Origin of the sequence: Winogradskyella sp., from assembly GCF_028282165.1 — a bacterium.
Lineage (GTDB): Bacteria > Bacteroidota > Bacteroidia > Flavobacteriales > Flavobacteriaceae > Winogradskyella.
Genome location: NZ_JANQIM010000041.1, coordinates 1 through 57,671, shown reverse-complemented (window position 1 = coordinate 57,671; position 57,671 = coordinate 1). Strand labels below are relative to the sequence as shown.

General features: G+C 35.1%; 58 protein-coding genes and 1 riboswitch (1 of these 59 running past the window's edge). Of the genes, 24 read left to right on the top strand and 34 right to left on the bottom strand.

All coding sequences use genetic code 11. The features are described from left to right. The 3 genes in view from rplI to rpsF are tightly spaced (at most 12 nt apart) and all read right to left on the bottom strand, a layout consistent with a single transcriptional unit that may run on beyond the window. Nucleotides 1-42, bottom strand: the 5' end (the start) of a protein-coding gene (gene rplI / locus Q0972_RS15995) for a 50S ribosomal protein L9 (protein ID WP_299367667.1). Its footprint begins 408 nt before the window's first position; the window shows 42 of its 450 coding nt (coding positions 1-42); the start codon lies at nucleotides 40-42; its stop codon lies beyond the left edge, outside the window. Between the two features lie 12 nt (nucleotides 43-54). Next, complete coding sequence (rpsR, locus tag Q0972_RS15990; protein ID WP_198658944.1) at nucleotides 55-354, bottom strand: 30S ribosomal protein S18; 300 nt, start codon at nucleotides 352-354, stop codon at nucleotides 55-57. Next, nucleotides 354-692, bottom strand: coding sequence for a 30S ribosomal protein S6 (gene rpsF, locus Q0972_RS15985; protein WP_076620932.1), 339 nt, complete (start codon nucleotides 690-692; stop codon nucleotides 354-356). Before rpsF ends, rpsR begins: the two co-directional genes overlap by 1 nt. 202 nt (nucleotides 693-894) lie before the next feature. Between rpsF and Q0972_RS15980 the strand changes: the two genes are divergently transcribed. After that, the gene (locus Q0972_RS15980) at nucleotides 895-1,590 is read left to right on the top strand and encodes a LytTR family DNA-binding domain-containing protein (RefSeq protein WP_076620930.1); all 696 of its coding nucleotides are present in this window, start codon (nucleotides 895-897) and stop codon (nucleotides 1,588-1,590) included. Nucleotides 1,591-1,857: 267 nt separating this feature from the next. On the opposite strand, the gene priA is transcribed toward Q0972_RS15980, so the two are convergent. The 4 genes from priA to Q0972_RS15960 form a co-directional block, all read right to left on the bottom strand. Continuing rightward, nucleotides 1,858-4,308, bottom strand: a complete 2,451-nt coding sequence (gene priA / locus Q0972_RS15975) for a primosomal protein N' (RefSeq protein ID WP_299367699.1) — start codon at nucleotides 4,306-4,308, stop codon at nucleotides 1,858-1,860. 109 nt (nucleotides 4,309-4,417) lie between these two features. After that, nucleotides 4,418-4,837 (bottom strand): DUF2147 domain-containing protein, encoded by a 420-nt coding sequence (locus tag Q0972_RS15970; protein WP_299367657.1) that lies wholly within the window; start codon nucleotides 4,835-4,837, stop codon nucleotides 4,418-4,420. Between the two features lie 87 nt (nucleotides 4,838-4,924). Further along, the gene (locus tag Q0972_RS15965) at nucleotides 4,925-6,067 is read right to left on the bottom strand and encodes a T9SS type A sorting domain-containing protein (protein ID WP_299367655.1); all 1,143 of its coding nucleotides are present in this window, start codon (nucleotides 6,065-6,067) and stop codon (nucleotides 4,925-4,927) included. A 47-nt stretch (nucleotides 6,068-6,114) separates the two neighbouring features. Beyond that, nucleotides 6,115-7,143: a hypothetical protein gene (locus Q0972_RS15960; protein WP_299367652.1), complete on the bottom strand. Its 1,029-nt coding sequence runs from the start codon at nucleotides 7,141-7,143 to the stop codon at nucleotides 6,115-6,117. Nucleotides 7,144-7,343: 200 nt separating this feature from the next. On the opposite strand from Q0972_RS15960, the gene Q0972_RS15955 reads away from it, so the two are divergent. Together Q0972_RS15955 and Q0972_RS15950 are read left to right on the top strand one after the other, a co-directional pair. Continuing rightward, complete coding sequence (locus Q0972_RS15955; RefSeq protein ID WP_299367649.1) at nucleotides 7,344-9,362, top strand: tetratricopeptide repeat protein; 2,019 nt, start codon at nucleotides 7,344-7,346, stop codon at nucleotides 9,360-9,362. Beyond that, complete coding sequence (locus tag Q0972_RS15950) at nucleotides 9,359-10,000, top strand: response regulator transcription factor (protein WP_299367646.1); 642 nt, start codon at nucleotides 9,359-9,361, stop codon at nucleotides 9,998-10,000. The genes Q0972_RS15955 and Q0972_RS15950 overlap by 4 nt, the downstream gene beginning before the upstream one ends. Before the next feature lie 20 nt (nucleotides 10,001-10,020). Here the strand turns inward: Q0972_RS15950 and Q0972_RS15945 are convergent, their stop codons facing one another. Continuing rightward, nucleotides 10,021-10,185, bottom strand: a complete 165-nt coding sequence (locus Q0972_RS15945) for a hypothetical protein (RefSeq protein ID WP_299367643.1) — start codon at nucleotides 10,183-10,185, stop codon at nucleotides 10,021-10,023. A 201-nt stretch (nucleotides 10,186-10,386) separates the two neighbouring features. On the opposite strand from Q0972_RS15945, the gene Q0972_RS15940 reads away from it, so the two are divergent. Both Q0972_RS15940 and Q0972_RS15935 read left to right on the top strand, forming a co-directional pair. Continuing rightward, nucleotides 10,387-12,156 carry a histidine kinase gene (locus Q0972_RS15940; protein WP_299367640.1) on the top strand — a complete coding sequence of 590 codons (1,770 nt, stop codon included), beginning with the start codon at nucleotides 10,387-10,389 and terminating at the stop codon, nucleotides 12,154-12,156. A 1-nt stretch (nucleotide 12,157) separates the two neighbouring features. Further along, nucleotides 12,158-12,925 carry a LytTR family DNA-binding domain-containing protein gene (locus Q0972_RS15935; RefSeq protein ID WP_299367638.1) on the top strand — a complete coding sequence of 256 codons (768 nt, stop codon included), beginning with the start codon at nucleotides 12,158-12,160 and terminating at the stop codon, nucleotides 12,923-12,925. Nucleotides 12,926-12,940: 15 nt separating this feature from the next. Here the strand turns inward: Q0972_RS15935 and Q0972_RS15930 are convergent, their stop codons facing one another. Both Q0972_RS15930 and nadC read right to left on the bottom strand, forming a co-directional pair. Next, entirely contained in the window at nucleotides 12,941-13,885 is a 945-nt protein-coding gene (locus Q0972_RS15930; RefSeq protein ID WP_299367635.1) for a YihY/virulence factor BrkB family protein, read from the bottom strand. A gap of 1 nt (nucleotide 13,886) precedes the next feature. Further along, on the bottom strand, nucleotides 13,887-14,744 hold the full coding sequence (gene nadC, locus Q0972_RS15925; RefSeq protein ID WP_299367632.1) for a carboxylating nicotinate-nucleotide diphosphorylase: 858 nt from the start codon (nucleotides 14,742-14,744) through the stop codon (nucleotides 13,887-13,889). A 184-nt stretch (nucleotides 14,745-14,928) separates the two neighbouring features. Here nadC and rlmH point away from each other — a divergent pair, with 184 nt between their 5' ends. Continuing rightward, a complete protein-coding gene (gene rlmH / locus Q0972_RS15920) occupies nucleotides 14,929-15,402 on the top strand; it encodes a 23S rRNA (pseudouridine(1915)-N(3))-methyltransferase RlmH (RefSeq protein ID WP_299367696.1) in 474 nt (157 codons plus the stop codon). A gap of 47 nt (nucleotides 15,403-15,449) precedes the next feature. On the opposite strand, the gene raiA is transcribed toward rlmH, so the two are convergent. Continuing rightward, a complete protein-coding gene (raiA, locus tag Q0972_RS15915) occupies nucleotides 15,450-15,749 on the bottom strand; it encodes a ribosome-associated translation inhibitor RaiA (protein ID WP_299367629.1) in 300 nt (99 codons plus the stop codon). Nucleotides 15,750-15,902: 153 nt separating this feature from the next. Here raiA and Q0972_RS15910 point away from each other — a divergent pair, with 153 nt between their 5' ends. Then, the gene (locus Q0972_RS15910; protein WP_299367626.1) at nucleotides 15,903-16,292 is read left to right on the top strand and encodes a thiol-disulfide oxidoreductase DCC family protein; all 390 of its coding nucleotides are present in this window, start codon (nucleotides 15,903-15,905) and stop codon (nucleotides 16,290-16,292) included. Between the two features lie 4 nt (nucleotides 16,293-16,296). Here Q0972_RS15910 and Q0972_RS15905 read toward each other — a convergent pair whose 3' ends face one another. The 3 genes from Q0972_RS15905 to Q0972_RS15895 form a co-directional block, all read right to left on the bottom strand. Then, entirely contained in the window at nucleotides 16,297-17,991 is a 1,695-nt protein-coding gene (locus Q0972_RS15905; RefSeq protein ID WP_299367623.1) for an alkaline phosphatase D family protein, read from the bottom strand. Between the two features lie 183 nt (nucleotides 17,992-18,174). Next, nucleotides 18,175-19,971: a glycoside hydrolase family 2 TIM barrel-domain containing protein gene (locus Q0972_RS15900; RefSeq protein WP_299367620.1), complete on the bottom strand. Its 1,797-nt coding sequence runs from the start codon at nucleotides 19,969-19,971 to the stop codon at nucleotides 18,175-18,177. A gap of 42 nt (nucleotides 19,972-20,013) precedes the next feature. Then, nucleotides 20,014-21,501 carry a glycosyltransferase family 39 protein gene (locus Q0972_RS15895; RefSeq protein ID WP_299367617.1) on the bottom strand — a complete coding sequence of 496 codons (1,488 nt, stop codon included), beginning with the start codon at nucleotides 21,499-21,501 and terminating at the stop codon, nucleotides 20,014-20,016. Between the two features lie 65 nt (nucleotides 21,502-21,566). On the opposite strand from Q0972_RS15895, the gene Q0972_RS15890 reads away from it, so the two are divergent. The 4 genes from Q0972_RS15890 (at nucleotide 21,567) to Q0972_RS15875 (ending at nucleotide 26,289) form a co-directional block, all read left to right on the top strand. Then, nucleotides 21,567-22,142 (top strand): non-canonical purine NTP diphosphatase, encoded by a 576-nt coding sequence (locus Q0972_RS15890; protein WP_299367693.1) that lies wholly within the window; start codon nucleotides 21,567-21,569, stop codon nucleotides 22,140-22,142. A gap of 256 nt (nucleotides 22,143-22,398) precedes the next feature. Beyond that, on the top strand, nucleotides 22,399-23,172 hold the full coding sequence (locus Q0972_RS15885; RefSeq protein WP_299367614.1) for a hypothetical protein: 774 nt from the start codon (nucleotides 22,399-22,401) through the stop codon (nucleotides 23,170-23,172). 397 nt (nucleotides 23,173-23,569) lie between these two features. Then, nucleotides 23,570-25,342: a DEAD/DEAH box helicase gene (locus Q0972_RS15880; protein WP_299367610.1), complete on the top strand. Its 1,773-nt coding sequence runs from the start codon at nucleotides 23,570-23,572 to the stop codon at nucleotides 25,340-25,342. 137 nt (nucleotides 25,343-25,479) lie between these two features. Next, on the top strand, nucleotides 25,480-26,289 hold the full coding sequence (locus Q0972_RS15875) for a carboxypeptidase-like regulatory domain-containing protein (protein WP_299367607.1): 810 nt from the start codon (nucleotides 25,480-25,482) through the stop codon (nucleotides 26,287-26,289). Between the two features lie 5 nt (nucleotides 26,290-26,294). On the opposite strand, the gene Q0972_RS15870 is transcribed toward Q0972_RS15875, so the two are convergent. The 4 genes from Q0972_RS15870 to Q0972_RS15855 are packed head-to-tail and all read right to left on the bottom strand — an operon-like array spanning nucleotide 26,295 to nucleotide 28,365. Next, complete coding sequence (locus tag Q0972_RS15870) at nucleotides 26,295-26,660, bottom strand: VOC family protein (RefSeq protein ID WP_367182410.1); 366 nt, start codon at nucleotides 26,658-26,660, stop codon at nucleotides 26,295-26,297. Between the two features lie 24 nt (nucleotides 26,661-26,684). Continuing rightward, a complete protein-coding gene (locus tag Q0972_RS15865) occupies nucleotides 26,685-27,098 on the bottom strand; it encodes a VOC family protein (RefSeq protein ID WP_299367604.1) in 414 nt (137 codons plus the stop codon). 39 nt (nucleotides 27,099-27,137) lie between these two features. Then, a complete protein-coding gene (locus Q0972_RS15860) occupies nucleotides 27,138-27,665 on the bottom strand; it encodes an SRPBCC family protein (RefSeq protein WP_299367687.1) in 528 nt (175 codons plus the stop codon). A gap of 43 nt (nucleotides 27,666-27,708) precedes the next feature. Then, nucleotides 27,709-28,365 carry an RNA methyltransferase gene (locus Q0972_RS15855; protein WP_299367601.1) on the bottom strand — a complete coding sequence of 219 codons (657 nt, stop codon included), beginning with the start codon at nucleotides 28,363-28,365 and terminating at the stop codon, nucleotides 27,709-27,711. Nucleotides 28,366-28,546: 181 nt separating this feature from the next. Between Q0972_RS15855 and Q0972_RS15850 the strand changes: the two genes are divergently transcribed. Then, nucleotides 28,547-29,218, top strand: coding sequence for a Sir2 family NAD-dependent protein deacetylase (locus Q0972_RS15850; RefSeq protein WP_299367598.1), 672 nt, complete (start codon nucleotides 28,547-28,549; stop codon nucleotides 29,216-29,218). Between the two features lie 11 nt (nucleotides 29,219-29,229). Here the strand turns inward: Q0972_RS15850 and Q0972_RS15845 are convergent, their stop codons facing one another. Beyond that, on the bottom strand, nucleotides 29,230-29,745 hold the full coding sequence (locus tag Q0972_RS15845; protein ID WP_299367596.1) for a hypothetical protein: 516 nt from the start codon (nucleotides 29,743-29,745) through the stop codon (nucleotides 29,230-29,232). Nucleotides 29,746-30,087: 342 nt separating this feature from the next. On the opposite strand from Q0972_RS15845, the gene Q0972_RS15840 reads away from it, so the two are divergent. After that, nucleotides 30,088-31,437 (top strand): FN3 domain-containing metallophosphoesterase family protein, encoded by a 1,350-nt coding sequence (locus Q0972_RS15840; RefSeq protein WP_299367593.1) that lies wholly within the window; start codon nucleotides 30,088-30,090, stop codon nucleotides 31,435-31,437. Nucleotides 31,438-31,655: 218 nt separating this feature from the next. After that, nucleotides 31,656-32,756: a saccharopine dehydrogenase NADP-binding domain-containing protein gene (locus Q0972_RS15835; RefSeq protein ID WP_299367590.1), complete on the top strand. Its 1,101-nt coding sequence runs from the start codon at nucleotides 31,656-31,658 to the stop codon at nucleotides 32,754-32,756. A 14-nt stretch (nucleotides 32,757-32,770) separates the two neighbouring features. Here Q0972_RS15835 and Q0972_RS15830 read toward each other — a convergent pair whose 3' ends face one another. The 4 genes from Q0972_RS15830 to Q0972_RS15815 form a co-directional block, all read right to left on the bottom strand. Beyond that, entirely contained in the window at nucleotides 32,771-34,018 is a 1,248-nt protein-coding gene (locus tag Q0972_RS15830; protein ID WP_299367587.1) for a glycosyltransferase, read from the bottom strand. 62 nt (nucleotides 34,019-34,080) lie between these two features. Next, the gene (locus Q0972_RS15825) at nucleotides 34,081-34,785 is read right to left on the bottom strand and encodes a helix-hairpin-helix domain-containing protein (protein ID WP_299367584.1); all 705 of its coding nucleotides are present in this window, start codon (nucleotides 34,783-34,785) and stop codon (nucleotides 34,081-34,083) included. Then, nucleotides 34,782-35,189, bottom strand: a complete 408-nt coding sequence (locus Q0972_RS15820; RefSeq protein ID WP_299367581.1) for a hypothetical protein — start codon at nucleotides 35,187-35,189, stop codon at nucleotides 34,782-34,784. Before Q0972_RS15820 ends, Q0972_RS15825 begins: the two co-directional genes overlap by 4 nt. Before the next feature lie 246 nt (nucleotides 35,190-35,435). Then, nucleotides 35,436-35,912, bottom strand: a complete 477-nt coding sequence (locus Q0972_RS15815) for a heme-binding domain-containing protein (RefSeq protein WP_299367578.1) — start codon at nucleotides 35,910-35,912, stop codon at nucleotides 35,436-35,438. 142 nt (nucleotides 35,913-36,054) lie between these two features. On the opposite strand from Q0972_RS15815, the gene Q0972_RS15810 reads away from it, so the two are divergent. The 3 genes from Q0972_RS15810 to Q0972_RS15800 all read left to right on the top strand — a co-directional run bounded on the left by Q0972_RS15810 (nucleotide 36,055) and on the right by Q0972_RS15800 (nucleotide 38,257). Beyond that, nucleotides 36,055-36,624: an adenylosuccinate lyase gene (locus tag Q0972_RS15810; RefSeq protein WP_299367575.1), complete on the top strand. Its 570-nt coding sequence runs from the start codon at nucleotides 36,055-36,057 to the stop codon at nucleotides 36,622-36,624. 86 nt (nucleotides 36,625-36,710) lie between these two features. Continuing rightward, entirely contained in the window at nucleotides 36,711-38,054 is a 1,344-nt protein-coding gene (gene purB / locus Q0972_RS15805) for an adenylosuccinate lyase (protein ID WP_299367572.1), read from the top strand. After that, nucleotides 38,051-38,257, top strand: coding sequence for a hypothetical protein (locus Q0972_RS15800; protein WP_299367569.1), 207 nt, complete (start codon nucleotides 38,051-38,053; stop codon nucleotides 38,255-38,257). The genes purB and Q0972_RS15800 overlap by 4 nt, the downstream gene beginning before the upstream one ends. Nucleotides 38,258-38,296: 39 nt before the next feature. On the opposite strand, the gene Q0972_RS15795 is transcribed toward Q0972_RS15800, so the two are convergent. The 4 genes from Q0972_RS15795 to Q0972_RS15780 are packed head-to-tail and all read right to left on the bottom strand — an operon-like array spanning nucleotide 38,297 to nucleotide 40,432. Further along, nucleotides 38,297-38,836 (bottom strand): DUF4252 domain-containing protein, encoded by a 540-nt coding sequence (locus Q0972_RS15795; protein ID WP_299367566.1) that lies wholly within the window; start codon nucleotides 38,834-38,836, stop codon nucleotides 38,297-38,299. 11 nt (nucleotides 38,837-38,847) lie between these two features. Beyond that, nucleotides 38,848-39,417, bottom strand: coding sequence for a DUF4252 domain-containing protein (locus tag Q0972_RS15790; protein WP_299367563.1), 570 nt, complete (start codon nucleotides 39,415-39,417; stop codon nucleotides 38,848-38,850). A gap of 24 nt (nucleotides 39,418-39,441) precedes the next feature. Continuing rightward, nucleotides 39,442-39,936, bottom strand: coding sequence for a hypothetical protein (locus tag Q0972_RS15785; RefSeq protein WP_299367560.1), 495 nt, complete (start codon nucleotides 39,934-39,936; stop codon nucleotides 39,442-39,444). Then, the gene (locus Q0972_RS15780) at nucleotides 39,923-40,432 is read right to left on the bottom strand and encodes an RNA polymerase sigma factor (protein ID WP_299367558.1); all 510 of its coding nucleotides are present in this window, start codon (nucleotides 40,430-40,432) and stop codon (nucleotides 39,923-39,925) included. Before Q0972_RS15780 ends, Q0972_RS15785 begins: the two co-directional genes overlap by 14 nt. A 205-nt stretch (nucleotides 40,433-40,637) precedes the next feature. On the opposite strand from Q0972_RS15780, the gene Q0972_RS15775 reads away from it, so the two are divergent. Then, nucleotides 40,638-42,137 carry a S41 family peptidase gene (locus Q0972_RS15775; RefSeq protein ID WP_299367555.1) on the top strand — a complete coding sequence of 500 codons (1,500 nt, stop codon included), beginning with the start codon at nucleotides 40,638-40,640 and terminating at the stop codon, nucleotides 42,135-42,137. 96 nt (nucleotides 42,138-42,233) lie between these two features. Here the strand turns inward: Q0972_RS15775 and Q0972_RS15770 are convergent, their stop codons facing one another. The 4 genes from Q0972_RS15770 to Q0972_RS15755 all read right to left on the bottom strand — a co-directional run bounded on the left by Q0972_RS15770 (nucleotide 42,234) and on the right by Q0972_RS15755 (nucleotide 47,808). Next, entirely contained in the window at nucleotides 42,234-42,797 is a 564-nt protein-coding gene (locus Q0972_RS15770; protein WP_299367552.1) for a PAS domain-containing protein, read from the bottom strand. A gap of 104 nt (nucleotides 42,798-42,901) precedes the next feature. Beyond that, nucleotides 42,902-44,869 carry a DUF5074 domain-containing protein gene (locus tag Q0972_RS15765; RefSeq protein ID WP_299367549.1) on the bottom strand — a complete coding sequence of 656 codons (1,968 nt, stop codon included), beginning with the start codon at nucleotides 44,867-44,869 and terminating at the stop codon, nucleotides 42,902-42,904. A 21-nt stretch (nucleotides 44,870-44,890) separates the two neighbouring features. Continuing rightward, on the bottom strand, nucleotides 44,891-45,964 hold the full coding sequence (locus Q0972_RS15760; RefSeq protein ID WP_299367546.1) for a YncE family protein: 1,074 nt from the start codon (nucleotides 45,962-45,964) through the stop codon (nucleotides 44,891-44,893). Between the two features lie 5 nt (nucleotides 45,965-45,969). Next, nucleotides 45,970-47,808, bottom strand: coding sequence for a TonB-dependent siderophore receptor (locus Q0972_RS15755; RefSeq protein ID WP_299367543.1), 1,839 nt, complete (start codon nucleotides 47,806-47,808; stop codon nucleotides 45,970-45,972). A gap of 27 nt (nucleotides 47,809-47,835) precedes the next feature. Further along, nucleotides 47,836-48,028, bottom strand: a riboswitch (cobalamin riboswitch). Nucleotides 48,029-48,100: 72 nt separating this feature from the next. Here Q0972_RS15755 and Q0972_RS15750 point away from each other — a divergent pair. Genes Q0972_RS15750 through Q0972_RS15730 form a run of 5 tightly spaced genes read left to right on the top strand, consistent with a single transcriptional unit; the run spans nucleotide 48,101 to nucleotide 52,996 of the window. Beyond that, entirely contained in the window at nucleotides 48,101-49,237 is a 1,137-nt protein-coding gene (locus tag Q0972_RS15750) for an ABC transporter substrate-binding protein (protein WP_299367540.1), read from the top strand. Beyond that, the gene (locus tag Q0972_RS15745) at nucleotides 49,238-50,266 is read left to right on the top strand and encodes an iron ABC transporter permease (RefSeq protein ID WP_299367538.1); all 1,029 of its coding nucleotides are present in this window, start codon (nucleotides 49,238-49,240) and stop codon (nucleotides 50,264-50,266) included. Then, nucleotides 50,267-51,061 (top strand): ABC transporter ATP-binding protein, encoded by a 795-nt coding sequence (locus tag Q0972_RS15740; protein ID WP_299367533.1) that lies wholly within the window; start codon nucleotides 50,267-50,269, stop codon nucleotides 51,059-51,061. It abuts the gene before it with no gap. A gap of 52 nt (nucleotides 51,062-51,113) precedes the next feature. After that, nucleotides 51,114-52,433, top strand: a complete 1,320-nt coding sequence (gene rmuC, locus Q0972_RS15735; RefSeq protein ID WP_299367530.1) for a DNA recombination protein RmuC — start codon at nucleotides 51,114-51,116, stop codon at nucleotides 52,431-52,433. Between the two features lie 11 nt (nucleotides 52,434-52,444). After that, nucleotides 52,445-52,996 carry an acyl-CoA thioesterase gene (locus Q0972_RS15730; RefSeq protein WP_299367527.1) on the top strand — a complete coding sequence of 184 codons (552 nt, stop codon included), beginning with the start codon at nucleotides 52,445-52,447 and terminating at the stop codon, nucleotides 52,994-52,996. 55 nt (nucleotides 52,997-53,051) lie between these two features. On the opposite strand, the gene Q0972_RS15725 is transcribed toward Q0972_RS15730, so the two are convergent. The 3 genes from Q0972_RS15725 to rpmH form a co-directional block, all read right to left on the bottom strand. After that, nucleotides 53,052-53,906, bottom strand: a complete 855-nt coding sequence (locus Q0972_RS15725; protein ID WP_299367524.1) for a T9SS type A sorting domain-containing protein — start codon at nucleotides 53,904-53,906, stop codon at nucleotides 53,052-53,054. A 72-nt stretch (nucleotides 53,907-53,978) separates the two neighbouring features. Then, on the bottom strand, nucleotides 53,979-56,831 hold the full coding sequence (gene carB / locus Q0972_RS15720; RefSeq protein ID WP_299367520.1) for a carbamoyl-phosphate synthase large subunit: 2,853 nt from the start codon (nucleotides 56,829-56,831) through the stop codon (nucleotides 53,979-53,981). Between the two features lie 98 nt (nucleotides 56,832-56,929). Then, a complete protein-coding gene (gene rpmH, locus Q0972_RS15715; protein WP_111683942.1) occupies nucleotides 56,930-57,091 on the bottom strand; it encodes a 50S ribosomal protein L34 in 162 nt (53 codons plus the stop codon). Between the two features lie 163 nt (nucleotides 57,092-57,254). Here rpmH and Q0972_RS15710 point away from each other — a divergent pair. Next, a partial coding sequence (locus tag Q0972_RS15710; protein ID WP_299367513.1) for a DUF2892 domain-containing protein occupies nucleotides 57,255-57,671 on the top strand: 417 nt, incomplete at its 3' end.

Genomic DNA, 57,671 nt, shown 5'->3' with positions numbered 1-57,671 from the left:
AAATCCTAAATTTTCAACGTCTTGTTTTAATATAAGTTCCATTGTTATGATATTTTACTTTAATAAATCAGCAACATATGGCATTAAAGCTAAGTGTCTAGCTCTTTTTACTGCCACAGATACCTTTCTTTGGTATTTTAAAGAAGTGCCTGTTAAACGTCTTGGTAATAATTTTCCTTGCTCGTTAACAAAGCTCAATAAGAAATCTGGATCTTTATAATCTACATATTTAATACCAGACTTTTTGAAACGACAATATTTCTTCGTTTTCTGAGTCTCTATGTTTAGTGGTGTAAGATATCTAATCTCACCATCTTTTTTTCCTTTTGCTTGTTGTTCTATCGATGACATAATTAAGCTTTTTGTTTGTTTCTTTCTCTTCTCTTCTCAGCCCAAGCAATAGCATGCTTGTCTAATTTTACAGTTAAGTAACGCATAAAACGCTCATCACGTCTAAACTCTAACTCTAAAGGTTCTATTGCTTCACCAGCAACTTGGTACTCAAATAAGTGATAGAAACCACTTTTTTTGTTTTGGATTGGATACGCCAGCTTTTTTAAGCCCCAATCTTCTTTGGCAATCATCTTAGCTCCTTTAGAAACGAGGAAGTCCTCATACTTCTTAACTGTTTCCTTTATCTGATCTTCAGATAAAACGGGATTTAAGATGAAAACAGTTTCATAATGATTCATAATTAATTTGTTTTATTTATTATTAAAACGGCTGCAAAAATAAGCATTAATTCTAATTCTGGCAATGTTTTTGATCGCAAAGTTTCGAACATTTTTTGCACTAAAGATTATGTTAAATTTTACAGTTTGTCGGTAAAATTTGTTTTTTAACCGAAATTATTGTACTATTGTCGATATCTTAACCTAATAAAATAGTAATGTTATGACTTTAAACTGTGTAGTTGTTGATGATTCTGCGATTCAACGTCTCTCTATAGTAAAGTTAATTGAGAATCATTCCTCTCTTAACCTTATTGCAGAGTACAGCAGTGCGTTAGAAACAAAAAACGGTCTTAATACACATAAAGTAGATCTTATCTTCTTAGATATAGAGATGCCAGTATTAAACGGTTTTGAACTCTTGGATGTACTCAACAACAAACCCCAAATTATTTTTGTTACAGGTAAAACGGAATATGCCTTTAAGGCATTTAATTACGACGCTACCGACTATCTTCAAAAACCAATCACTAAAGAGCGTTTTAATACCGCTGTTGAAAAAGCCATAGAGCAGCATAAATTAAAATTAGATTTTAATGAAACTGATGGTGAACATATCTTTGTGAAGAGCAACCTTAAAAAACGTAAGGTTTATATTAAGGATATTAAATGGATTGAAGCTTTAGGCGATTATGTTAAAGTCGTAACAGAAGAAAACAGCCTTGTAGTACTATCTACAATGAAAGCTTTTGAAAAAGAATTACCTGAAGGAAAGTTTTTAAGAATTCACAAATCTTATATCGTGAATTTGGATAAAATTGATCGCTTTAACAGTAAAAATGTTGAAGTAGGTGCTTACGAAATTCCATTAAGTCGAAACAAAAAGACACAATTGGTAGATGCTTTGAACAATATGTAAAAAATTACAATTTTTAGAATATCTCTGCACGCGTTTTGCATATTAAATCCCAGCAATTTGTTGGGATTTTTTAGTGGTTATTCCAAATTGTTTGTCACTTCGAGTAAATTTTATGATTATAAATGAATAAAATTTGTATCGAGAAGTCAAACTTAAATTCAAAGAAAGTAGTTCTCGATACAATTTTCCTTGACTTCGCCAAGCTCAGTCTGATAGAAAATCACTCGAACTGACTTAGAAGTGAATCTATCTTTACTAAAAAAAACACTAATAATTATCCACATTCGAAATAACTCTTACCGATCTAAAATCCTTGATAGCATTAAAACTATTGTCAATCTTTTTTATGGCTTCTTTGGTTTTAATCAAAGATTGTTGCTGTGGAATCTTAACTAAAATATTCTTATTGTATAGATTACGAATTCGGGAAATTGGTGGGAATTCTGGACCAAGAATATTTGATTTGAAGATCTGGCGTAAGGATTTTGCATACCAATCTGCTGCTAAATTCACGCGATTGTAATCCTTATGCTTGAATGTTATCTTAATCAGCCGATAAATAGGTGGATATTTATAATTATACCTATCATTCATCTGCTCTGTATACATGTCTTTGTAAGCATTTGTAGAGACTTGCTGTAAAATATTATGATGCGGATTGTAGGACTGTATCAATACCTTACCTCTAACGTCGGTTCGCCCTGCCCTACCAGACACTTGTGTCATTAACTGATAGCTACGTTCATGAGCCCTAAAATCGGGAAAATTCAACAGATTATCGGCATTCATAATGCCTACGAGTTTTACATGTCTAAAATCGAGACCTTTTGTTAGCATTTGAGTCCCTACCAAAATATCGATTTCACGTTGCTCAAAATTGGTAATAATTTTTTCAAAACCATGCTTGCCTCTTGTCGTATCCAAATCCATACGAGCTACCTTTTGATCCGGAAACAACACCTTTACCTCCTCTTCTATCTGTTCGGTACCAAACCCCTTGGTGTCTAAAGTAGCATTACCACAGGCCTCGCAATTTTTTGGCATCGAAGTGTTATAACCACAATAATGGCAACGCAATTGATCTCGGTACTGATGATAAGTTAAACTCACATCACAATTAGGGCATTGTGGGGAATGCCCACAAGTGGTACATTCTACAATCGGTGAAAAACCGCGCCTATTCTGAAATAAAATAATCTGAAAGCCTTGATCTATAGCCTCAGTCATCTCTTCGATTAGCCGATCAGAAAAATGACCTTTCATGCGCTTTCTTCTGTACTTATCTGCTAAATCCACCAACTCTATATCTGGCATTAGCACATTGTTATATCGCTTAGAGAGTTCCACCAATCCATATTTGCTTTGTGATGCATTAAAATAACTTTCCAAACTTGGTGTGGCAGAACCCAAAAGGGTTTTAGCTTGGTGCAAATTTGCCAGAACTATAGCGGCATCCCTGGCATGGTATCGTGGTGCAGGGTCGAATTGCTTATAGGATTGCTCGTGCTCTTCATCAACTATGACAAGGCCTAAATTGGAGAATGGTAGTAATAATGCCGATCTAGCACCAATAACGAGTTGTGCTTTTTCGGAATTTGAAAGTATATTATTCCAGACCTCAACACGTTCATTGCCCGAATATCTGCTATGAAATACAGACACCTTCTCTCCAAAGTACCCCTGCATGCGTTGCACTAATTGTGTGGTCAGTGCAATTTCGGGTAACAAATAAAGGACTTGTTTCCCTGTTTGAAGTTGTTCTGCGATAAGTTTTACGTAGATCTCCGTTTTTCCAGAAGACGTTACACCATGCAATAATACAACTGTCTTATTTTGGAACTGCAATTTTATATTACCATATGCTTCCTCTTGAGTTTCGGTCAGAACTTTTGCGGCTTTCTGTCCATTTCCTTCAAACAGCACACGATCCGTCTGAACATAATAGTCTTCTAGAATTTCTTTGTCAATCAGAACCTTAATGATTGCTGATGAAGCTCCGCTATGTTTTACTAATTCCGACACTTTGATAGGGTTTTTGCTTGAAGCTTCTATATTAAATAAGGTTAGAATTACCTCTCGTTGTTTTGGTGCACGACTCAAAACTTCTAACAATTCCAGAAGTTTGCCTTCGGATTTAAACTGGTCATGAAGCTTCACATAGCGCACCAACTTGGGCTTGTATTTTTCGTACAACTCTTCCTGCAACTGAAGCACACCCTTTTCAACAAGTCCGTTAACAACAGGTAAAATACGTTTCTTATCTAAAATGGATACTACATCTTGTATTTTTAAAGACGATTGGTACTGTAGTGCTTCATAAATTAAAAACTCATCGTCTTTTAATTCAGAATCCTTGATATCAACAGTGTCGTTTCTTGAAATTATGGTTTCACTTTCTAAAATAAAAGCATTTGGCATGGCTGCGCGCATCACTTCACCCATACTACACATATAATAATTGGCTATCCATTCCCAATGTTTCAGTTGTACATCAGTTACTACAGGTGCTTCATCTAAAATTTGATGTATAGTCTTTGGTTCATAGACTGAAGGTGGGTTGTTATGTATGCCATAAACTAAAGCGGTATAGATTTTACTTTTTCCAAAAGGCACAGCAACGCGCATCCCTTTTCTAAGGAAATGGGCTTCGGCTTCAGTGATATGATAGGTAAATGCCTTTTGAAGCGGAATGGGTAATATGACGTCAATGAAGTAAATAGTACCTAGTACTTAGTAGTTAGTGATAAGCAAAAATACAACGCATTCTTCACAACAAAAGACATAAATCTTACTTCTTACTATCTTACTTGTTACTAATTACTAGATACTAATTAACACGTCTCCAATATTGCGTTTTATAAAAGAACGCTACATAACCTCTTACTTGCAAGGTGTCTTGGTCCTCTTCTATTTTTAATCGACATTTGTATTCTTTGCCATTTTCTGGATTGAGTATAGTGCCTCCTTCATAAACATCATCATCCTTTTCTAGACCTTCAATTATTATCATATTTAGAATTGGTTGGTCTTTTTTATCGCCATCACATTTGCTACAGACGGCTTTTTTCTTCTCGGTTAGTATCTCAACGATTTTGCCGTAAACCTTACCATCGTCCTCATAGATTTCAACTATAGATTTTTCCTTTCCGGTTTCGTCGTCTATTGTTTTCCATTTGCCAAAAATATCTTGGCTAAAGCTATTTGCACTTATTATTAAAGTTAATAGCAGGCTCCAAATATGTTTCATGTATAAAATTTATTTTCAAAAATAAGATGTTTTAAACAAAAAAACCATCCCAAAATGAGATGGTTGGTTAACACTAAAAACAAATTATTATTGCTTTATGATCTTGAACGTTGCTTTTTCAGTCTCAGTTTGAAGACTTAAAATATATGTCCCAGCTTCGAGATGATTAAGATTTAATTGTCTTAAATTTTCTTGTGATGTATACACCGTTTTCCCCGTTAGATCAAAAATTTTGATTTCATTAAATTCAACTTGTCTTGAAACCTCTATCACTAATGCATTTTGAAATGGGTTGGGATTAACAGCAACAGACTCATACAAACTTTCATCAACGCTTGCTGTAGGGTCTACATTAAATGTAGCACAACAATAAAGAGACCACTCTTCATCCGCATTTCTAACCCTAACACAAAGCAAATGGTCGCCTGGGGTAATGTTCATTTCAGTAGTTGCTATAAGTGGCATTACAGAAGGATCAAAAGAGGTTCCCATGCCGAAGCCTGGATCTTCATCAATAAAATATTCTGCCTCTGTAACATCTGACGGCATGTCACTGAAATTATTGATGAAAAATACCTGTCTATCATATAGAGACCAAGTGCCATCTGCTGCTTGAGTTTCTACATATAAACTATGGAATCCTTCGCTTAAACTTGAAACTGAAATTGAATATGATTGACTAATTGACGTAGCTGGCATATCTACTCCCAAATTAATATAGTCATCATTATCAATTCTGTATCTCACATCCACAATATCCTGACCTGTTGGAAATTCTGAAATAAAGAATACGACTCTATCGTAATGACTCCAAGTACCATCTGAATCTTGTGTTTCTATGTAAAGACTGTAAAATCCTTCACTTAAACTCGGAACTGGAATTGAATACGACTGGTTTACTGACATAGCTGGCATATCTATACCTAAGTTGATATTATCACCATTATTAATTCTGTATCTCATATCCACAATAGTCTGCCCAGTGGCAAAATTTGCAATGTAAAAAGTTGCTCTATCATAATGGCTCCATGCGCCTGCACCATCATTGCCATCCACGTCAAATACCCTTATGTGGATATCATTAAATCCATCGGAAAGACCGCTTATATCAATACTTTGGGTATGACTTGCTGTGGAAATTGCAAATGAATTATTTAAACCAAATCCAAGGTCTTCATCGTTAAAATAGTATTCTGCCGTAGTAATATTTTGCGCACCTACAAAACTCATGGTTAGACAGAATATCAGCCGATATAAATTCGTTCTCATAACCTGTATTAGTTAGAGTTTGATTCTATTGTTACTTCTAGGTCACCTCCTGGTGCGATCTGTGATGTTATGGCTGTGATTGTAACTATTGGAATACCAGCCGTATAACCAAAGTTATTAAAGGTAAAATTAGTATTAGTGCTATAAAGGCCTATGTCATCGCCCGCCACACCATTACCAAGAGCATCTGAGCCAGGCTGAAGATTATAATCATCAATTGTTGGATCAAAAATATCGTCATCTGCACTTACAAATTGTGGATCAATATCATTAAAATTTCCTGTTCCGATTAATGTAGTTACACTATTCGTTTCGTTGTATGATAAACAGTTTTGAAAAACTACACCTACGCGGTTCGGATCAAAATTAGAACTTCTATTATCATAGAATATACAATCTTGAACTACTAAGTTTCCTGTTTCATCATCTGAATTTTCTACAGTGGCTCCATTTAAAAATATATTATTCTCTACTGCCACAGATTCATGGAAAAATACGTGTAAATCATCATAGAAAATATTATTTGCAATAATACTATTTGAGTAGTTAGTGGATGACTGAAAATCAGAACCTACCGTATTAAGAATGTTCCCTCTCATTGTCATGTTTACTACTAGCTCATCTCCTGTAAAAAATACCTCGGCGAATGAGTCAAAAAAGTTGTTTTCTATAATTAAATCAGATACAATAGAATTATCATTATTCACTGTGAGGTCATTAGTGAAGTGTATACCTGATAGTCTCACATTTGACGCACTGTCCAGCAAATCTACCTCATCTATCATGGTTTCTTTATCTTCGGCACTGTGAGAGAAACCAATTAGTGAAATAGGTTTGTCTATCGTAATATCACCATAGTTGATTTCAGAGGCATGAACATACAAAATAGAATTGGCCAGCACAGAATTAATGGCACTTTGAAGATCATTATAATCTGCATCCGCTCCTTCTGTATTGTCTACTGTAAAGGTTGTTTGTGCATTAATAAAAAGTGTTGTCAATAAGAATACTAAACTGAGGGTTGTAATTTTTTTCATAATCGTTGGATTTTAAGAATTAATAGCTATTTAAAAACACAACACAGGCTCGGTTTTATTATCGCAGATATGGGCATATAACACATTTCAATATTACTTTAAGCTTAGGATAATTTCAATACGTAAATTCCCGTAATTTAATTTTTGGCTATCCGAACAAGGGATATTTTCTATAACTTGCTAGTATTCAAAATGAGCTAATGAAACGATTATATCTGCTCTTTTTTTCATTTATAAATTGTGCTTGTCTAATTGGGCAAAATGGTACTGTTGAAAATTCGAGTTACAGCATCATGGCCTTGATTAACCAAGGTGACAGTCTTGTAAATATTGGTGAAAGTGAAAAAGCAATAAGTCTATATAAACGTAATTTAAATTCTCTTAAAAAGATTAGAAACATTACAGAATTAACAAAAATCTACAATAAAATTGGGGCTATACACTATAAAAACAAAGACTATAAATTGGCCGATAAGAATTATGCCATAGCTTTCAAAAACGATACTACTACACAATCATCTGCAGAAACTGCCTATCGTCTTTTCTTGGTAAAACGAAAACTGAATGAGCCAGACAGCATTATTCATTATTTGGAGCACAGCCTAGAGAAGTACAAAAAGCTTCCAAACTCTTATAATGGGAGCAATACCTTTTTAACTGCGGGAATTATCTATAAAAACAAACAGCAATTTGACAAATCGCTTCAATATTTAATACTATCCTATAAAGGGTTTTCTGAACTAAACGAAACTAAAAAACTGGGGGATGTAAGTATCACTTTGGGCAATGTTCACAATCAATTAAAAAATTATGAACAAGCTTTGCAGTATCATTACGAAGCGCTAGCACTGCAAGAAAAAGCAAAAAATGAAAAAGGGATTGCGCGTTGCTATAATAACTTAGCCAATGTATACGATAATCTGGAGTTATTAGATTCGGCCGTTATTAACTACAAGAAATCCCTCAATTATTTAAGTCCTAATACAAAACAGTATGGCATTGCTTTAAATAATATAGCCAATACTTATTTAAAGCTTAATAATACTTACCAAGCCAAAGAAAGCTACAAAAAAGCCATAAATACGAATACTGTCCTTAAAGATACAACCGCATTGCTATATAATTATAATGGGTTAACCAGTTTGGAGCTTAAAGTCAATAATTTAGAAGCATCTAAAGTATTGCTTTCTACATCTTCTGATTTGATTAAAAAAAATACAGATAATATCATTCGGCTTGGTTACTATGAAAATAATGTTGAATACTACCAAAAAACCAGAAACTATAAAAGTGCATTAGAGTATCAAATTAAGTATTCAGATTTATACAAACAGATCTATAATAAGGAACAGACCGAAATTGTTCAGGAAATACAATCGAAATTTGAGTATGAGAAAAAGGAAAATGAAATATTGAGATTAAACCTTTCTAATAAAAGTAAGCAGTTAGAGCTAGCTGAGAAAAATAAAGCGCTAGGCAATAAAAACACTATTTTAATTATTTTGAGTTCGGTCATCTTTATAGCATTAGTTGGTTTTTATGCCTTTGTACAAAAGGGACGCTTAAAAGCCCAAAAAGTGAAGCATGAAAAACTTAAAGCCATTTATAATGGTCAAGAAACCATAAAAAAGCGAATTGCACGCGATTTGCACGACATCATCACCACTAATTTTGATGGCTTGCGCTTAAAAATACTTGCCTTAAAAAAAACGCCGAACCCAAACCAATTAATTGAAGATACAACTAATGAACTAAAGAATATTAATCGCCAAATTAGAATCGTTTCCCATCGTCTTTCTCCTCTAGAAATGCAGATGAGTCATCAGAAATTTACCGAAGTAATAAGATCAAGACTTTCTGAATTTCATCTATATGGAAAAGTCTTTGTGGAACTCGAAGAACAACTCCCTAATGTACTCAACGAATTAGATCTTGTGATTCAAAATAACTTTTATGGCATTTTGCTTGAAATATTGAATAATGTTGAGAAACATTCGCATGCAACCAAATTGAACATCAATCATTTTACAGATGAGGACAATAAGCTACACTTTATCTTTAACGATAATGGTATTGGCATTGATAAAGACTTTAAAGAAGGTATTGGACTGTTAAACATTAGGCAGCGATGCGAAATCATTGGTGGAGAATGCATTATCGAAAAAGTAAATTCTGGCACTCAAGTGTCCATAAATTTTCCTATAAAAATTAAAAAATGAAAACATTAGATATCTTAATTGTTGACGATTCTAAATTATTTTCCCAAGGTTTGGCTGTGCTACTTGAGCAATATCCAAATAAGATAAGACATATTGAGACTGCCAGTAATTACAGTGAAGCTCTACAAATTCTAAATCAGCATGAGATAGACATCATTCTTTTAGATATCAATTTTGAGTCTAACGATTACAGCGGTTTTACGATAGCTAAAAAAGTAAAGGAATTATACCCAGATATTAAGATCATTATATTAACCCAACAAGCAAAAATCGATAATTATGAAATACTCTTTAATGAAATCAACGTAGATGGATATCTCGATAAACAATTAGGTATTGACGAAACACTTGAAGCTTTGAAAGCTGTATCTAATGGTAAAAAGTATATAGACAAAAGCATAGAATCCATGCTGCAAATAGGTAAATGGTTAGACATTTCCAATCGCGAAAAACAAATCATTAACCTACTAACGCTAGGTTTAACACAAAAAGAAATAGCTGAACGCTTATTTATTAGCAGAAGAACCGTGGAAACCCATATAAAGAACCTTACGGCAAAAATTGGCGCAAAGAATTCGGTTCATTTAGTCTCTATATATTCTGAATACAAAAATGGAAATAGAGAAATTAAAAATTAATTTCCCTATTTCCGTTTTAACTACCCTTTAGGATCTTCGATCTCTGGGTCATCGTCTTGATTTGACGGATCAGTCGCCATAATTTCAGACGCGTTCTCTGTAACCATTTCGTCTTCTATAGAACACGAAACAGTACTCAATGATGCAAACATCATTAATAAAATAAAACCATTTAGTCGTCTCATAACAAATGTTTTTAGCGTTAAACTTCAGTGTTGACCTTTCCGTTTTTGTTCATAGAACATGGATCAATCATACCTAAAGCTATGTTTACTAAATACCATTTGCACGTGCAGATTTACTAACAGTAAGTTTCACTTTACCAACAGAAATTTTTTAAAAAATCTGTCACTTTTAATTAGCTATTAACCAACAAACCAACGCTTATGCGATATTTTATTCTATGTGCATTTATACTGATGTCCATTCATCAAAATGCCCAAAACAAGGAACTCGATTCCTTACATCAACGTATTGTTAATACAACTACAATTGATACAAGCTATGTAAACCTGAGACTGCACTATGCTGGTAGAAAAATTTACTTACAGCCCGATTCAACCCTTTTAGAATTCAATAAAAAAACTTTAGCTATGGCTAGAGATTTGGAGTTTACACTAGGTGAGATCTCTGCATTAGAAAAGGTTGCCAATGCTTATCTCTTTGTTGAATTAGATCCCTTTAGAGCTCTAGATTACTTTCAGGAAGGCATCACGGTAATTGAAGCCCAAGACAACTTAAATCACCTTAAAATGCCTTTCTTCATTAATATTGGATCCATCTACTATCAACTTCAAGATTATGAACGTGCCCTTGAAAACTTCAATATCGTAAAGGAAGCGTTTCCCGAAGACAAAAATGTTTATATAACTCTTGCCACTACCTACGCTAGCATGAAAGAATATGAAAAATCATTAGAGTACTTTAAAATAGCAGAAGAAGAATCTAGAAAAAATAAGAATTATGTCTTCTTAGCCAATGTTGTTTGTAACAAATCTTTTGCACTATTGGAGACCGGTCAAAAAGCGGAATCCATAGAAGCCATAAAAGAGTGTATAGATCTTGTTAACACCCACAATATCGAAATGCTAAGATTAGCATCTTATCTAAATGCATCAACTGTCTATTTGGAAAATAGAGATTTTGAAAAAGCCGAAAAATATGCCGATATGGCTATGGAGCTTCATGAAAATTCTGGTAAAACAACAATAGAACATAGTCTCTTAGAAGTAATAGGTAATATCTATGCCGCTAAGGAAGATTATAAAAATGCACTTTTAACATATATTGAAGCTGTAAAAGTAAAAGACAGTATTACCAGTGCAGATCGAAAAATAGAAATTTCCAGAAAAGAAATACAATATAGAGCAGATAAGGAAAAAGCAATTGCCGAAGAAGAAGCAAAACGGCAAAGGCTCATTAAAACGGTTTTTCTCATTATCGGTTTGTCTGTCATATTTCTCTCTATTATTGCTTTTGTGTTTTATAAAAGACGGCAAGATGCTATTAATAGAGCTAAGGAAGCCGAGTTTAAGACTAAAATCAGTGATACCGAATTAATGGCTTTTAGGGCACAGTTAAATCCTCACTTCATCACAAATGCCCTTACTTCTATAGGCGATTTCATTCTAAAAAACAATATTCGTGATGCCTCAGAGTATCTGGCTATATTCGGCCATTTAATGAGAGATATACTATTAAGCTCGGAGGAAAAATTGATGTATATAAATAAAGATATAGATATACTAAAAAAATACTTAGACATTGAAAAAATGAGACATCAAGATTGTTTTTCATATCGATTTGATATAAGTCAATCTATCGATACCGAAAACACTTTAGTGCTTCCACTCTTAATTCAACCGATTATTGAAAATAGCATTAAATATGGCGTTTCTAATTTAGATAGACCAGGCGAAATCATTATCTCCATTACATCCAAAGACAAACTTTTGATCTATTCTATTGACGACAATGGAAAAGGTCGAGATCCAGAAAAACAGGAGATCAATACTTCATCCCGAGGGCTTCCAATCACTAAAAGCCGAATAGAAATAATTAACCAACAAAAGAATGGCAAGGGTTATCTAAAAATTATTGATAAGGCCATAGGTACAAAAGTTATTGTCGCTATTCCACTAATTGAAAAATTTTAATATGATACGGACATTTATATTAGATGACGACCAAAAGAGTATTGACAGGATATTATACCATCTCGCTCCTTACAATAATAAATTTACCGTTGTAGCTACCTGCAACACTATTGAGGATGCGCTGAGCATTGTCGAAGAAAATGAAATTGACTTGGCATTCTTAGATGTTGAGATCCATGACAAAACGAGTTTTGATTTTTTGAATCAATTAAATTCTATTGATTTTGGAATTATTTTCGTAACAGGTTTTAATAAATATGCTATTGAGGCCTTTAATTATGCCGCTATTCATTATTTGTTAAAACCGATTTTAGGAGAAAAGTTTAAAGAAGCAATAACAAGGTTTTTAGATAAATCTATAGAAAAAACACAACGCCAAAAACAAATTGAAGTACTGACTGATAGATGGAATAACAAACCCAAAAAAACCATAACTATACCGTCTGATGATAAAGGGCTTCAATTTCCAAAAATTAGTGATATTATTTATATAGAAGCAAACGGCAGCTATAGCAAAGTTTTTGCTAAAAAGGGCAAAAAATATCTACCCTCAAAAAATCTAAAATACTATGAAGAACATCTAAAGGGCACCTCAATTATCAGAATTCACAAGTCTTTTATGGTAAACACCGATTATGTTACAAACTATATTCATGGTCAGGGCGGGAGCGTCTTTCTAAATAGAAGCGTGACTCAAAACATTCTCAATAGTTTACCTGTATCAAGAGAGAGGAAACAGGAACTTCTTCAATTTCTGCAAAATAGATAATGAAGGGGTATACAGCTATTTTTTTATTTTTTTTGGGGATTTTCTCAAGTATTGTAAGGCAGCATTCAATTCATAACCAAGTAATAAAATATTAGAATTTAACCATAAGTATAACAGTAATATTAAAAGGGCACCAATGGATCCATACAACTTATTATACTGTGAAAAATTATCAATATAAATTCCGAACAAATACGATGTTAGGATAATAAGCAGCGTGGTTAGTAAAGCGCCTACGGACAAAAAACGGGTATGACGTCCTTCTTTAGTGCCAAAATAGTACAAGGTTGCTGTAGCTAAGTACACCATAATGATAAAGAATAAATATTTAACTACAGAAATCCATTGTTCGCCAGTAGCTTTTTCAGTTTCTAGAGCATCATTCAATGGTGTTATGATATAGATTTGTGTATAACCAAAAAAAGCAACTGTTAATAAGACAAGTACAGCTAGTATGAGTGCAATACCGAGTGCGTACATATATTGCTGAAAAACATTGCGTGTAAGCTGTTCGTGATATGAATTTTCAAAACCAGAAAATATAGCATTAACGCCATTAGCCATTAATAACATAGACAACAGAAAAACAGAAGACAATAAACCTGCTCCCGAACCTCCGCTGATATTTTCAAAAATATTCGAAAAAAAGAAATCCGAAGTTTGAGGTGGCAAAAATGAATTTAAAAACTCCAAAAATTCGGTCTGAAAATTATCTATGGGTATGTACGGAATTAAAATGATAACAAATAACAAAAACGGAAAAATCGCTGTAAAAAAACTAAACGCTATCGCGCTGGCTCTTGTCGTTAGCGCTCCTTTTACTATACCTAAAACATACAACTCCAATAAATCGTAAATAGACAATCCCTCAAAACCGGGCAACCGTATTTGCTTAAAAAAGCGAACTACTAAATTAAGAACTGGGATTTTATCAAGCTTATCTTCAATTGGCTTGGTCATACTATACCGCCTTTAAGCTTAAATCCATGTTGTATACAGAATGTGTTAGTGCACCCGAAGAAATATAGTCTACACCGCACTCTGCATAATGTCTTACCGTATCTTCATTAATACCACCAGACGATTCCGTCAGGCATTGATCTCCAATTAATGCTACAGCTTTACGCGTATCTTCGTAATTAAAGTTATCGATTAGGATACGATAGACACCACCACAGTCTAAAATTTCTTTTATTTCATTGAGATTTCTAGCTTCAACAATGATCTTTAAATTTCTATTGGTATCTTTTAAATACTGTTTGGTCATGTTAATAGCCTTTGCTACTCCACCTGCAAAATCAATATGATTGTCCTTGAGCATTATCATATCGTATAAAGCAAATCTATGGTTTTCACCGCCACCAATTTTTACAGCCCATTTTTCTATAGCTCTAATACCAGGTGTAGTTTTACGTGTATCTAAAATCTTGGTTCCTGTCCCTTCTAATAAATCTACAAACTTTTTGGTCTTTGTAGCTATGGCACTCATACGTTGCATGGCGTTTAACACCAAACGCTCTGCTTTTAATATAGATTGTGAGGCACCTTCCACAAAGAAAGCAATATCACCATATTTTACTTTGCTTCCATCTTCGATTAAGACTTCAACTTTCATATTTGCATCCACATAAGCGAACACTTGTTTAGCAAATTCAACACCTGCAATAACACCATCATCCTTTACCAAAAGCTTTGCCCTACCCATCGCTGTGGCTGGTATGCATGCTAACGAACTATGATCGCCGTCGCCTACATCCTCGCGTATGGCATTGGCAATAATTAACTCTATTTCCTTATCGAACTGTTCTTTTGAAATCATCTGGAATCTTATTTGGTGTAAAAATAGGAATTGAAAGGATAAAACTTAAATAATTACAGCGTCAGTTCGAGTGAATTTATTTGTAAAACGAATAAATTTGTGTCAAGAACAATAAAAAAGACTTCTCGATACAATTCTGGTCCCAATGACTTTCGGTCCAGAAGCACTCGAAGTGACAAAACGCATGCAAATCAAACTCATCGCCATAGGAAAAACGGACAATGAAAAGCTTCAAGCACTTATTGAAGATTACCAAAAACGTTTAAGTCATTATATAAAATTTGAATTTAATCTCATTCCCGATATAAAAAACGTAAAACACCTTTCTGAAACCCAACAGAAAGAAAAAGAGGGAGAGCTTATCCTTGCTCAAACACAAAAAAATGATGTCATTATTCTTCTTGATGAAAATGGGAAGCAAATGGACTCTGTTTCATTTTCAGGTTATCTTCAAAAACATATGAATTCTGGTATAAAAACATTGACATTTGTTATTGGAGGCCCTTATGGGTTTTCAGAAAATCTATATAAAAGAGCCAACGGAAAGTTAGGCCTATCGAAAATGACATTTTCGCACCAAATGGTACGCCTGTTCTTTATAGAGCAATTATACAGAGGGTTCACTATTTTAAGAAATGAACCCTATCATCATAGATAAAATAGCAAACCCCCTGGTATAATAAACGCCTAAGCGTTATGACATAATTAGTATGTTTTAAAAACCTCTTTTCTTTTTTTTAATTGACGCGTTAAATCATTGATAGTTTCGTTGACTGCCATCTCATAAGTAGCCTCATTGGAAGTTGCATAAATACGAGGTCCAGGTAAACTCAATTCTATATTGCAAATCTTACCTGCTTTATGGTCGTTATCATCATGTTTAATATAAACCTGAGCGGAAATTAAAAACTCAAATTTATTTGCCAATTTTTCTAATTTTTCGGTTGTAAATGCTGACAATGTATCACTTACATGTGTATTTACATATTGAAAATTTACCGTCATAATCTTACTTGTTTTAATTATTATTACTATATCTAATATACAATTTTTGTTGACTTTTGAAGATGATAATTATCATAAATAATCTCTAAAAATTCTTACAATCTGAAAGTATTGCCCATGCATTACGTCTACTTCATCATAAAACATCTAATCATGGAAAATCAAACAGCTAAAGATATCATTATTTTTGACGGCGAATGCAACCTTTGCAATGGTGTAGTAGGTTGGCTATTAAAATTTGCACCAGAAGATTTATTCCAGTTTGTAGCCTTTCAGTCGAGTTACGGTCAAGAATTATTAAATCTGTACGGTTTTCCTACAGAACGGTTAGACACCGTTATTCTAATCGATGAAAATGGTATTAAAACACATTCTGATGGCTTTTTAAAAATAATTTCAAAAATCCCAAAATGGAAACGTGTTGCTGCCCTATTGGCTTTTATCCCAAGGATGATTAGGGATTTTATCTATAAAACTGCTTCAAAAAATCGCGTAAAATGGTTTGGGCAATCCAATAGTTGCACTATAGATTTTAGCAAATAATCTATTAAGAATAAACACTAGTATTACCTACTTCGAGTGAGTAATTGTTGGATAAAATTGTACTTACAAACATCCATTCTGATGTAACTTCAGAACCTGTAAATGTTGTCATTAAGAACCCTCTACGAGAAGCATCAAAATAAGACAATCCATCAATTAAAATCACTAATGCCTGTTCAAAGCCAGCAATAGCTGCAGGATCTGTACCAATAAAAGCTTCAAAACCTGGTGAGCTTACGCCAGCGGTAGCTAGTTCAACACCTATCTCTGTATTATTTGTACTCAATAAGGTATTGCTCCAAGCATTATGTGTGTCACCAGCAAGGGTAACAATCTTCTTTCCATTCAAAGAGCTATAAATCGTCTCTCTTTCTACAGGATAACCATCCCAAGCATCCAAGTTGTAAGGAATTACAGTAGTTACTCTAGCTATTTCTTCTGGTGTTAGCGTAGGGTCATTATTAATTACCCTAAGTTTAATCTCTACTAATTCAGTGAGTATTTGATTAAAATTGGGTGTTCCAAAACTCGTTAGTACTTCAATCGGAATAAACATCTGCCCCATCAACACTTGCTGACCTAAAACATTCCATTGCGCATTACTACTAGCAATTTGACTAATTAACCAATCTCTTTGAGCAGCGCCTAACAACGTTCTATTAGGATCGCCTAAATCTGTTTGAAAAGCTACCACATCGAAGCCAGAATTTGTAAAATAAGAATTAATATCGAGTTGTTTGTCCCTACCTATAATTCTTGTATCTAACATGTACAAGTTAACCAAATTCCCGATATTAAAGGATCTATAGATAAGACTATTGTTTGATTCATCTTGTCTTGTGAAAGGTAAAAATTCGCTGTATGCCTGTAATGCATTCTGTTTTCTTACTTCAAAACTACCTTCGGTTGCTTCATCATGATTTTCCGCACCATCTCTATAAGCATCATTTGCAACTTCATGGTCATCCCAAACACATATAAAAGGCTTTTTTTGATGTGCCAACTGTAATGAACTATCTGATCTATATTGTTTATACCTAGTTCTGTAGTCGTCTAAAGATAGTATTTCACCAGGAGGAACGTGGACTCTATTAAGGAACGCATTCTCAGCAGTAGAACCATAACCCCCTGCTTCATATTCATAAAAATAATCGCCCAAATGCACTATAATATCAGCCTCTGAATTCGCCATGGCATCATAAACTGTGAACAAACCTGCTTGATAATTAGAGCACGAACATACCGCAAGTTTTAAGGATGTAGCATTTTGGGGTAAGGTAATGGTTTCTCCTACAACAGAAATAGCTTCATCTTCTTCATTGATAAAACGATAATATAGTTTTAGATCCGAGTCTAGTCCGGTAAGCTCAATAGCTATGGTATTATCCCTGCTTGGATCTGTTGTTATAATACCATTACGCAAAATACTATCGAAATTGCTATCGGTAGATATTTGCCAAACGATATCCTTATTGGGTGTATTATATCTTGTCCAAATGATGACCTTAGAATCTGAAGGATCAAAACTAGCGACACCTTCGTTAAAATTTATGTTCGTAAACCCCGTAGTATCAATACTTTGTGAAGTAAAATCGTCATCATCATTACAACTTATAAAATTTGGAGCTAAAACTAGACCTCCTGTGGCTAATAATGTTTTTTGGATAAACGATCTTCTGCTGTTTTTTTGTGTAGACATAATAGCTAATTTTAGCCACCAAGTTCTTGCTATTAGTTAAGATTGCCGTTAAAAAAACTTTATAGTTCTATTATCAATAATGTCAATTTTTATGGTCTAGAATTAATATAGCGGTTGAAATATTATGAAATCGTTACGGTAACATAAAAATTGTGTTTGTGGTTTAAAATAAACTTTTATGAATCACTCAAAAACAACCTCATCGATATAAATCGTCTGAGGATAACCATAACTATTGGCAAAAAGTACCAAGCCCGAACGAATACAACTTAAATCTGCCTTTTTAATTTTGATACTGTACTTTTTCCATTCGGAAGTTAAAGTAATCTCTTCAGCTTTTATAGCTGTGTCAGGAAATGGTTTATCTTCATCTATTAAACCAAAGCCAAGTTTTACAACAACGCCACTGAATTTTGATTTTGCCCAAAAACTAAACGTTTTTGCACCAGATATATCATAGCCTCCTAAAATGTCGCCCCAATCATTGGCTGGATTTACAAATGCAATGCCATACCAACCACTTTCATCCGAATAGTTGATCTTTATAGCTGTTTCACCAGAATGCACCTCTTTTCTGTTGTTGAGGTCAACACTTAAGGCTTTATAATTGCCCATGTAACCTGAAGGCAAGTAAGGCAGACCCTCATTATCTTTATATACATAAAATGGCAGTTCAACTTTTGGCACAAGGTACTTTTTTGCCTTGGCGTCTTTGTCTTCAACCATAATTGAAGTTGAAGCTATACCTAGATTATTAAAACTATCTTTAGCATAAGCATAAACCTTAATGGCACCGTGTTCTTTAGGTAATTCGATTTCAAAACCTTTATTTAAATCACCTCTGAAATTTAAAGGGTTAATCTGATCGCGTCGCTTTCGACTTCCTGTTCGTTGATTGTAATAAAAACTTATATCTAACTTCTCATTCTCGGTATCGGAAACTTTCAAGTTTACCGGAATCCATGTACCGCTATTATGTTTTGAATCTGGTAAAGTAAATGCTTCAATTATGGGCACATTGTTTTCTGGTTTTTTTCCTGTAAAAGCTTCTCTTATGGCCCAATATTGAGGTCGTCTAAGATAGTTGACATGGGTAAACAACCAAGGAGACATAAAATTGTTCAAACTGCAGTAATGAAAGACATATACGCCCAAACAAGAGGGCTTATTCGAAATCCATTCTTTGTAACCCTTCGCAATAGCGTCGTACTTTTCTGTATCTGATGGTTCAATCTTAACACCATTTTTATCTGCTTGTGCATCCCATTCGCCAGTAACACCAAACTCAGTGATGATGTAGGGCTTATCGATATTTCGCTTATCTAATTCTTCTTGAAGAAATCCTGCACCAGGCCCATAACTATTAAGTCCGTAAATATCAATGGATGGAACATATTTTTCCCACCACTCCAAACCAAAAGTCCAGGCCTCTACGGAAGTAATTGGATGGTCGGGATCTAATGCTTTAATCTTAGTACAAATACGCTCCAATAACTTTGAATATGAGAGTTTCTCTTCATCAGTAGCCATATTGAGATATACTTCGTTACCGATGCCCCAAGTCAACACTGCTGGATGGCTCTTATACCTTTCTACTGTTTCAACAGCGTTCTTATACATCACTTCCATGCCCTCGGTATCAGTCAAATAGTCAAAATGGTCATCGTCTTCCATACCAGGTCTACCATGGCGCATCCATATTCCAACCATAACTTTGATACCATACTGTTCTGCAATATCTAAAAGCTGAGGTGTATTTTTACCTGTTGCCCAGGTCCTAATGGTATTGACACCCAAAAATTTTAAGTCCTTGAAATAGGCATCGTAGTTCTCGACATCATTATCATATCCGAAAGTGGCTCCCTTTATATCAAAAGGCTTTCCATCGACTTTAAGTATCCAGTTGCCGTCTATTTTTTCGACTGTGGTTTGAGAAAAAGACAAATAGGAAACTAAGACTAATACATAGAATAATCTCATAGCGTAGCTTGTTTTTATAAAGATAAGGCAATAAAATAAAAACTAGTCAAAAATATAAGGCTTGTAGGCTTTCCACCATAATTCAATATCTACTTTTGGTTTTCTACAGATATAAAGCGGAATATTATGTTCTTCATCGATAGCGTATTTATGAGTAATCATCTTTATCAATTCTACATCTTCAAAAACATGTTCTACCGAGGGCTGCTCATTACCTAAACTAATCCATACGGAAGCATCTTTATTGCCAAATCCCCAAGTCCAAAAGCTACCATGTCTGCTAATTGGATTAGGCAAACCGTAACGCTTCCCTAATATTTTGAGTGCTCCTGCTTCACCATAATTCTCTGCCCAAAGTACGCAGTTTTCTCTTTCGCTTTTGCTTAAGGATTGATACACACTATCTACCAATTGCACTTGTTCTTCCCAACCAAACATATCGGCATAATCACCTGTTAGTTCATAACGTCCATCCACTTCCTCTAAGCCTTTATACGCAGTAAATTTTTCAATAGGTAGTATAGGTGTAGCCTCTGGTATAAAATAGACCATCGGTAAAAAGACGATAGCTGCTACTACATAAACCAAACTGATGCGCTTTGCTAATAGGTGCTCCACAAAAACAGCACCTGCAGAAAATAGTACAGGATATAAAGCAAAAATATAATAGGTCTTGGCTCCCGCCAACCACATGGTGAAAAATATAACTAAACAAGCTATACCTAAAAACTTGAATGTTTTTAGTTTCTTACTTAAAAACAGCCCAATAAACCCACATAAAAACATGATAAATATTGGTGCCATTTCTAATTGATCTAAAATAAATTTCCATGGACTTATAGCTTCAAGTTGGCTTTCGTTAAGGCGTTGCATATGGCGCACAAGTGGAAAGTCGTTGTTAAACTGCCATATGATATTAGGTAAAAACAATAAAAAGGCGACAATACCTGAAATATAGAGCCACTTATTCTTGTATAAATCAGCTTTCTTATAAAAAAATAAGCCCACAAATATCCCAAAGGCCCAAACTAACATGGTGTACTTGTTTAGTAAACCAAAACCTAAGCTTATACCTACCAAAATGAGGAATTTTTTGTTATTGGAATTAATAAACTTAATCAAAAAGTAAAACCCAAGTACCCAGAACAGCTGATCGAAAGCCACTGGTTGAAATAAGGTATGGTTTCGGTAAAACGGTATAAAAGCCAATATGCAGATTCCTGCCAAAAATATAGCCCTGGACTTTCCTCCTAGTTCTTTGGCCATGAAACAACACAACATCAAAATGGCAACACCTGCGAGGGTTGGAAAAAGCCTAACGCCAAGCAAATGGTAATCGAACAACCAATAGGACAACTTCCCTATAAAGGCAATAAACGGCGGAAACTCCATAAAGCCCCAGTCCAAGTGCTCACTTACAGAAAGATGTAACAATTCATCTCTATGGAAACCATAGTTGCGATTACCCAACCATTGAATTATAAATTTTATAACAGCAAGAACAAAAATGACAGGGAGGTACTTTTTCATGATTTGATTGATTCGCGGTAAAATTAGTGAATATGTCGTTATATTTGAATGAAAATCCACACGCTATGCAACTGGTCTTTGCCACCAATAACAAGAATAAAATTAAAGAAGTGCAATCCCTTGTACCTCAACATATAAAGCTACTTAGTTTGGCCGATATTAACTGTACCGAGGAGATTCCAGAGACCACTGGCACTATAGAAGGCAATGCGCAACAAAAAGCAAACTATATAAAAGACCACTATGGTTACGATTGCTTTGCAGATGACACAGGCTTAGAAGCAGATGCTTTAAATGGTGAACCAGGAGTGGACACTGCCCATTACGCTGGTCCACAACGTAATGCCGATGATAACATGAACAAGCTATTATTAGCGCTTGAAGATAAAGTATCTCGCAAAGCACAGTTTAAAACGGTTATTGCCTTACACCTTAATGGGCAACTCAAAACCTTTTCAGGTATTTGCAAAGGAGAAATTACGACCGAAAAAAAGGGCAATGATGGTTTTGGTTACGACCCTATTTTTAAGGCTGATGGCTATGAGCAAACCTTTGCTGAAATCTCTTTGGAAGAAAAAAATAAGATTGGGCATCGCGGAAAAGCAGTAACAAAGCTTATTGCGTATTTAAATTCAGTTTAATTTTAGGCTATTCAAAAATAAAAGCTGCGGGATATCAATAATTCGGTCTTAGAAGTCTATATCAGCACTCATTGCAATTCTCTAAATTGGCACTGCCATTTTGATATAAAACTTAAGAATTTCATTGTCATACTGATGGAGTAATGAGAATATGACAAAAACTTAGACTTTTAGACATAATAGCTCTTAATATTGTTTTTTATTTCAAATGCTCTTATTATTTTTGCAGTTTAATTAACTCAAAACTAAATCAATTATGAACAAATTAATTTCTTTTGTCTTACTTTCTTGTATCGCACTTTTTACTTTAAGTTGTGGTGATGATGATACAGCATCAGGTGAATTTAATGATGCCAACGGAAATGTTCAACCTAAATTAATCGAGTCGATTGCGGTTACATCTGCTCAAGATCCTCTAGAAAATACCACAGTTATGTTTACATACACTTCTGATGGTCAATTAAGCACTATCTCTGATGGTTCGGAAACTGGTATTTTTGTTTACGATAACAGTGACAATCTTACTAACATTTCTGGTAGTGGAGATAACTTAAACATTGAAGAATTATATGAATCTCCATATGATGCATTTGAAACCGGAGATGTTATAGCTTATGATGGCGATGGAAATCCTATAACAATAGAATTCTATGAGGAAGAGTATGACTTTAACACCGATACTTATGTTACTAAAGTATACACTGCAGACATTTCATATGATGATGAGCACAACCCCTACTTTTTCACACTTGAGGCTGGTGGTCTTATTGAAGTTATGGATGATGTTGAATTAAATTTCAGTATGAATCCGCAATTACCTGAAATAGTTCAGGCAAGAATGCTTTTCCCTGTAAACAACCCATCACAGATTATTTACAAAAACGAGGAAGGCGCGATCATTTACACCATCAATGCAAATTATGTTTATGATGATGAAAATTATCCAACATCTGCTACCGTAACGTCCATTGAAGCTGAAGATTCAGGGCTAAGCACTTATACGGCTGTATTTACTTATGTAGAAGACTAGGTTTAATGAAAATGTATCAGCAGAAGTGATTCTTCTTAAAGCATATTAAGCTTTCTAGAAAAAAGCATTTTGCCTTTGCATTAGACATAAAATCATTTTTTTATCAAAAGCTGACTTGTATAAAATATACGAGTCAGCTTTTTTTAATATGTATATCGAAATTATAAATCCAATTAAAAGTCTATCTTTGCGCCCTGAAACTCAAGTTGAACTGACAAAATTTGCTTTGTAAATTTGAGTTTCACCAAGTCCTCAGAGTGAGGAGGTGTTATCAGAAGTTTTCAGCCTTCACAGCCTAAAGGCAACTACGGCGAAGTAGGCTAGGGTTAAATGTATGTATGTCGATACGCTTCTTATACAACACAACGTCATTTTATCGCATACATTACAAACAAGAATGAGTACATTCCAAGAACTCGGTCTTAACGAAGACCTTCTCCATGCTATTGCCGATTTAGGCTTCGTAACGCCTAGTGAAGTCCAACAAAAAGCCATTCCGGTTTTATTAGACGAAGAACGTGATCTCGTCGCACTGGCACAAACAGGTACTGGCAAAACAGCAGCCTTTGGGTTTCCAATGCTACAAAATATTGACATTAACAGCAGAACCACGCAAGGCCTTATCCTCTCACCTACGCGCGAGCTTTGTCTACAGATCACCAACGAGTTAAAGCTTTATGGTAAATACTGTAAAGGTTTTAATGTTGTAGCTATTTATGGTGGAGCTAGTGTTACTGAGCAGGCTAAACAGATTAAAAAAGGAGCACAAATTGTGGTAGCCACTCCTGGTCGCATGAAGGATATGATTAGTCGAAAATTGGTTGACATTTCAAAAATTCAATACAGTGTTTTAGATGAGGCCGACGAAATGCTCAATATGGGTTTTTACGAGGATATTACAGATATTTTATCGCATACCCCAATGGATAAAAGTACATGGCTATTTTCGGCAACCATGCCGAGGGAAGTCGCTTCCATTGCCAAAAAGTTTATGTACGATCCTATTGAAATTACCGTTGGCAATAAAAACGAAAGTACCAATCAGGTGTCTCACGAATACTATTTAGTAAATGGTCGTGATCGTTACTTAGCACTAAAACGCTTAGCTGATGCTAATCCAGATATTTTCTCGGTGATTTTCTGCAGAACTAAGCGCGATACGCAACGTGTGGCTGAAAAACTGGTCGAAGACGGTTACAGTGCTGGAGCCTTGCATGGCGATTTGAGTCAAAATCAACGCGATTTGGTGATGAAATCCTTCAGAAACAAGCAAATTCAAATGCTAGTAGCAACCGATGTTGCGGCTCGTGGTATTGATGTTGATGATATAACCCATGTGATCAATTATCAATTACCCGATGAGATTGAGACCTATACACATCGTTCTGGACGTACTGGGCGTGCTGGTAAAACTGGTGTGTCCATGGTGATTGTGGCCAAAAGTGAAGTGCGAAAAATAAAGAGCATAGAGCGCATCATAAAAAAGCAATTTGAAAAGAAAGACATACCGTCTGGCATGGAAATCTGTGAAGTGCAATTGATGAGCTTGGCCAATAAAGTCCACAATACTGAAGTAAACCATGAAATTGACACATATCTTGATAGCATAAACGAATTGTTTGAAGATACGGGCAAAGAAGAATTGATTAAGAAGTTCTTCTCGGTAGAATTTACCAGATTCTTCAACTATTACAAGGATTCAAAGGATTTAAACATTTCTGCATCAAATGAAAGTAGCAGTAAAGAGCGATCATCTGATGAAACACGTTATTTCATTAATGTAGGTCGTAAAGATGGTTTTGATTGGATGTCCCTAAAGGATTTTTTAAAGGCTGTACTAGAATTGGGTAGAGATGATGTTTTTAAAGTCGATGTTAAAGACAGTTTCTCATTTTTTAATACTGAAAAAGAGTTGCAAGAAAAGGTCTTGACATTTTTCACCGATTTTAAATATAACGGTCGTTTTGTGAATGTCGAAATTACAGAGAATAGAGGTCGTAGTACTGGTGGAAGACGCGATAAAAAGCGCAGTAAAAAAGATCGCGACGAAAAACCAAGAGGAGAAAGGCGCTCTAGAAGAAGTGAAGGATCAGGTAAAAGAAGATCTAGTGAATCAAGGAGAAACAGACGCTCTACATCTGATAGACCTCGCCGCTCGCGAAGAAAATGAGACAATTATTGTTTTGAGGAGAGATGAATTCATTTTGGCTTAGAATTTGTTCTAATGCTGTTAATATTTAGTCAAATCGACGAATTGCAGGCACTAAATCCGTTTTCTTTACTAACTTTACAACGTAATTACAACAAATGCGATATTTACTAGCAATATTTTTATGTGTTACTACAGTTCATAGCTATAGTCAAGACAGTACTGCCACCAAATTGCCTGAAACCGTAAAGGGAACTATTAAAAGTTCTACAACCAAAGGGCCTCTGAGCGAAGTAAATATTGTGAATATCAATCAGGTAGTTGGTACCGCAACGGATGACGATGGTGCCTTTGAAATAAAGGCCAAAGCCAACGATACCTTACACCTTTCTTACATAGGCTACAAATCCATTAAAGTTAGGGTTACCAATGATTGGTTAAAATATGGCAATACCGAGATTGTTATGACCGAATTGGCGCTTGCCCTAGAGGAAGTAACCGTAAAATCTTTACAACTCACGGGCTATCTTGAAGTAGATATGAAGCAAGTCCCTATTCGTAACAGTAACCAATACCGAATTTCTGGCTTATACGGTAAAGCTTATGAAGGCGGAAAAACCAATATTGCTACCAAAGTGTTGGGAGCCATATTTAATCCTGCAGACTTCCTATATAAAATGTTTGGCAAGAAGCCCAACGAAATGCAAAAACTCAAGAAGATCAAGGAAGATGACGAAATAAGAAACCAACTCGCTAAACGTTTCGACAGGGAAATGCTTATGGTTTTACTTCAGGTTACCAAATACGACTTAGATGAAATCGTCAATCAGTGTAACTATTCCAAAGAATTCATTAATACGGCCAACGATCTTCAAATACTGGATGCCATCAGCGAATGTTACGAGGAATATAAAGTGATTCAACGTAGCAAAGAGCGAAAAAAGAAGAAAAAGAAAGACAAGGCTTAGTGCTACTAAGCATTTGAATGTAACGCCACCCGATTTCCTTCAGTATCTATAAACACCCCCATATAACCATGTTCATCAGAAATTTTGGTTTTTCCTTGATAGATTTTTCCTCCTGCATCCTCTACTCTATCCAATTCATTTTGTACATCCTCACTCATAAAGTAGACCAAGGTCCCATCTTGGCAAGGTACATAAGATTCTTGTTTTACAAGAGTTCCTGTAGCGCCATGAGCGCTTTCATCATGAGGGAACCATCCCATCTTCAATCCACCAAAATCAACCTCTTTCACTTCAATTTTAAACACCGCTTCGTAAAAGGCTTTTGCGCGGGTCATACTATTAACCGGAATTTCAAACCAACCTACCATCATATATTTACATTTTTTACTCTTTATTTAATTACTTTCATCTGGTGAACTTACCATCCACTGAATTCCAAACTTATCCGTTCCACTTCCAAATTTTCCGCCCCAAAATACCTCTTCAAACGGCATGGCCACTTCACCTCCTTCCATTAACCCAGAAAAAATGGCATAACCTTGTTCTTCATCATCAGCAGCTACACTAACATGATAGTTATTGCCTTTATTTATTGGCATAAAGTAATCGTCTGATGCTTTCAATTCGCAACCATTACCAAAGGTCATGGTGACGTGCATAATCTTATTCTCAATTTCTGGTTTACTATATTCTGGTGGACCATCTTTATAACGCATTACCATCATATATTCTCCATCAAAAATATCCTTGTAAAAGGCCATCGCTTCTTCGCAATTGCCATCAAAGGAAAGATAAACATCACATTTCATAATTTCTTGATTTAGTTAAAATGACAAGGGGATTGCACCTTATCGGGATTCTAAAATTTGTTTTAAATCGCTTAAGCCTTCTTCAAAATCCTTTCCTACCGTTTTATCCATGTTAAAAAACAGAAAGAAAATGTTTGAAGGCGGTTTATTGACACCGGAAAAGCCCCAAACGACCTCTGTAGACATAGCATCAAGTTCGCGAGTAGTTATATATGCATCTGATTGGGATTTCCATGGCTTATAAAAACGCAGTTGACTATTTATGGATTTATTCTCGCTAATGGAAACGATTTCCTGTTCACCAGTTCCAACCTCTTTATTGCCTTCCCATTTTGCAATAAAACCCACTTCGCCATCAGTACCAATATGCTCTTGTTTCATATTTGGATCTTTCTTTTTCCATGGTGACCATTCGTCTTGATTCTTTATATGTTTTAAATAATTGAAAACCTCATTAATTGGTTTATTAATAGCAATGCTTCTGCTTACATTATATGTTTTTGGAGCAACCATTACGAGCAATAAAAAAATAGCCATAATCCCTAGGACAATGTAAAGTACAATCATCATAATACTCTGATTTTTTAGTTAGTACTTAAAATTACAAAAATTAGTGTTGGGATTGATAGCGTTTAACAATTGTATCGTAATTTTTTATGGTTTTCTTTATCCAGTCAAATCGTTTTTCGATCAACTCCGTTTCGGTCAATTGCCAATTTATATCTGACTTGCGCATTTTTGAAGTGACGTGCTGTAAAATAATGGCTGCAGAAACCGATATATTTAAACTTTCGGTAAATCCAAACATAGGAATCTTTAAGAAGGAATCTGCCTCATCCAACACCTGTTGCGATAACCCTTCCGTTTCTCTTCCGAAGAAAAAACAGGATTTTACTGAAATATCAAAATCAATTAAATCGTAATTATCGGCATGTGGACTCGTTGCTACAATTTGATAGCCTTTAGACCTTAGGTCGTCTATACAAGATTTGGTGGTATGGTAACGGTTTAAATCTACCCATTTTTGAGCTCCCATTGCAATTTCCCTATCGATGCGCTTAGCATTGATTTCTTCTACAATATTAACCTCCTGTATGCCAAATATATCACAAGAACGAATGACCGCACTTGTGTTATGCAACTGATAAACATCTTCTGTTGCTACTGTAAAATGCTTGGTTCGTTGTGCCAATACTTTCCTAAAACGTTCTTTACGGTTTTCGGTAAGATAGGTTTCTAAATATTCTAGTAATTTTAAATCCGACATATTCCAAAAATACAGAATGTTATTACGAGGAACAAAGTGATAGAGTCATCTATTTAAGACTGATATGCCATAATAGTCAAAAGATTGCTTTACAAAATACTTTTAACCAAAACATATTTTTGATTTCAGTAATGCTAGCAATGACCTTTTAATTCCTATTTTTAACATAAAAATGAAATTAATGAAACATGTCGTTGTATTAACAGGTGCGGGCATGAGTGCTGAAAGCGGTGTAAAAACCTTTAGAGACCACGATGGCTTATGGGAGGGGCATGATGTTATGAAAGTAGCTTCCCCAGAGGGCTTTAGGCAAAACCCTGAGTTGGTTTTAGATTTTTACAATCAAAGACGTCGTCAACTGAAAGAGGTAGAACCCAATCAAGCCCATAAGGATATTGCAGCCTTGGAAGACAATTACAAAGTTACTGTTGTAACACAAAATGTAGATGATTTGCACGAACGTGCTGGTAGTAGCGATGTGGTACATTTGCATGGTGAACTAAAAAAAGTACGTAGTACCGGAAACCCAAAAGATATCAAAGTTTGGACAGAAGATATTAATCTTGGTGACACTTGTGCAAAAGGTTACCAATTACGTCCACATATTGTTTGGTTTGGTGAAGATGTACCAATGATGGATATCGCCATAAAAATCTGCTATGCGGCAGACATCTTACTTATCATTGGTACGAGTATGCAAGTATATCCTGCTGCCAGTTTAATTAATTATGTGCAACCAGACACTCGTATTTTTTATATCGATCCCAAACCTGCTATAGTTCGTAATTCCAAAATTAAGATTATTGCAAAAACAGCAACAGCAGGTATGAGGGATATACTAGATATTTTATAGCAGATTTAGCTTTACATTTTAGTGAATATAATGGTAAAGTCTTCTTCTACATATATAATGGCATCATTTACGCTATCATAGAATTCTATTTCAAAACCCTCTTCAATTGTAAGTGTTATGGTATTGCCAGAAATTGTTCCCGTAAGATCATCTTCATTAAACTCATTGACTACGGTAATGGTATTTCCATTTTGTGTCCAAGTTGACGTAAGACCAAAACCACTCTGACATTCCACATCGTGCTGGTTGTCATCATCTATAAAAATGTAAGCTAAATCTACGTCTATTTCTACCTCATCGTTATCAAAGAATTCAATACTATTACCATCGTAGCAAGACGTTTCTTGAAACATATCCCTAGATGCATTACCATCGCCATCAAAATCAAAAGAAGATTCTATTAAAAGTGATGTAACGAGCCATTTACCCTCTGGTGTTAAGGTTACATTACCATCATCATCCGAAGAACATGATGCCATTAAAAAACATAGAACCAGAAAAATTAGTGATTGAATTTTAGCTTTCATAATTGTGTTAGTTTTTGTTATACACTATGACATCGAAGCTCAAAATAAATGTCATCAAAAAATAATTCAATGTCACTTCGAGTGGGTATTATCACCCAAGATAGTTTTAAAGCTAAAACCGTACTGGGAACATAACGGTTGACTTCAATAAAACTAATCGTTTGCGAGATACATCAATTTTTTTGTTTGCAACTTTCTATATTCATAATTGACAAATACAATTTGCGTTTATAACTTTACAAATATTTAACCAATACATAAAAAACCTTCGGGCTAGACATAGCTTACTAATTCTTATTTTCACATAGTATTAACTAACTAGCTATCCAAAAAAATTAAATAATGACTTCTTTTAATCATTTAGCATTTTATATCACAGTTTTAATAGTTTTCTCAGTATTCCCGCTTAACGCTCAACATCAACATGAGCACGAAGGTCTTCATCACTGGGAAATACCGAGCAGAGATCCAGATAGAATAATATTAACATTTCATGGCGATCCAGCTACGCGTCGGGCGGTTACATGGCGTACTAGTACAAACATTACGAAAGCTGTTGCCCAAATCGCAGAAGCGACAGAGAATTCAGAATTTACCGCAGATGCAATTACCAAGGATGCTACTACAGAACAGTTTGATCTAGGTTTATACAAAGCAAATGCATCGTTGCTTGTTAATTACCATAGTGTGATATTTGATGGGCTAAAACCTAATACCTTGTATGCCTATCGTGTCGGTGATGGTGATGGTGATGAGTATTGGTCTGAGTGGATACAGTTTCGCACCGCAAAAACAGCCTATGCACCAACCCAGTTTGTATACTTTGGTGATGCCCAGAACGATGTTTTAAATCATTGGTCAAGGGTAATTCGTATGGCCTACCAAACAGCACCAAACGCCTCATTTGTAGTTCATGCAGGCGATCTAATAAATAATGCGCATACAGACCACGAATGGGCTGAATGGTATAAAGCAGGTGGTTTTATACATAGTCAATGGACGGCAATACCTGTCGTTGGAAATCATGAGTTCAGGCCTTTGGAAAAAGGAGAATCGAGAAAGCTTTCTATCCAATGGCGACCACAATTCACTTTACCTATTGAAAAGAATTTAGATTCAAAATTACACGAAACTGTATATACTGTAGATTATCAAGATATTCGAATTATTGTTCTTAACTCTAACGATGAGCTCGAAATACAGACGAAACATATTGAGGAACAATTAAAAAATTGCACTGCCAAATGGAAAATCATTACTTGCCATCATTCCATTTTTTCACCTGCCAAGGGACGCGACTTTCAGTTTGCTCGCGAAAACTGGAAACCACTCCTTGATAAATACAATGTAGATCTAGTGCTTAATGGTCATGACCACACTTATGCAAGAGGCCATGTCCCAATGAGGACTACAGATTCTGAAAACACAGATAATCTAGGTACCATATACGTTACATCTGTTAGTGGCCCTAAGCAATACGAATTGGATAAAGCGCAAATGAAAGCATATTCTGCTCAGGGCTACCAGCTGGATAAGGCAGCTGAACAGACTCAATTTTTTCAGGTCATTACTGTTGAAAATAATACGCTAACCTATGTAGCCTATACTACCTTAGGAGAAGAATATGATCGTGCCGTAATCACCAAAGATTTCAGTACTGGGAAAAAACAACTATCGCAAGGTCAAAAATAAGTTCAATAATGTACTCAAATAGACAGGTAAGTTCTCATTTACATGGAGTAATTTAATTACAAAACAATCATCTATTCTTCTGTTCAATCCTCTTAATCCATCACTTAGAACTCTAAAAGGTCTAGATGGTTTACTCATAAAGTTTTTAAAATATATGTTTAGATTTATTAATCGCTTTACAATGTCATAAATTAAATAACTTATTAAAATCCAATAAAATGACAAATAATGTGCTAGTACTCGGTGGATACGGTGGCGTAGGTAGATATGTTGTAGAGTATTTATTGAAATTTTTTGATTTTAATATCATTATTGGAGGGCGAAACAAACAGAAAGCCAAGTTATTAAAAGATACGCTGCATGCTAAATACCCAAAAAGCAAAGTTGATTTTTCAATTGTAGATGCGACTGATAAAAACTCGCTTTTATCCAATTTCAAAAATATAGATTTAGCAATTATTACAGCAACTGTGCCAAATCAAATGTCCTTAATTGCTGAAGCGGCCCTTGAAAGTAATATTGATTTAATGGATATTTTAATGAGAAGTGACGTGGTAGACAAGCTTGCTAAATTTGAAAAAACGATTAAGGATAAAAACCGAATATTTATCACTCAATGTGGATTTCATCCCGGGATAATAGCGCCTTTGATTCGATTTGCCAGTTCGCATTTTAACCAATATGATGAGGCTAAGCTAATGATGGCTATGGATGGTTTCTTTCAACAACCAGAAGCGATCAAAGAAATAATCTATGAAGTTATTAAGTCTAATGCGCTTATGCTCGAAAATAAAGCTTGGAGAAAAGCAAGTTATAAAGATGCTGTAACTTTCGATTTTTCAGAACATTTTGGTCGAATGCAATGCTACCCAGCGCAAATGAAAGAAATCCATGGTATAGAGAAAGAATTAGGGCTAAACGATTGTGCTGTTTACACGGCTGGGTTTGGTCCATATATAGACAATTTCATTTTTCCTTTAGCTGTGGTCTTAGGATATATAAATAAAAACTTAAGCCTAAACATATGCAGTAGATTATTTTTTAACAGAATTAAGCATAAAATTACGACGTTACCGAAAGCAAAACTTGTTTTGAAAGCAAGCGGAATACATGAGGGTAAGACTAAAAATGTAAAGATCAGTCTACTATCTAATAATAGTTACGAGCTTACAGCTATGGCTCTAACTGCACTTCTAAATCAGTACATAAACAAACCCATTAAAAATCCTGGTCTATATTTAATGGGGCAAATAACGGATGAAAAATGGTTAATAAGAGATCTTAAAAAAATGGGAGTATCCTTAAAATTGAGCAGCTAAAGACACAACATACTTCATTTATTCTTCTCTTCTATCCACTTACTTAAATACTTGGTACTTTGTAAGGTTTGGTGTTGCAACATAGTCCCAAAAAAGTTATTTTGACGATGACACTTTAGATCCTTTTTTAACTGCTCTATTTTTTCTGCAAACGCATTTGCAAAACTGGTTTTATCAAAACGTTCATTTAAGACCTTATAGCCATTACTCTGCTTTTCTTTCCAAATGTCAGAATCTGTATAAAGCTCAACAGCGTTTTGGGCAAAAGCTTCAATGTTATCTAAAATAAAGCCGTTGGGATTTAATTTCCCAAACATACCTTCTGCTGCAATGGTAGACATCATGCAAGGTGTACCGTTTTGCATGGCATCGATGAGTTTTCCTTTGAGTCCTGCGCCAAAACGTAATGGTGCTAAGCATACTTTGGCATTTCGCATTACCTCACTAACACTTTCCGCAAAACCTTTGATGAGAAACCCTTCCCTTTCATTATGCAATTGGGTAACCTTTTGCGATTCATAAGCGCCATAGACATGTAATTCTATCCCGATGGCCATTGGGAGTAATTGTTGACGTATCAATGGCCAAATACTTTGTTTGAGATACAACGTAGCATCGTAGTTAGGTGGATGCAAAAAGTTTCCTATGGTAACAAAATGTTGGCGTTCTTCAAACGTTGGTAATCCACTGGTCGTGTTTTCAGAAATAGGTTCTAACAGAAATGGTAAATAATAAAGTAAGCTTTTATCAATCTTAAACTGTTGAAATAAAATATCTATTTCTGCTTGAGAAATCATTAGGCTTAAATCGCAGCGATATATGCTCGCAATTTCGCGCTTTGTGATATCGTTTTGCAAATGATCCGTAGATAATTCAACACCGTCTTTTAAAGCCAATTCCCTAGCCTTTCGGAGACCATGAAAATCCTCAGTATCTAAAATACGTAAGGCCTCAGGACACTGCTCAGCAACACGCCAACCATACTGTTCTTCGATCATAAACCGATCGAATAACACTATGTTCGGTTGAAGCTCAGCAATAAAATCATCAAAAGAGCTATCGTTTAAAAGAATATCTTGAGTTTTTACACCAATTTGGGATAAGTCATAAGTATTATCGGAAGTCTTTGCGGCTGAAGCAAACGTAATGGCATATCCTTGTTTTTGAAATTGTTCAATCAACTGCAACATGCGACTACCAGCTGCAGAACTTTTGGGCTCTGGCCAAACAAAACCAATAATTAAAAGGTTGCTACAAACCATAACAACCTTTTAATTGGAAATTACTAATACCAAAATCATAAAACTGCATGGCAATTTTAATTTTACTTTTCTTTTAAATAAACAAAACGCTCTAAACGCTTTAATTCTTTATCATCAACATACTTCCCAATTTCTTTTCTAAACTGACTCATACTAGAATATGGTCTATATTCCTCAAATTCATGCGCCATGCGATTTCCAACACCAGGTAATGCTTTGATGTCATCTTCAGAAGCCGTATTTAATTCTACTGGAACAAACACATAATTTAAATAGCGCTCAACTTCATTTTCATCAACATACTTACCAATCTCTCTCTTAAATTGTTTTACACTGGTATATGGTCTATACTCTTCAAACTCATGTGCCATACGATCACCGACCCCAGGAATAATCTTAAAGTCATCTTCTGCGGTGTTATTCAAATTAAATGGAACAAACATTTTTTTATAAAGCTCTTCTTTATTAACACCTTGAAGCATGGCATCCAAATCGTTCATGTTAAGAAATGGTCTTTTTTCTAATATCTGCGAGATGATTTCAGAAGAAAGGCCTAAAGTATTTAAATCAGCTTCAGTTGCTAGATTTACATTTAGAACTTTTGTAGTCGATGAAACAGCTTCTTTTTCAGTCTCTGTTTTGACCTCCTTCTCTGTGGTTTCAGAAGTGTTTTTCGCTTGCTGCTTTTCTTCTTCTGAATTTTTACAGGATACTAAACATGTTCCTATTAAAACGAATACTGCGAGTAACTTTACGATATTTTTCATTGTTTTTGATTTATAAGTATTAAATATGAATAACCAATTAATGCTAAAACTACCATACTAAAAGGCGCAAGTGCTGGTAATGCACCTGAAAGACTTTCAAAAAATAGATCCCAATCATTTGCCGTAGGTTTCATTTCTAATTCAAACTCATAGTTAGCTCTAAGGTGTAAAAAAACACCGTAAATACCGCTGAGTGCTGAAACTATAAGTAACAGCTTGAATATACCTTTGACTAATTTTGTTCGTAGAAAAACTAAAATAATCACCATTACAATGACCAAACCTATACAAAATATAGGTATAAGTTGCAATACATCCTCATAATGATTAAGTAGATACAGCTCTAATATAGTACCGAACATCAATAAAATAAACGCTGATAAAATAACTTTCTTTAAACTCAAATGCTATAAGATTATCTATTTAAATTTTAATGGAAATGCAAAATTAAGCACGAATCGTTGCAAATAAAAATTATTTAGATAAATTCTAAATAAAAAATCAGTTAGTAAAGTAGAGCTACTTTACGCGAATTAAATCATATTAATGACTATTAAGAAAGATAATTATACCTTAATACATCTTACCATAGGTAATCTTGGATTGGTACAGTAACTTATTTAAATTCTATTATAACTTTTAATTTTCCACTATTGCGGGTTCCTTAAAAAAACATATTTTATACGAACTGTTTCTACCCAATTTTCAATAGCTTCAATTTGCTCATCTGACAATTTTGCATCACCATGCGTCCATGTATAACTAGGTAACGGCATGTGTCGCTCTTCCACTTCTTCCGATAGTTCCTTTAATTTATGATCTTTTTGCTTGTCCGAATAATCATTCCATTTAGACACATTAAACTCACCTTTGCCATGTCTTATATGGTCAGCTAACCAATAATTTACTGGAGTAATACTGTTATACCATGGATAACGCGTGTGGTCGCTATGGCAATCGAAACAAGCTGTTTTCAGAATAACTTTTACATCTTCTGGTGGATTGGTATCTTTGAGAAACGCATTCACCGAAGCAATATCACCATCATTTTTTTCTCGCCTAAAAAATTGAGTAATAACGAATATCACCAATAAAACCAGACCGAGTCTTTTAAGTAATTTTTTCATCGTGTTTTTTGATTAATTTAGAACCTCAAATTACGTCAGTTTGAGTGATTTTCGAAAGAAAATTGTATTGAAAACCGTTAAATTTAGCACAAATTTTCACTCATCCCAAACAGTTTAAAACAATCAAATAGACACTATTATTTTGACAAAAGACCAACTTTATAAGGAATTAAATTATGTTAATCATTCAAGAGAAAAGCGATTGTACTACGCCCATCTCGTTATAGACCATCCTGAATTGGTAAAACCGCTGCTGGAAATCCTTTTTGAAGTCGATGATAAAATATCGTGTCGAGCCGCTTGGGTATTTGAGTTTATGTGTGGAGAACAACTAGAGGCTATTATCCCACATCTCGATATGTTTGCTGAAAATATTTCAAAAGTACATCTCGATCCTGCTGTGCGTCCCGTAGCTAAGATTTGTGAATACCTCATCAAAGCGTATTATTCTAAAAATGACAATGCTATTAAAACAGCCCTTACCGAAGTGCACAAAGAAAGAATTGTAGAGGTTTGTTTTGATTGGATGATTAACGACGAGAAAACAGCTCCCAAAGCCTACTCGATGAATTCCTTATACTTATTGGGAAATGAATATGATTGGATTCATCCCGAACTTGCCTTGATTCTCGAACGCGATTTTCAGATTCAGACTTCTGGTTTTAAAGCTAGGGCTAAGCATATCCTAAAAAGGATAAATTCAAAAAACTGAAATATCAAATTCAAAAAACTTCTTGCTAGGTACTTCGTGCTTCAAGCTAACTTTGCTATCTTTGATGCTTCAAATTTTCAGAGCAAATGGCACTTTCAGCACTTAGCGCAATTTCACCCATCGATGGTAGATATAGGTCTAAAGTAGAGGCTTTAGGCAATTTTTTTTCTGAAGAAGCACTGATTAAATATCGTGTTTTAGTAGAGGTCGAATACTTTATAGCGCTTTGTGAATTACCATTGCCGCAACTAAAATCGGTATCGCCATCTGTTTTTGAAGATTTAAGAGCTATTTATAAGAATTTTACACCTATTGATGCCTCTGCTATTAAAGCCATTGAAAAAGTCACCAATCACGATGTAAAAGCAGTTGAATACTTCATAAAGGAAAAATTTGATGCCTTAGGTTTATCAGATTATAAAGAGTTTATTCATTTTGGATTGACCTCCCAAGACATTAACAACACGGCAATCCCTCTCAGTATAAAGGAAGCCATGAACACGGTTTATGTGCCTGAATACTTAACATTGCTCAATAAGATTGAAGAGTTATCAAAAGAATGGGACGCTATACCAATGTTGGCTAGAACACATGGCCAGCCGGCATCGCCTACAAGACTTGGCAAAGAAATTGAGGTATTTGCTGTGCGATTAAAAGAACAGTTTAATCTTTTAAACGACATCCCGAGCGCTGCAAAGTTTGGTGGAGCTACAGGGAATTTCAATGCTCATAAAGTAGCCTATCCGAATATTGATTGGAAGGCCTTCGGAACTGCATTTGTTCAAGAAAAGCTGGGCTTACAGCATTCTTTTCCTACCACGCAGATAGAACACTACGATCACATGGCTGCTTTGTTTGATGCCTTAAAGCGTATCAACACCATTATTATAGATTTGGATAGGGATATCTGGACGTATGTGTCTATGGATTACTTTAAGCAAAAAATTAAAAAGGGAGAAATTGGCAGTTCTGCAATGCCGCATAAAGTTAACCCAATCGACTTTGAAAATAGTGAAGGTAACTTAGGTATTGCTAATGCTATTTTTGAGCATTTAGCTAGTAAATTACCTATTTCTAGATTACAACGTGACTTAACAGATAGTACTGTATTACGTAATGTTGGAGTGCCTTTTGGCCATACAATCATTGGTTTTAAATCGACCTTAAAAGGCTTAGGGAAACTGCTTTTAAATGCTGATAAATTTGAACAGGATCTAGAACAAAACTGGGCTGTTGTCGCTGAAGCCGTACAAACCATACTGAGACGTGAAGGTTATCCTAATCCTTATGAGGCTTTAAAAGGATTGACCAGAACCAATGAAATCATTACTAAAACATCTATTTCAGATTTTATTGATACTTTAGAAGTCTCAGACACCATTAAGACAGAATTAAAAGCCATTTCGCCAAGCAATTATACAGGTATATGAATTTATTCCCATTAAATAGAAACTCTTTAGCACTAACTATAGTAGGTATTATCGGTGTGGGTTTTTTTATAGCGGGCTTATTGAAAATTCTAGATTACTTTATAGTTAAAGCCTTACTATTTGGTAGTTTTGGGGTTTTGTTCATCATAGCATCTTGGCACGCTCTGAAAAATAACAGTAAAAAAAATCGTCCTGAAGAATAACTCCAAGACGATTTACATTAACATTTAAATAATTACCATTTATTTAAAAAAGTCAGTTAGACCATTAAGGTTCGAATTATCAAAATTTGCATTCTGCAGAACAGTTCTCAAGGAATAAATTTTACCTGCATTCATATTATCACCTAGTAAACGGGCTATAACAAAACCTCTATCTTCAGAGCTTCCAAAGAGAATAACCTCATCTACATTATCTACTTCGCCAATATATTTTACACTAAACTTTCCGTCTATGGTATTACCTCTAATGAGTTCTTCGTATTTTGGGTTTTTTAATATCTGATTTACTTTCTCAATTTCAGCACCAATACCTTCTAAAGAGTCTGTAGGTGTATAAACCAAAATGTTAAGCTTATCCACAGATTTATAAGCTTCGCGTTGCTCATCGGTCATTTCAATTTCATCGACATTAATTAGACTGGTAGGCGCGTCGATTTGAGAATAACCAGGTTTTAACTCATTATCTACAAAGTACGTTTGTAAAGTAGGACCTTGGTTGCAACTCATTAAAGTTGCAACCAAGAAGCCAATTACTGATAATTTTTTGATTGATTGTCCCATATTTTATGCTATTAATTTTTCTTGTCGCCAGCTTTTTTCAACTGATCACCACCAGGAATATCCATTTGGTTAGTGATTTTAGACACTTGTCTTAAATCGATATCTCCCGTCAGTGTTAATAAGACTGTTTCAAATTCTCGTTTTTTGCCGTTAATTTCAATGTCACCATCCATAATCTCCTTTAATCCACTAACGAACATTAATAGCTCTTTAACATGGTTTTCATCTTTACCTTCTTTTACATAAAACTTCACCGTTTGGTTACCATCTTTAATACGCATTAATTCCTCCAATTCAGATGACTTTAAATATTTACTCACAGTCGCCTTCATGTCTGCTGAAACTTTTTCATCACCAGTTGTAAATACTTTAAGTCCGGTAATCTTCTTTACCATATCCATGTATTGCTGAGCTTCAGGGTCGTCCATATCTACGTCGATACTAGCAATCATACTAAACATTTTTTGATTAACGATAACCGAAGCTACTTCTGGCATATCTTCGTATTTATCAAAGATGCTTTGTGCTCCTGAAATCATTGGTGCTACGATAAGTGCGATTATTACTATTACATTTTTCATGATTCTCTAATTTTTGTGTGTTTGTTACTTGTTTTTAAAAATTCTATTTGTTGTTTTTGAAAATTCACTTAATCGACTAGCTTCTTCGATTCCTTGATTTAGGTTTTCTGAAACCATAGCTAGAGAATTAAGCTGTTGCTTACCTTTATTCATCCCTAACGAGACCAAATTAAAAGCTTCCATAGTTTGGGTGATGGCTTCCTGTTCTTCAGGTGTAAGGTTTGCAAATGACTTACTTTCACCTTGCCAGTTAGGAATAAATATACCAAGCATTAGAACGGCAACTGCTGCGACAGAAATCCATTGATACAATTGTGTTTTCTTAGGTTTTAATGGAACGTCTTTGGTGTACTGCTCTTGTTGTGATAATGAAAAATACTGAAATAATGGTTTGTAATGCTCTAAATGAGGCGCTACGTCATCACTTTCAAAATAAGCTCTTAGTTGTGCTTCTTCTTCTAGCGTTGTCTCTGCATTGTCGTACTTTTCAATTAATTTTTCTATACTATTTAATACCATAGCGATGTGTATTAGTCAATTTTTCTCTTATTGTTTTTCGTGCTCTAGATAAGTTAACACGTATTGCCGTTTCGTTCATATCTAGCATCTTGGCTATTTCGGCGTAATCGTATTGTTCTATATCTCTTAATTGCACTATTATTTTTTGCTGTTCGGGCAAATCATCCATAATCCGAGATACCCAACCCATACTATCCTTTGCTTCTACCTGCCTTTGTAATGACGCATTATTATCGGTGTAATTGCTATGAACAATCTTTAAATTCTGTGCTTGTTTTGATTTTAATCTATCCAAGCAAAAATTCTTTGTCATCGTCATAGAGAAAGCTTCTACATTTTTATAGTCGCTAATCTTCTCTTTATTGTTCCACAATTTCAACAGTATTTCTTGAGTTGCATCCTCGGCCTCCTCACGAGATACCAATAAACGCTTGGCTAAACGAAATACTTTATCCTTAAATGGCATTACTAAGCTTACAAAATCTGCCTGCTTCATTACTAATTTGATTGGTGGTCCCATCGACTCTTCAACTGCGCTTGACGCAGATAAGCTCAGGGTTAAAAAAGCAGTTTTTAGTTGCTTTCATAGTTACGACGATACACTTTATAATTTGTTACAAAGTTTTTTTATTTATAATAATGTAAGTAAATTTAGAGTTTTACAGACAGAAGTAAAAGATTGCTACATATAAAGAAAAATTATGAAAAATTTAAAAAGTTTTGACGAACACCCTATAAACTTTTGTGCCGTGAGTAAAAAGATTAAAGTTCTTTTATTGGTTTTCATGGTTACATTACCTCTTACCAGCTGTTTTGAAGATATGGATGACAATGCCGTCCCCAATGCAGACATTAATGATTTTGTATGGAAAGCAATGAATGCTTTTTATCTATACAATGAAAACGTCCCTAATTTGTCCAATGACAGATTCGGAATAAATGGTATTGATAATAGATACGATAAAACTGAGGAATATTCTGCTTACCTCGACGAGTTTGAAACTCCAGAAGATTTATTTGAGACTTTGATTTTTGACTCCTTAGATTCTTTTAGCAACATCGTACCCAATTATTTTGATGTTTTAAATGCACAACAGGGAACCACACTTTCCAATGGCTTGGAATTTAGATTATATTTTGTACCTGGCAGCGAAACTGAGTTGTTTGGTGCTATTACATTGGTTCTTAACAATAGCGTGGCTGACAATCTTGGGTTAGTCCGCGGACAACTATTTAGAGCCGTCGATGGAGTTAACCTAACTGTAGATAACCGCATTGCGTTATTGACTCAAAATACCTATACTTTAAATTTTGCCGATTATAATGACAATGGCACTACTGAAGTAGAAGATGATATAATTACCCTAAATGATGAAAGTATAAGTCTCACAAAAGAATCTTATACAGAAAATCCCATACACATTGCTGAAGTGTTTAATTTATCTAACGTAAATGTTGGCTACCTTATGTATAACGGATTTACAAGTAGTTTTGATGCGGAGTTGAATGCTGTATTTGGACAATTTCAATCCGCTGGCGTTCAAGATTTGGTATTGGACCTAAGATATAATGGTGGCGGCAGCATACAAACCGCAGTGCATTTAGCAAGCATGATTACCGGTCAGTTTAACGGGCAGGTATTTTCTAAATTATTCTACAACTCCAATCAGCAAGATCGTAACAGAGACTATGAATTTACAAATACGCTCTCTAACGATGCAGCAATTAATAGTCTTAATTTGAGCAGGGTCTATATATTAACATCTTCGATTTCAGCGTCAGCCAGTGAATTGCTTATTAATAGCTTAAGACCCTACAACATTGAAGTTATACATATTGGTGATACTACAGCAGGAAAGACACAATCTAACCGCCTAATATTCGACTCACCTAGTTTTATTAGTACAGAAGGTATTAATAGTGGCCATAATTATGCCATATTCCCTCTTATCGCAAACTCTACTAATGTTAATGAAGTATTAGTCCCTTCGGATGGATTGGTGCCAGATGTAGACATAGAAGAATCTCCAATTAACTTAGGTGTTCTAGGGACATCTTCAGATCCACTTTTAGCAGTTGCCCTTGTTGATATAACAGTTGGAGATAGACCTTTTGGCAGATCGCTAGAAATGGGAAACCTCAGGGAATTAAAAACACCACAACTCCATTCGCCTTTCGATAATTTAATGTTTGAAGAATAAAAAAAGAAAAGCCGCAAATTGCGGCTTTTTCACTTTATATAAAATTCAACTAATATTTCCCCAAAAATTGAGTTAAGTCAAAACATCTTTAAAAGCTTACACCACCTGTTTTTCAAAAGCTAAAAAATGTGTTGTAGTCTCATTATACAATGGAATAACATGAACTTCACATTTATAAGGTGTTCCATCCTTTTTATAGTTTAAAATAATCTCTTTGAAAGGTTTGTTCTTAGCTATGTTTTGTCCTATTCTACTTTTGGTTTTCCTTGACGTTTTTTTGCCTTGCAGAAACCTGGGTGTTTTATTTAGTACAAAAGTTTTTGAATATCCTGTCATTTCTTTGAAGCCATCATTGACCCATATGATGTTTTGGTTTTTGTCGGTTAAAATTAAGGCCTCATAGTCATTATTCGCAAAAGCCTTTTTAAGGTCATTTTTCCACTTAAATTTTCGTGCAAATGAGAGTACTTGGTCTAGTTCTACCCGCTTTCGAGTTTCTACAATTCTACCTTGGTAATACGTCATAAAAATGTCCCAACTCATCAGAGGCATTATCTTGAACTTAACCATTTCAATTCCCTTTTGAAATTTTTTAAGTTGAGAGGTCTTACTGTTAGACGTATAAATGTCCAAGCAACTCATGTAAATTGGATTGTTCATAGTTATTATATTATTCAAAGATTACATAAAATCTTATAGAAAATAACTTACCAGCTAAAACAACAACTCATCATATTTATGACTGTTTATTATTACTTATCGTCTTATCTCTTAATTAGTTTAAATAAAGATCCCTTGTTATTTCCTATAACTTTTACCACATACATGCCATCAGCAAAGCTTGAAATATCGATTTGATTCCCAGATATCCCTTTTAGAGATTTTAACAATCGACCAGTCTGCGAATATATTTCAACATCAATATTTTGTAGGTATCCCTGTATCGAAAAATGATTTGTTGCAGGATTTGGATACATTACTATATTTCTTTCACTAGAAACCTCGCTTATGCTTAAGTCAGACTGATTAATTACACCTACACCATCCAAATCAAATCCAGAACTAGCAAATGGTGTTGGATAAGGATCATTAACTGCATTTCCGTACGCATCATAAGTAGCAAAAGTAGGATCAATAGTACCAATAACATCAATAATCTTTACATGTGTAATTTGATCTTTATCTAATAATGGATCATCCCCCAAATCACTTAAATCAAAAGGCGTACCAAAGTTAGCTCGGTATTTTCCAGCCAAATTGTTTACAAAAGTAGCATCTATATTACCAAAGCCATCGACTTGCGTTTCTGTTTGGGTTAAGCTATGCGCTGAAAATCTGAAATAATTTACACCATCCGAACTTACTTCAACAAAAGCTAGTTCTAAGAAGGTATCACTAAATGAGTTTTCAAATATCGCAAAATCGTAACCATCCCCATTGGCAATTGGCGTATCAAACGTTAAAACAGCTTCTCCCGCATCCCCTAAACTTACAACTGTATTATCTGCTGCTCCTGTTGCAGCACTTGATTCTCCAAAAGAGGCAAAGTCTCCTCCAGGATTAGAAATGTCTTGGAGCCCTCTAGTAATAGTTACACCACTTGCCCAGTCTACGAATAAGCCACTAGCCGTTTCAATAGCCGTAGTTCCGGCTTGGTCTGCTGGCGGTGCATATGGCCCTACCAATAATGGTTCTTCATTTTTATAGATAGCATTCGGTATTAACCCTACTGTATAAGTCTCTAAATGTGTACCTGCAATATCATAAGAAGCTACTTTTCCATTACTTACATAATCTACAGCATCTGCCAAATAGAACACATCATCTATCAAATCCATTCCGTAGGCAATAGCAATACTCTCTGGTGCTGTGTTTATAAATTCTGTTGCCGGTAAACTTCCTGTAAAATCAAACTGATAAATGTTATTATTTAGTACATAGTAAGCTTCGCCGTTGTTTATTTCTAAAAATTCGGGATGTTCTATTGTTGCAAAATTATAAGTATCAACAGCACTAAAATCGCTTAATGCTATTCTATATAAAGTACCTGCTGTTTCAGCTCCTGTCCACGCAGGTTCGCCACCACATAATACATATAAATAAGTGTCATCAACTTGCAGAGAGTTTGGTCTATCTCCTACATTAATCGAAGAAACAGAGGAATCTGTAAGATCGATCACTGAAACCGTATTGCCCGAACCAAAACCGCCTTGGTGTGCCACAAAAAGTTGATTCCCGCTTTTTATTATCTCTTCGGGACCTTCCACCACTAATATATTATTATCTGGGTCTATTGTATTGGTGGCTAAATCTAATACGGCTATATAATCGTCTGTGGTGTCAAATGGGTCACCCCAATTGGTAATGTAACCCAATCCATTATCAAAAGCTATATAACGCGGATTATTTAAACCGACAGTAATGGTCGTTACATGGATAAAGGCATTTCTATCTATAACGTTAACCTCGTTACTTCCATTAGAAACAATGTAGACATAATCGCCTTGAAATCCCATACCTTGAGCTATTTGCCCAATATCCATACCTGCATTTTCTGTCGCAAATATATCATTGCTAAGTGTACCCATGCCATCTAAAAAAGATACTGAAGCCGTGTTATTCCCAAATTGTCCTTCGTTGAGAATAAAAACGCCATCGACATAAGAACTTTGGGCATTTACGCTTACTATTCCGAATAGAAATGCAAGCACGAGTAAGTAATTATTTTTCATTGTTATTAAATTTTAAGTATGTTAATTATTAAAATAAAAGCTATTTGGTATTAGTTGAACTCGATAATCGGTCTGAAAATTCCCTTGTAAGTCATAAACAAACACTTCGCCATTAGAAGCATAATCCTTGGCATCAGCGATATATATATTATCGTTGTAGACCCTAAATCCATAAACCACTTCTACACTTTGACTTTGGGTTGAAAACAAAGGCCCTGTTGGTGAGATAAAATTACCGGTAGATACTTTAAAAACATCTCCTGAAAGGACGTAAAAAAGCTCATTATTGGTCACTTCTAAAAAACTTGGATGTACACCAGATGTAAACTGAAAAGACTCTATAACCTCATTATTTTGAAGACTTATTTTAAAAAACTCAGCCAAGGTTTCATCTCCTGTCCAATCTGCCTTTCCAGAACATAACACGTATAGGTCGTTATCGCTAATTACTATTCCATCTGGTACATCCGCAACATTGATGGTAGTTGATAATTGAAACGTATTGGCATTAATGACTGAAACAGAATTGCCATAGCCCCAACCACCTTTATGTGCTACATATAACGATCCATTAGCCTCTAGTAATCTCTCTGGCCCTTCTGCTACGACTATAGTTTGTGTTACCGTAAAGTCTTGTAAATTAACAACAGCAACATAATCATCGGTAGTATTGACTGGATCTCCCCAATTAGTAACAAAACCATATCCGTTATAAAACACCATATACCTAGGGTTCAAAATTTGATCGCTTATCGTTGTTATGTGTTCTAAGGTATAGCGGTTAACCACTTCTATAGTGTTAGAATTATTCATTATTATGAAAGCTGTATCATCATAAAATGCCATACTTTGTGCTACATCTCCCAATCCAAAACCATTAACTCCAAAAAAAACTTGATTGTAAACTTCACCTGATGGATCTACAAAAGATAATGAGGCGTTTGAGTTTGTAAAACCACCTTCGTTTAGTACAAACATTCCGTTTGCATAATCGCCTTCTGGTGTCTCAGTAATTATTTCTCGGTCATCACTTGTGCAATTATGCAATAACAAAACAGGAAACACAAGCAGTAAACAGTTAATCAACTTTTTCATTATTCTCAAAAATTAAAATTCATGTAAGCGTTATAATTTCTTCCCGGCATTGGTCTATTTAATACACTTTCATACTCTTCGTCCCAAAGATTAAGGGCTTGTATCCCTAAAGTGAGTTTATTTTTATGAATTCTGAAATTATATTCCAAGCCTAAGTTTGCCACCATAAAATTGTTAAGTATCTGCTCTGGGGCATTATCACTAGTTGTAAAAGCCTCACCGTTGTTCAAATATTGATAATATGCCGATAGTTTTTTAAAGGAATAGCCTAATGACGCTGTAAACTTGTGATAAGGCACATAAATCAACTGCTTACCCGTATCGCGGTTTTTAGAAACCGTGTAGGCGTATGTTGCAGACAAATTAAACTGATGATCACCTATTTCCTTTTCTGCGGACAAAAGCGCTTCTGCACCATAGATCTCAACATTATCTGTGTTTTCTGGTCGCCAAACCCCAGCTGCATCTGGCACCCACATAAGCAAATCTTCTACTGAATTATAATATCCTGTAACTGATAAAGACATACGTTTTAATTTTAAAACCTGAGTCAACTCGCCCTGATAGGATATTTCTGGTTTTAGATCTCTATTCCCCAAACCCTGCCAATACAGATCGTTATAAGTAGGTATTCTGAAGTTTTTTGAAGTATTAATTTTGATGCTATAAAAATCGGATAATGCTAATTTAACTCCCGCAGAATACAAAAAAGGACTTTCATAATCCTTATTGAGTTCTTGTCTTAATCCAATTTCATAAAATACCTTTTCGGAAACTTGATGCCTCATACCTAAAACCAAAGAAGATAAATGCCTAACCTCTTCTTCTATATCTGTTCCCTTTCCATCATTTCTTAAATAATTAAATCCTGAAGTCAAAAGCATATCTTTGTTAAACTGGTAGTTTATATCATATTTAACAACCAAACTTTCAACATAGCCTTCAGTGTAAAAATCATTTTGAATATTTGGGTAAAACCGATAGTTTTCAGTCAGTACTGCAAACTTGGTTAAGTGTTTAAATTTATTAGAGTTGTATTTCCATTCTAACATACTCCGAGTATTAAAATCGTAGTATTTTGTTCTTAAGGCATTAGGTGTTGGCAGCGAAAAATTTCTTTTACCATCATATACATTAGCATATAGATTCAGTTCATTTTTAGAATTTATTCTAATTCCACCAGAAAAACTTATATTGGTATTGTTGAATTGTCCGTTTAAGTTATTTCTATCGGTGTTTATATAAGGGTAATCATTATCTGATCCATTTCTAGAAACAATAAGTGAGAAGCTTTGTTTGTCGTTAGAGTAATCCGCTTTATAATTTACATCATAGGTATTAAAAGATCCATATCTAACAAAAAGATCATTATTAAAACCTAAATTGTATACAAGTTCATTTTCGAGATAGATGCTTCCACCTATGGCATTGGTACCATCTACAACGCCTCCACCTCCAGCTCTCAAAACAACAACATCAAATCCACGCGCATTAATAGTATTAAAATCTGTTTGTCCAGTGGTTTGGGAATTTATATTTATTCCGTTCCACAAAACTGCTGTTTGTTGTGCGGTAGTTCCTCTAAAACTAGGTGAAGACACCATGCCTAAACCATTTTCCCTAAAAACAATTGTCGAATTAAAATTTAAAAGCCCAGTTAAAGACGATGCATTTCTTAAAATCACACTATCAGTAAGTACCTTCTTCGTTTGTGTTTTTGAAAGAGGTTTAAGAAATCTATCCCCATACAAAATTACTTCATCTAATTTCTGAATAGAATCCCTGGTTTGCGCTGGTACTACACCGTAAAGTGCCAGCAAAATAATTGGAGTTAGTTTTTTCATACAACCGAAGCTTTTTACCCGAAAGCCATTTAGTTAAATGAAATTGGCAGGTCTCCTGACTTGCGTCTCGTCATCGGTCTTCCCAAGTAATAACTCAGTGACATTGAAGGTGATAACAAGCTTTATAGCTCACAGTTGCGGGAACAGTTTTGGACTTACACCAAATTCCCTTTTAATTCATTTATATAATATAGATGAAACCTAATTTCGACACAAAAATAAACAATTTGTTTAATGATTTACTTATAACTCTAAATAATCTTACTTTTGAGTCAATAATAGATATCATAAAATGAAGCTATCCGTTCTACTGTTGTGCTTAGTTGTTTTTGTTTCCTGTAAAAACGAATCTAAGATTGATTCTAACAGTGTTTCTACAACTAAAAAATTAGAACTAAAATATGCTGAAGGCTTTTCAGTCACTTATAAAGAGAATTATAGAGTTTTGACAATAAGAAAGCCATGGCCAAAATCAAATACTACTTATGAATATGTCATTCCAAATGACAACTCAACATTTGTATCGAAAGATCGCGTTTTAGATGGTATTCTTTCTAAGAATATCGAAAAAATAGTCGTTACCTCGACCACCCATATTCCTGCTCTAGAACTTTTAGGTGTTGAGCAAACATTGGTTGGCTTTCCTGGAAAGGATTATATTTCTTCAGAAAAGACCCGAAAACGTATCGACGCAGGTGAGATAAGAGAATTGGGGAAAAATGAAGGTATAAATACTGAAGTTCTAATAGCACTAAATCCCGATGTTGTTATAGGTTTTGGCGTAGATGGTGCAAACAAGACCTTCGAAACTATAAAAAAAGCTGGAATTCCCATCATCTATAATGGTGACTGGGTAGAATCTTCTGCATTGGCTAAAGCTGAATGGATAAAATTTTTCGGAGTTCTGTTTAATAAAGAAAAAGAAGCAGATGCCATCTTTAACCAAATCGAAAAAGACTATCTGGCTGCAAAAGCGATCGCAAAACAAGCCAAAACAAGACCAACAGTTTTAAGTGGCGCCATGCACAAAGAAGTTTGGTACTTACCGAATGGCTCTAGCCCTGAAGCACAATTCTTAAATGATGCTAATGTCGATTATTTATGGAGCGATACTTCGGGAAACGGTAGTCTGGCATTGAGTTTTGAGACTGTATTGGACAAAGCTAAAGATGCCGACATATGGCTAAGCCCTTCTTATTATACAAGCTTTGATCAACTTGAGGACGCAAGTGCTCTATACACTAATTTTAGTGCGTTCAAAAACAAATCGATATACACATTTTCTAATACTACGGGTAAAACAGGCGGCGTACTTTATTACGAATTGGGAACAGCCAGACCAGATTTAGTCTTAAAAGACATTATAAAAGTGTGCCATCCCGAACTGTTAGAGGATTACTCCCCTTATTTCTTTAAACCGCTCAATTAATTGACTATTAAAAAGGCATATGGTTTTCAGTTTGTAGTACTTATTTTGGTACTCTTTATATGCTTCTTTATAAATATCGGTTTAGGCTCAGTACATATTCCATTCAAAAGCATATTGGGTAGCCTATTTGGAACCATAGATAATAACACTTGGCAGGTTATTATTAAAGACTATCGTTTGCCCAAGGCAATAACCGCTATTTTGGTAGGCTCGGGTTTAGGCATTTCTGGTTTACTGATGCAAACCCTTTTTAGAAACCCATTGGCAGGACCATTTGTTTTGGGGATAACATCTGGTGCCAGCTTAGGTGTGGCCTTAGTTATTTTGGGGTCTGGGCTTTTTGGTGGTTTATTAGCTATGTCTTTGATTTCGAAATGGAGTATTGTAATTGCGGCCAGCTTAGGTAGTTTTTTAGTGTTATTAGCTGTTTTAGCGGTCTCTAGCAAAGTACGAGATACTATGGCAATCCTCATCATTGGGTTAATGTTTGGTAGTATTACTGCTGCGGTAGTTAGTGTACTCTCCTATTTTAGCTCGGCCGAACAATTACAACAGTATATTTTTTGGGGATTTGGAAGCTTAAGCAATCTCTCATGGCAAGAACTTCTGATTTTCTTCGGAATTTATAGTATTGGCCTTATTCTTAGTATCGCTTCGATTAAAGGCTTAAACAGTCTTCTACTTGGTGAAAACTATGCAAAGAGTTTAGGCCTCAACTTAAGACAAAGTCGATTAGTGATTATATTGGCGACAAGCCTAATCGCAGGTACTATAACAGCCTTTGCAGGTCCTATTGCCTTTATTGGCTTGGCCATTCCACATCTCACACGGCAGATTTTTAAGACGTCTAACCATAGAGTTTTATTGCCTGCTGTATTTCTGTATGGTGCCATCGTGATGCTTATTTGCGATAGTATTGCACAATTGCCAGGAAGTGATTACACATTGCCCATCAATGCCATAACGGCCATAGTTGGTGCGCCTGTTGTAATATGGTTATTAGTGAGACAGCGAAAAATGATGTTTTAAATGAGTATGAATACCAAACATATCATACTAAAAGTAGAAGAACTTTCCATAGGTTACAAAACCAAGAAAGCCGAAACCGTCGTGGCATCTCATATTAATTTCGAATTAGAAAAAGGACAACTCATTGGTTTGGTTGGTGCTAATGGTATTGGTAAATCGACACTTTTAAGAACACTTATTAAAGTCCAACCTGCTTTATCTGGTTCCATATTTTTGAATGGTAAAGATCTAAAATCAACTACGAATTTAGAGCTCGCAAAACAACTGAGCATTGTTTTGACCGAACCCATTAGTTCTAAAAACCTATCTGTTTACGAATTGGTTGCTCTTGGAAGGTATCCTTATACCAACTGGATTGGAAGCCTAACCGATAATGATATCACCATTGTAAACAATGCCCTTAAACTTGTTAATATTGAAGACTTAAAGGCTAAACGATGTTACGAACTAAGTGATGGTCAATTGCAGAAAGTCATGCTGGCACGTGCTCTGTCTCAAGATACGGATATTATTGTGTTGGATGAACCAACGACACATCTCGATATGTATCATAAGGCTTATATCTTAAAGTTACTCCAGAAATTGACTAAAGAGACTGGGAAAACCATTTTGTTTTCATCCCATGAAATTGATCTAGCCATTCAATTATGTGATACCATGATTGTGATGCAAAGCGATACGGTTGTTTTTGATGAACCTTGCAATTTAATTTCAGAAGGTATTTTTGAGTCGCTTTTCCCATCAGATTTAATTGTGTTCGACACTAAAACTGGTGGCTTTCGTGTTAATAAATAAGCTTTATTTCTACTTTTAAAAAAGGTATCTTTGAATCTTACAATCCTATGTAATGAACGACAATATCATTCTCATACTTGCTATTTTGGTTTCTGCTGTAATTGGTGCCTATTTAGGTATGCTTTTTACAAAACTCAAAACCAAAAGTGAGCAAAGTACACTTGAAGAACGCCAAAACCAATTGGGCTTAACCATAAATGAACTCAGATCAACCATTTCTAAAATTGAAAATGAGCGTGAGGACATTCGCAATGAAAAAGAGTTCTTAAATACAGAGTTATCGAGACGTAATACCGAACTTGAAAATCTACAACTACAAAATTTAAAGCGAGACGAAGAACTAGCGAAACAACAAGAGCAACTTAGAAAGGATTTTGAGTTGATGGCTTCTAAAATTTTGGATGAAAAATCGCAAAAATTCACGCTTCAGAATAAAGAAAATATCAAGAGCATTCTTAATCCATTAGAAGAAAAAATAAAGACTTTTGAAAAGAAAGTTGAAGACACACAAAAAGAGAGCATCAGCATGCACTCGGCCTTAAAGGAACAACTATTAGGTTTAAAAGACCTTAATCAGCAGATGGCTAAGGAAGCAACAAACCTTACCAAAGCGTTAAAAGGCGATAGTAAAACACAAGGGAATTGGGGCGAATTAGTGTTAGAACGCGTTCTTGAAAAATCTGGATTGGAAAAAGATAGAGAATACTTTGTTCAGCAAAGTTTTCAACTCGAAGATGGTTCTCGTGCTATGCCAGACGTTGTTCTACATCTTCCTGATTCTAAAAAGATGATTATTGACTCTAAAGTATCCCTTACCGATTATGAACGCATGATTAATGCCGATGGAGATGAACGTGAGGTATTCTTAAAAGCACACGTCAATTCTATCAAAAAACACGTAGATCAATTATCGGCAAGAAACTATCAAGATTTGTACGATATAGAATCTCCAGATTTTGTATTGATGTTTGTTCCTATTGAGCCGGCCTTTGCAGTAGCCATTAATGAGGACAACACACTTTATAATAAAGCTTTTGAGCAAAACATCGTTATTGTAACACCAGCTACCCTTTTGGCCACACTTCGTACGATTGATAGCATGTGGAACAACGAAAAACAGCAACAAAATGCGATAGAAATCGCAAGGCAAGCTGGTGCCTTGTATGATAAATTTGAAGGTTTAGTATCTGATCTCACAGGAGTTGGCAAAAAGATTGACGCCGCAAAAAGTGATTACTCTGCCGCTATGAATAAATTAGTTGAAGGAAAAGGCAATTTAATTTCGCGCGTAGAGAATATCAAAAAAATGGGAGCCAAAGCTAAAAAATCCCTTCCTGAGAATATTATAAAACGTGCTACTGAAGATTTATAAATTATTATTGTATGTACAAAACCATAGACTCTTCAAGAATCAGTATCTCACAATTAATGTTGCCTTCACATTCTAATTTTAGTGGAAAAATTCATGGTGGTTACATTTTAAATCTCATGGATCAAATTGCTTTTGCTTGCGCCTCAAAACATTCAGGTACTTATTGTGTTACGGCCTCGGTAGACACTGTAGATTTTATAAATCCTATTGAGGTAGGTGAATTGGTAACGATGAAAGCTTCTGTAAACTATGTGGGAAGAACATCTATGGTTATAGGCATTAGAGTTGAATCGGAACATATACAAACCGGTGATGTAAAACATTGTAATTCATCCTATTTTACTATGGTTGCCAAGGATGCAAATGGACATTCGACCGAAGTACCTGGCCTCATCTTAAACGATAAAGTTGAAGTGAAACGATTTCTTAAAGCCTTAATGCGAATTAAAACGAAACGTCAACGACAAGCTGAGTTTGACGGTACAAACTTTTCACTACAAAACTACCTCGAAGAACTTAAAGGCTATCGTGTTAAAATAGAATTACCAGAACATCAGGAATAAAAAAGCAATCTTGGTATTAGATTGCTTATTTTATAAAATATCGTAGAAAATATAATTATTGCTTTATAAAACGTTTGCTTTGGGTAGTCTTGTCATTAGACACTCTTACCAAATACACACCGCTTCTCCAATTAGATATATCTATTGGTCGAGACAGTTGAGAAATCAATCCACTATACACACGCTTTCCTAACACATCAAATACTTCGAGTCTCATCTCATCATCTGATGGTAATACAATATTCAGTTTATCTTTTGACGGGTTAGGGGAAATCCTAAATTCAGTATCTTGATTATCAAATCGAGGCGTACTTAACGAAGACTGGGCAGTAATGTTATCTACTTGAATAATAGCGTCTATCTCTTCACCAAGCCACTCTGGTACGCTATTACTTAAAATCCTCAATGTCATTACATTTGCTAAAACTGTACTTTCATCACTGCTTCCATTAACTACAGTAAAATCTGAAGGAGCTATTGGAAATGTTATATTAGTCCAAATACCATTTGCAGGCACATTTATGGCATTAGTAGTACAAATTCGTGTCCCACTACCCTGCATTGCAATTCGTAAGTTCAAGTCATTTGTTTCAACTTTAACATCCATAGAAATTTGATCAACACCTTCACTTATGAAATCCTCACTCCATTGCTGGTTTTGAGTATAAAATATCATTCTACTGGCTACTGCATCAGGTATACCATTGGATGTATATTGAAGGCAATTATCACCTAGACCTGCTGGACCTGCATCTGCCACATTAATAGGACCACTAGATCCACCAGCACTACCTATCTGCCAATTTTGTGTGGTTCCATCTTGAAAGTCATCAACTTGATTCAAAGTAATTTGGGCAGAAACTACACAAACAGATAAAAAAAGTGAAAATGAAAGTAAAGTTCTTTTCATAAATACCAATTTTAGGCTAAGTTAATAATTATTAATGAAATGACTTTACCGTTAGTCGAAAAAACCATGATTTTACTTACTCAAATACATCTTACGTCGAGAGTACAAGTCATAGAACTCATCTTCCTTAAGACTATCTATAAAAAGTATACTCTCACCAGTACTCTTCATTTCTGGTCCTAATTTCTTATTTACATTAGGGAATTTGCTAAATGAAAATACGGGTTGTTTAATGGCATAACCTTCTAACCTAGGCTTAAAATCAAAGTCGGTCACCTTATTCTTTCCGAGCATTACTTTTGTAGCATAGTTTACATAAGGCTCCTTATAGGCTTTTGCAATAAACGGAACAGTACGCGATGCTCTTGGATTGGCTTCAATAATAAAAACAGTATCGTCTTTTATAGCAAATTGAATATTTATTAAGCCAACTGTATTTAATGCTAGAGCAATCTTCTTTGTATGGTCTTTTATCTGTTGCATTACGAACTCGCCCAAATTAAATGGTGGTAATGTGGCATTACTATCACCAGAATGAATCCCACAGGGCTCAATATGCTCCATAATACCAATGATGTAAACATTTTCGCCATCGCAAATGGCATCTGCTTCGGCTTCTATGGCACCATCTAGGTAATGATCTAGAAGGAGCTTGTTATTTGGTATTTTTCTTAACAAATCTACCACATGCTCTTCTAATTCTTGTTTATTGATCACAATCTTCATGCCTTGACCTCCAAGGACATAAGAAGGTCTTACCAATATTGGAAAATGCAAACGATCTGCAATAGCTAATGCTTCGTCAGCTGTCTCTGCAGTATCAAACTCTGGGTAAGGAATATCATTATCTTTCAATAAGGTTGAAAAGTTACCTCTGTCTTCAGCCAAGTCCAAAGATTGAAAATTAGTACCCATAATCTTAACGCCATAGCGCTCTAATTTTTCTGCAAGCTTTAAAGCTGTTTGACCACCAAGCTGTACAATAACGCCTTCTGGTTTCTCATGTTGAATAATATCGTAGATATGTTCCCAGAAAACAGGTTCAAAATATAACTTATCGGCAATATCGAAATCTGTAGAAACCGTTTCTGGATTACAGTTAATCATAATGGTTTCGTAACCACATTCCGCAGCTGCCAACACACCATGTACACAACAGTAATCGAATTCAATACCTTGACCAATACGGTTAGGTCCAGAGCCCAAAACAATGATTTTCTTTCTATCGGTTACAACACTTTCATTAGCTACCGAAACGTTACCATCTGCTGTTTCAACTTCACTCTCAAATGTCGAATAATAATACGGCGTCTGTGCTTTAAACTCAGCAGCACAAGTATCTACCAATTTATAAACACGGTTAATTTTAAGTTCTCTACGCTTATTATGGACTTCACTTTCTAGGCATTGCAACATGTGGGCAATCTGTCGGTCACCATAACCTTTTTGTTTGGCCTCAAGAAGCAGTTCTCTATGAATTGAATCTATGGTGTAGGTAGAAATTTCCTTTTCCAATTGAAATAGCTCTTCATATTGCTTTAGGTACCACATATCAATCTTTGTAATCTCATGAATACGACTTAAAGGTATTCCTATCTGTATAGCATCATAAATCACAAACACACGGTCCCAACTTGCGTACTTCAGCTTTTTAATGATCGTATCATAATCTTTATAGCCTTTACCATCTGCACCTAGACCATTTCGTTTTATCTCTAGCGATTGTGTGGCTTTATGCAATGCTTCCTGAAAAGAACGTCCAATGCCCATGACCTCTCCTACAGCTTTCATCTGTAGGCCTAAGGTTCTGTCTGAACCTTCAAATTTATCGAAATTCCATCGCGGTATCTTAACGATAACATAATCTAATGTAGGCTCAAATAATGCTGATGTTGACTTGGTAATTTGATTGCTTAGCTCATCTAATGTGTAACCTAAGGCTAACTTGGCTGCAATTTTAGCGATGGGATACCCTGTTGCCTTACTAGCCAAGGCTGAAGAGCGAGATACCCTCGGGTTAATTTCTATGGCGATAATCTCTTCTTCCTCATCTGGACTTACCGCAAATTGAACATTACATCCTCCTGCAAAATCTCCAATACTACGCATCATATGGATAGCCATATCTCGCATTCTCTGGAAGGTTTTGTCTGATAAGGTCATCGCAGGTGCTACGGTTATGGAGTCACCTGTATGTATACCCATAGGATCCATGTTTTCTATGGTACAGATAATCACAACATTATCATTTTTATCTCGCAATAACTCAAGCTCATATTCTTTCCAGCCCATCATGGCCTTATCGATCATTACCTCATGGATTGGTGAAATTTCCAATCCTCTGGTAAGTGCCTTATCAAACTCCTTTTCGTCATAGACTATAGATGCTCCTGCGCCTCCTAAGGTAAAAGAGGCTCTGATACATAAAGGAAATCCAAATTCCTGTGCTATTTCCTTACCTTTTAAGAAAGAGGTTGCAGTTTCTTGAGGTGCCATGCCTACACCTATTTTTGTCATTAAGTCCCTAAACTGTTCTCGGTCTTCAGTAATGTTAATAGCGTCTATATTAACACCTATAATATCTACATTAAAATCTTCCCAGATGCCTTTCTCATCAGCTTCGATACAAAGATTCAGGGCGGTTTGCCCACCCATTGTTGGCAAAACAGCATCAATCTGTGGATGCTCTTTTAAAATTTTAATAATGGACTTTGTATTAAGCGGCAATAAATACACATGATCGGCCATTGTAGGATCTGTCATAATGGTCGCTGGGTTAGAATTGATAAGAATCGTTTCTATACCATCCTCTCTTAGAGAGCGTAACGCCTGGGAACCCGAGTAATCGAACTCACAAGCTTGACCGATAATAATTGGACCAGAACCGATAAGTAGAATAGATTTAATGTTTTTGTTTTTTGGCATGAGATTGTCTTTTGGTTTGCAAAAATAACTATCAATAGAGTAAAAAAAAAGGTGCTACACCTAAGTAACACCTTTAAAATATTAACAATTGTTAATCATTATTTTTTATGTCTTAATTCTGAAGACACAGACAATTTCTTTCTTCCTTTAGCTCTTCTACGTGCTAAAACTTTTCTTCCGTTAACAGAAGCCATTCTTTCTCTGAAACCGTGCTTGTTTCTTCTCTTTCTTTTAGACGGTTGAAACGTTCTTTTGCTCATTGTCTTATATCTTTAGTAATCTTGAATCTTTTTTAACCGCTTTGAGCCTTTTCTCAAAACTGGGTGCAAATATACAACAAGTTTTCACTTTAGCAAGTCTCTAAATAAAATAATTTCGTTAGAATTTTATTAACTTTGCCAACCTTAAAAACAAACAAGAAACATGTTTAATAAAAATATAAAATTAGTCCTTGCAGTGTTAATCATAGCCTATGCAGTATACCAATTTATCGAAGGTTACATAGGCAATGGGATTATGTTCATATTATTTTCTACAATATTCATTTTCCTCTATTTTAAAAATGAAATGATCCTTCTAGCATTTTTTAGGCTGCGCAAACAAGATTTTGAAGGTGCAAAAAAATGGTTAAATAAGATAAAGCACCCTGAATCGGCATTGGTTAAGAAACAACAAGGCTATTTAAATTATTTAAATGGTATTATGGTTTCCCAGACCAATATGAACGACGCTGAAAAATACTTCAAAAAGGCAATTAGCCTAGGTCTATCGATGGATCACGATTTGGCTATGGCCAAACTAAATTTAGCTGGTATTGCGTTTTCTAAACGTCGCAAGCAA

What these genes read in the sequence shown, in the direction of transcription:
- rpsF (WP_076620932.1), bottom strand. Translation starts at nt 692, where the DNA reads ATGAATCATTATGAAACTGTTTTCATCTTAAATCCCGTTTTATCTGAA.
- Q0972_RS15980 (WP_076620930.1), top strand. Translation starts at nt 895, where the DNA reads ATGACTTTAAACTGTGTAGTTGTTGATGATTCTGCGATTCAACGTCTC.
- Q0972_RS15970 (WP_299367657.1), bottom strand. Translation starts at nt 4,837, where the DNA reads ATGAAACATATTTGGAGCCTGCTATTAACTTTAATAATAAGTGCAAAT.
- Q0972_RS15965 (WP_299367655.1), bottom strand. Translation starts at nt 6,067, where the DNA reads ATGAGTTTTGTAGGTGCGCAAAATATTACTACGGCAGAATACTATTTT.
- Q0972_RS15960 (WP_299367652.1), bottom strand. Translation starts at nt 7,143, where the DNA reads ATGAAAAAAATTACAACCCTCAGTTTAGTATTCTTATTGACAACACTT.
- Q0972_RS15955 (WP_299367649.1), top strand. Translation starts at nt 7,344, where the DNA reads ATGAAACGATTATATCTGCTCTTTTTTTCATTTATAAATTGTGCTTGT.
- Q0972_RS15950 (WP_299367646.1), top strand. Translation starts at nt 9,359, where the DNA reads ATGAAAACATTAGATATCTTAATTGTTGACGATTCTAAATTATTTTCC.
- Q0972_RS15945 (WP_299367643.1), bottom strand. Translation starts at nt 10,185, where the DNA reads ATGAGACGACTAAATGGTTTTATTTTATTAATGATGTTTGCATCATTG.
- Q0972_RS15940 (WP_299367640.1), top strand. Translation starts at nt 10,387, where the DNA reads ATGCGATATTTTATTCTATGTGCATTTATACTGATGTCCATTCATCAA.
- Q0972_RS15935 (WP_299367638.1), top strand. Translation starts at nt 12,158, where the DNA reads ATGATACGGACATTTATATTAGATGACGACCAAAAGAGTATTGACAGG.
- Q0972_RS15930 (WP_299367635.1), bottom strand. Translation starts at nt 13,885, where the DNA reads ATGACCAAGCCAATTGAAGATAAGCTTGATAAAATCCCAGTTCTTAAT.
- nadC (WP_299367632.1), bottom strand. Translation starts at nt 14,744, where the DNA reads ATGATTTCAAAAGAACAGTTCGATAAGGAAATAGAGTTAATTATTGCC.
- rlmH (WP_299367696.1), top strand. Translation starts at nt 14,929, where the DNA reads ATGCAAATCAAACTCATCGCCATAGGAAAAACGGACAATGAAAAGCTT.
- raiA (WP_299367629.1), bottom strand. Translation starts at nt 15,749, where the DNA reads ATGACGGTAAATTTTCAATATGTAAATACACATGTAAGTGATACATTG.
- Q0972_RS15910 (WP_299367626.1), top strand. Translation starts at nt 15,903, where the DNA reads ATGGAAAATCAAACAGCTAAAGATATCATTATTTTTGACGGCGAATGC.
- Q0972_RS15905 (WP_299367623.1), bottom strand. Translation starts at nt 17,991, where the DNA reads ATGTCTACACAAAAAAACAGCAGAAGATCGTTTATCCAAAAAACATTA.
- Q0972_RS15900 (WP_299367620.1), bottom strand. Translation starts at nt 19,971, where the DNA reads ATGAGATTATTCTATGTATTAGTCTTAGTTTCCTATTTGTCTTTTTCT.
- Q0972_RS15895 (WP_299367617.1), bottom strand. Translation starts at nt 21,501, where the DNA reads ATGAAAAAGTACCTCCCTGTCATTTTTGTTCTTGCTGTTATAAAATTT.
- Q0972_RS15890 (WP_299367693.1), top strand. Translation starts at nt 21,567, where the DNA reads ATGCAACTGGTCTTTGCCACCAATAACAAGAATAAAATTAAAGAAGTG.
- Q0972_RS15885 (WP_299367614.1), top strand. Translation starts at nt 22,399, where the DNA reads ATGAACAAATTAATTTCTTTTGTCTTACTTTCTTGTATCGCACTTTTT.
- Q0972_RS15880 (WP_299367610.1), top strand. Translation starts at nt 23,570, where the DNA reads ATGAGTACATTCCAAGAACTCGGTCTTAACGAAGACCTTCTCCATGCT.
- Q0972_RS15875 (WP_299367607.1), top strand. Translation starts at nt 25,480, where the DNA reads ATGCGATATTTACTAGCAATATTTTTATGTGTTACTACAGTTCATAGC.
- Q0972_RS15870 (WP_367182410.1), bottom strand. Translation starts at nt 26,660, where the DNA reads ATGATGGTAGGTTGGTTTGAAATTCCGGTTAATAGTATGACCCGCGCA.
- Q0972_RS15865 (WP_299367604.1), bottom strand. Translation starts at nt 27,098, where the DNA reads ATGAAATGTGATGTTTATCTTTCCTTTGATGGCAATTGCGAAGAAGCG.
- Q0972_RS15860 (WP_299367687.1), bottom strand. Translation starts at nt 27,665, where the DNA reads ATGATTGTACTTTACATTGTCCTAGGGATTATGGCTATTTTTTTATTG.
- Q0972_RS15855 (WP_299367601.1), bottom strand. Translation starts at nt 28,365, where the DNA reads ATGTCGGATTTAAAATTACTAGAATATTTAGAAACCTATCTTACCGAA.
- Q0972_RS15850 (WP_299367598.1), top strand. Translation starts at nt 28,547, where the DNA reads ATGAAACATGTCGTTGTATTAACAGGTGCGGGCATGAGTGCTGAAAGC.
- Q0972_RS15845 (WP_299367596.1), bottom strand. Translation starts at nt 29,745, where the DNA reads ATGAAAGCTAAAATTCAATCACTAATTTTTCTGGTTCTATGTTTTTTA.
- Q0972_RS15840 (WP_299367593.1), top strand. Translation starts at nt 30,088, where the DNA reads ATGACTTCTTTTAATCATTTAGCATTTTATATCACAGTTTTAATAGTT.
- Q0972_RS15835 (WP_299367590.1), top strand. Translation starts at nt 31,656, where the DNA reads ATGACAAATAATGTGCTAGTACTCGGTGGATACGGTGGCGTAGGTAGA.
- Q0972_RS15830 (WP_299367587.1), bottom strand. Translation starts at nt 34,018, where the DNA reads ATGGTTTGTAGCAACCTTTTAATTATTGGTTTTGTTTGGCCAGAGCCC.
- Q0972_RS15825 (WP_299367584.1), bottom strand. Translation starts at nt 34,785, where the DNA reads ATGAAAAATATCGTAAAGTTACTCGCAGTATTCGTTTTAATAGGAACA.
- Q0972_RS15815 (WP_299367578.1), bottom strand. Translation starts at nt 35,912, where the DNA reads ATGAAAAAATTACTTAAAAGACTCGGTCTGGTTTTATTGGTGATATTC.
- purB (WP_299367572.1), top strand. Translation starts at nt 36,711, where the DNA reads ATGGCACTTTCAGCACTTAGCGCAATTTCACCCATCGATGGTAGATAT.
- Q0972_RS15800 (WP_299367569.1), top strand. Translation starts at nt 38,051, where the DNA reads ATGAATTTATTCCCATTAAATAGAAACTCTTTAGCACTAACTATAGTA.
- Q0972_RS15795 (WP_299367566.1), bottom strand. Translation starts at nt 38,836, where the DNA reads ATGGGACAATCAATCAAAAAATTATCAGTAATTGGCTTCTTGGTTGCA.
- Q0972_RS15790 (WP_299367563.1), bottom strand. Translation starts at nt 39,417, where the DNA reads ATGAAAAATGTAATAGTAATAATCGCACTTATCGTAGCACCAATGATT.
- Q0972_RS15785 (WP_299367560.1), bottom strand. Translation starts at nt 39,936, where the DNA reads ATGGTATTAAATAGTATAGAAAAATTAATTGAAAAGTACGACAATGCA.
- Q0972_RS15780 (WP_299367558.1), bottom strand. Translation starts at nt 40,432, where the DNA reads ATGAAGCAGGCAGATTTTGTAAGCTTAGTAATGCCATTTAAGGATAAA.
- Q0972_RS15775 (WP_299367555.1), top strand. Translation starts at nt 40,638, where the DNA reads ATGAAAAATTTAAAAAGTTTTGACGAACACCCTATAAACTTTTGTGCC.
- Q0972_RS15770 (WP_299367552.1), bottom strand. Translation starts at nt 42,797, where the DNA reads ATGAACAATCCAATTTACATGAGTTGCTTGGACATTTATACGTCTAAC.
- Q0972_RS15765 (WP_299367549.1), bottom strand. Translation starts at nt 44,869, where the DNA reads ATGAAAAATAATTACTTACTCGTGCTTGCATTTCTATTCGGAATAGTA.
- Q0972_RS15760 (WP_299367546.1), bottom strand. Translation starts at nt 45,964, where the DNA reads ATGAAAAAGTTGATTAACTGTTTACTGCTTGTGTTTCCTGTTTTGTTA.
- Q0972_RS15755 (WP_299367543.1), bottom strand. Translation starts at nt 47,808, where the DNA reads ATGAAAAAACTAACTCCAATTATTTTGCTGGCACTTTACGGTGTAGTA.
- Q0972_RS15750 (WP_299367540.1), top strand. Translation starts at nt 48,101, where the DNA reads ATGAAGCTATCCGTTCTACTGTTGTGCTTAGTTGTTTTTGTTTCCTGT.
- Q0972_RS15740 (WP_299367533.1), top strand. Translation starts at nt 50,267, where the DNA reads ATGAGTATGAATACCAAACATATCATACTAAAAGTAGAAGAACTTTCC.
- rmuC (WP_299367530.1), top strand. Translation starts at nt 51,114, where the DNA reads ATGAACGACAATATCATTCTCATACTTGCTATTTTGGTTTCTGCTGTA.
- Q0972_RS15730 (WP_299367527.1), top strand. Translation starts at nt 52,445, where the DNA reads ATGTACAAAACCATAGACTCTTCAAGAATCAGTATCTCACAATTAATG.
- Q0972_RS15725 (WP_299367524.1), bottom strand. Translation starts at nt 53,906, where the DNA reads ATGAAAAGAACTTTACTTTCATTTTCACTTTTTTTATCTGTTTGTGTA.
- carB (WP_299367520.1), bottom strand. Translation starts at nt 56,831, where the DNA reads ATGCCAAAAAACAAAAACATTAAATCTATTCTACTTATCGGTTCTGGT.
- rpmH (WP_111683942.1), bottom strand. Translation starts at nt 57,091, where the DNA reads ATGAGCAAAAGAACGTTTCAACCGTCTAAAAGAAAGAGAAGAAACAAG.